This window comes from Sphingobium terrigena, from assembly GCF_003591655.1.
GTDB classification, from domain to species: domain Bacteria; phylum Pseudomonadota; class Alphaproteobacteria; order Sphingomonadales; family Sphingomonadaceae; genus Sphingobium; species Sphingobium terrigena.
Genome location: NZ_QVRA01000002.1, coordinates 228461 through 285141, shown reverse-complemented (window position 1 = coordinate 285141; position 56681 = coordinate 228461). Strand labels below are relative to the sequence as shown.

52 protein-coding genes (2 of these 52 running past the window's edge) are annotated in these 56681 nt (G+C 64.0%); 34 read left to right on the top strand and 18 right to left on the bottom strand.

Going from position 1 to position 56681, the window contains the following annotated elements; genetic code table 11:
* The 4 genes from D0Z70_RS03370 to D0Z70_RS03350 all read left to right on the top strand — a co-directional run.
* On the top strand, nucleotides 1-253 hold the 3' portion of the coding sequence (locus D0Z70_RS03370) for a circularly permuted type 2 ATP-grasp protein (RefSeq protein WP_119743969.1). Its footprint begins 1157 nt before the window's first position; only the last 253 of its 1410 coding nucleotides appear in the window; its start codon lies off the left edge, out of view; it ends in the stop codon at nucleotides 251-253.
* Between the two features lie 151 nt (nucleotides 254-404).
* A complete protein-coding gene (locus D0Z70_RS03360) occupies nucleotides 405-1337 on the top strand; it encodes an alpha-E domain-containing protein (protein WP_119743968.1) in 933 nt (310 codons plus the stop codon).
* A gap of 21 nt (nucleotides 1338-1358) precedes the next feature.
* Nucleotides 1359-2231: a transglutaminase family protein gene (locus tag D0Z70_RS03355; RefSeq protein ID WP_119743967.1), complete on the top strand. Its 873-nt coding sequence runs from the start codon at nucleotides 1359-1361 to the stop codon at nucleotides 2229-2231.
* Nucleotides 2232-2256: 25 nt separating this feature from the next.
* Nucleotides 2257-2994, top strand: coding sequence for a proteasome-type protease (locus tag D0Z70_RS03350; RefSeq protein ID WP_119743966.1), 738 nt, complete (start codon nucleotides 2257-2259; stop codon nucleotides 2992-2994).
* Nucleotides 2995-3302: 308 nt separating this feature from the next.
* Here the strand turns inward: D0Z70_RS03350 and D0Z70_RS03345 are convergent, their stop codons facing one another.
* The 3 genes from D0Z70_RS03345 to D0Z70_RS03335 are packed head-to-tail and all read right to left on the bottom strand — an operon-like array spanning nucleotide 3303 to nucleotide 4338.
* Complete coding sequence (locus D0Z70_RS03345) at nucleotides 3303-3707, bottom strand: hypothetical protein (RefSeq protein ID WP_220475615.1); 405 nt, start codon at nucleotides 3705-3707, stop codon at nucleotides 3303-3305.
* The gene (locus tag D0Z70_RS03340; protein WP_119743965.1) at nucleotides 3704-4042 is read right to left on the bottom strand and encodes a HepT-like ribonuclease domain-containing protein; all 339 of its coding nucleotides are present in this window, start codon (nucleotides 4040-4042) and stop codon (nucleotides 3704-3706) included. Before D0Z70_RS03340 ends, D0Z70_RS03345 begins: the two co-directional genes overlap by 4 nt.
* Nucleotides 4042-4338: a nucleotidyltransferase family protein gene (locus tag D0Z70_RS03335; RefSeq protein ID WP_119743964.1), complete on the bottom strand. Its 297-nt coding sequence runs from the start codon at nucleotides 4336-4338 to the stop codon at nucleotides 4042-4044. The genes D0Z70_RS03340 and D0Z70_RS03335 overlap by 1 nt, the downstream gene beginning before the upstream one ends.
* A 246-nt stretch (nucleotides 4339-4584) precedes the next feature.
* Here D0Z70_RS03335 and trxB point away from each other — a divergent pair, with 246 nt between their 5' ends.
* Complete coding sequence (gene trxB / locus D0Z70_RS03330; protein ID WP_119743963.1) at nucleotides 4585-5547, top strand: thioredoxin-disulfide reductase; 963 nt, start codon at nucleotides 4585-4587, stop codon at nucleotides 5545-5547.
* Between the two features lie 108 nt (nucleotides 5548-5655).
* On the opposite strand, the gene D0Z70_RS03325 is transcribed toward trxB, so the two are convergent.
* Both D0Z70_RS03325 and D0Z70_RS03320 read right to left on the bottom strand, forming a co-directional pair.
* Complete coding sequence (locus D0Z70_RS03325) at nucleotides 5656-5946, bottom strand: phosphopantetheine-binding protein (RefSeq protein WP_119743962.1); 291 nt, start codon at nucleotides 5944-5946, stop codon at nucleotides 5656-5658.
* Between the two features lie 28 nt (nucleotides 5947-5974).
* Complete coding sequence (locus D0Z70_RS03320) at nucleotides 5975-6979, bottom strand: GNAT family N-acetyltransferase (RefSeq protein WP_182913824.1); 1005 nt, start codon at nucleotides 6977-6979, stop codon at nucleotides 5975-5977.
* Between the two features lie 62 nt (nucleotides 6980-7041).
* Between D0Z70_RS03320 and D0Z70_RS03315 the strand changes: the two genes are divergently transcribed.
* The 20 genes from D0Z70_RS03315 to D0Z70_RS03220 all read left to right on the top strand — a co-directional run bounded on the left by D0Z70_RS03315 (nucleotide 7042) and on the right by D0Z70_RS03220 (nucleotide 32256).
* Nucleotides 7042-8562, top strand: a complete 1521-nt coding sequence (locus D0Z70_RS03315; protein ID WP_119744103.1) for an acyl-CoA ligase (AMP-forming), exosortase A system-associated — start codon at nucleotides 7042-7044, stop codon at nucleotides 8560-8562.
* Nucleotides 8559-9791, top strand: coding sequence for a pyridoxal-dependent decarboxylase, exosortase A system-associated (locus D0Z70_RS03310; protein WP_119743960.1), 1233 nt, complete (start codon nucleotides 8559-8561; stop codon nucleotides 9789-9791). Before D0Z70_RS03315 ends, D0Z70_RS03310 begins: the two co-directional genes overlap by 4 nt.
* 133 nt (nucleotides 9792-9924) lie before the next feature.
* Nucleotides 9925-10572: an XrtA/PEP-CTERM system exopolysaccharide export protein gene (locus D0Z70_RS03305; protein ID WP_119743959.1), complete on the top strand. Its 648-nt coding sequence runs from the start codon at nucleotides 9925-9927 to the stop codon at nucleotides 10570-10572.
* 2 nt (nucleotides 10573-10574) lie between these two features.
* Nucleotides 10575-12095, top strand: a complete 1521-nt coding sequence (locus tag D0Z70_RS03300; RefSeq protein WP_119743958.1) for an XrtA system polysaccharide chain length determinant — start codon at nucleotides 10575-10577, stop codon at nucleotides 12093-12095.
* Between the two features lie 14 nt (nucleotides 12096-12109).
* Nucleotides 12110-13024: an AAA family ATPase gene (locus D0Z70_RS03295; protein ID WP_119743957.1), complete on the top strand. Its 915-nt coding sequence runs from the start codon at nucleotides 12110-12112 to the stop codon at nucleotides 13022-13024.
* The gene (locus tag D0Z70_RS03290) at nucleotides 13021-14610 is read left to right on the top strand and encodes a hypothetical protein (protein WP_119743956.1); all 1590 of its coding nucleotides are present in this window, start codon (nucleotides 13021-13023) and stop codon (nucleotides 14608-14610) included. The genes D0Z70_RS03295 and D0Z70_RS03290 overlap by 4 nt, the downstream gene beginning before the upstream one ends.
* 21 nt (nucleotides 14611-14631) lie before the next feature.
* Nucleotides 14632-16089: an XrtA/PEP-CTERM system-associated ATPase gene (locus tag D0Z70_RS03285; RefSeq protein WP_119743955.1), complete on the top strand. Its 1458-nt coding sequence runs from the start codon at nucleotides 14632-14634 to the stop codon at nucleotides 16087-16089.
* A gap of 44 nt (nucleotides 16090-16133) precedes the next feature.
* Nucleotides 16134-16982 carry an XrtA system polysaccharide deacetylase gene (locus tag D0Z70_RS03280; protein WP_119743954.1) on the top strand — a complete coding sequence of 283 codons (849 nt, stop codon included), beginning with the start codon at nucleotides 16134-16136 and terminating at the stop codon, nucleotides 16980-16982.
* Entirely contained in the window at nucleotides 16979-18049 is a 1071-nt protein-coding gene (locus tag D0Z70_RS03275; RefSeq protein WP_119743953.1) for a FemAB family XrtA/PEP-CTERM system-associated protein, read from the top strand. Before D0Z70_RS03280 ends, D0Z70_RS03275 begins: the two co-directional genes overlap by 4 nt.
* Before the next feature lie 67 nt (nucleotides 18050-18116).
* The gene (locus D0Z70_RS03270; RefSeq protein ID WP_119743952.1) at nucleotides 18117-19190 is read left to right on the top strand and encodes a FemAB family XrtA/PEP-CTERM system-associated protein; all 1074 of its coding nucleotides are present in this window, start codon (nucleotides 18117-18119) and stop codon (nucleotides 19188-19190) included.
* Nucleotides 19187-20410 (top strand): TIGR03087 family PEP-CTERM/XrtA system glycosyltransferase, encoded by a 1224-nt coding sequence (locus D0Z70_RS03265; RefSeq protein ID WP_119743951.1) that lies wholly within the window; start codon nucleotides 19187-19189, stop codon nucleotides 20408-20410. The genes D0Z70_RS03270 and D0Z70_RS03265 overlap by 4 nt, the downstream gene beginning before the upstream one ends.
* A complete protein-coding gene (xrtA, locus tag D0Z70_RS03260) occupies nucleotides 20407-21942 on the top strand; it encodes an exosortase A (protein WP_119743950.1) in 1536 nt (511 codons plus the stop codon). Before D0Z70_RS03265 ends, xrtA begins: the two co-directional genes overlap by 4 nt.
* 10 nt (nucleotides 21943-21952) lie before the next feature.
* A complete protein-coding gene (locus D0Z70_RS03255; protein ID WP_119743949.1) occupies nucleotides 21953-23848 on the top strand; it encodes an XrtA/PEP-CTERM system amidotransferase in 1896 nt (631 codons plus the stop codon).
* A gap of 200 nt (nucleotides 23849-24048) precedes the next feature.
* Nucleotides 24049-25380 (top strand): sugar transferase, encoded by a 1332-nt coding sequence (locus tag D0Z70_RS03250; RefSeq protein WP_182913833.1) that lies wholly within the window; start codon nucleotides 24049-24051, stop codon nucleotides 25378-25380.
* A gap of 2 nt (nucleotides 25381-25382) precedes the next feature.
* Nucleotides 25383-26510, top strand: a complete 1128-nt coding sequence (locus tag D0Z70_RS03245; RefSeq protein WP_119743947.1) for a glycosyltransferase family 2 protein — start codon at nucleotides 25383-25385, stop codon at nucleotides 26508-26510.
* Between the two features lie 63 nt (nucleotides 26511-26573).
* Nucleotides 26574-27317 (top strand): class I SAM-dependent methyltransferase, encoded by a 744-nt coding sequence (locus D0Z70_RS03240; protein WP_119743946.1) that lies wholly within the window; start codon nucleotides 26574-26576, stop codon nucleotides 27315-27317.
* Nucleotides 27318-27345: 28 nt separating this feature from the next.
* The gene (locus D0Z70_RS03235) at nucleotides 27346-28626 is read left to right on the top strand and encodes a hypothetical protein (protein WP_119744102.1); all 1281 of its coding nucleotides are present in this window, start codon (nucleotides 27346-27348) and stop codon (nucleotides 28624-28626) included.
* Nucleotides 28623-29768 (top strand): glycosyltransferase family 4 protein, encoded by a 1146-nt coding sequence (locus D0Z70_RS03230; RefSeq protein ID WP_119743945.1) that lies wholly within the window; start codon nucleotides 28623-28625, stop codon nucleotides 29766-29768. Before D0Z70_RS03235 ends, D0Z70_RS03230 begins: the two co-directional genes overlap by 4 nt.
* Nucleotides 29765-30511, top strand: coding sequence for an FkbM family methyltransferase (locus D0Z70_RS03225; protein ID WP_119743944.1), 747 nt, complete (start codon nucleotides 29765-29767; stop codon nucleotides 30509-30511). Before D0Z70_RS03230 ends, D0Z70_RS03225 begins: the two co-directional genes overlap by 4 nt.
* A gap of 2 nt (nucleotides 30512-30513) precedes the next feature.
* Nucleotides 30514-32256 carry an MFS transporter gene (locus tag D0Z70_RS03220; RefSeq protein WP_119743943.1) on the top strand — a complete coding sequence of 581 codons (1743 nt, stop codon included), beginning with the start codon at nucleotides 30514-30516 and terminating at the stop codon, nucleotides 32254-32256.
* A gap of 6 nt (nucleotides 32257-32262) precedes the next feature.
* On the opposite strand, the gene D0Z70_RS03215 is transcribed toward D0Z70_RS03220, so the two are convergent.
* Together D0Z70_RS03215 and D0Z70_RS03210 are read right to left on the bottom strand one after the other, a co-directional pair.
* A complete protein-coding gene (locus tag D0Z70_RS03215; protein WP_119743942.1) occupies nucleotides 32263-33948 on the bottom strand; it encodes an amidohydrolase in 1686 nt (561 codons plus the stop codon).
* A gap of 86 nt (nucleotides 33949-34034) precedes the next feature.
* Nucleotides 34035-34904 (bottom strand): NAD(P)-dependent oxidoreductase, encoded by an 870-nt coding sequence (locus tag D0Z70_RS03210; protein WP_119744101.1) that lies wholly within the window; start codon nucleotides 34902-34904, stop codon nucleotides 34035-34037.
* 97 nt (nucleotides 34905-35001) lie between these two features.
* Here D0Z70_RS03210 and D0Z70_RS03205 point away from each other — a divergent pair, with 97 nt between their 5' ends.
* From D0Z70_RS03205 to D0Z70_RS03195, 3 genes are all read left to right on the top strand, one after another.
* Nucleotides 35002-36249, top strand: a complete 1248-nt coding sequence (locus D0Z70_RS03205; RefSeq protein WP_119743941.1) for a threonine ammonia-lyase — start codon at nucleotides 35002-35004, stop codon at nucleotides 36247-36249.
* Nucleotides 36250-36363: 114 nt separating this feature from the next.
* Entirely contained in the window at nucleotides 36364-37182 is an 819-nt protein-coding gene (locus tag D0Z70_RS03200; protein WP_119743940.1) for an arginyltransferase, read from the top strand.
* A 146-nt stretch (nucleotides 37183-37328) separates the two neighbouring features.
* A complete protein-coding gene (locus tag D0Z70_RS03195) occupies nucleotides 37329-39824 on the top strand; it encodes a sensor domain-containing protein (protein ID WP_119743939.1) in 2496 nt (831 codons plus the stop codon).
* Nucleotides 39825-39878: 54 nt separating this feature from the next.
* On the opposite strand, the gene D0Z70_RS03190 is transcribed toward D0Z70_RS03195, so the two are convergent.
* The 5 genes from D0Z70_RS03190 to D0Z70_RS03170 all read right to left on the bottom strand — a co-directional run bounded on the left by D0Z70_RS03190 (nucleotide 39879) and on the right by D0Z70_RS03170 (nucleotide 44124).
* Nucleotides 39879-40967 (bottom strand): RcnB family protein, encoded by a 1089-nt coding sequence (locus D0Z70_RS03190; protein WP_119743938.1) that lies wholly within the window; start codon nucleotides 40965-40967, stop codon nucleotides 39879-39881.
* 163 nt (nucleotides 40968-41130) lie between these two features.
* Entirely contained in the window at nucleotides 41131-41616 is a 486-nt protein-coding gene (locus D0Z70_RS03185) for a GAF domain-containing protein (protein WP_119743937.1), read from the bottom strand.
* Between the two features lie 46 nt (nucleotides 41617-41662).
* Nucleotides 41663-42889 carry a glycosyltransferase family 87 protein gene (locus tag D0Z70_RS03180; protein ID WP_239018790.1) on the bottom strand — a complete coding sequence of 409 codons (1227 nt, stop codon included), beginning with the start codon at nucleotides 42887-42889 and terminating at the stop codon, nucleotides 41663-41665.
* Between the two features lie 101 nt (nucleotides 42890-42990).
* A complete protein-coding gene (gene arfB, locus D0Z70_RS03175) occupies nucleotides 42991-43416 on the bottom strand; it encodes an alternative ribosome rescue aminoacyl-tRNA hydrolase ArfB (protein ID WP_119743936.1) in 426 nt (141 codons plus the stop codon).
* Between the two features lie 30 nt (nucleotides 43417-43446).
* Nucleotides 43447-44124, bottom strand: a complete 678-nt coding sequence (locus tag D0Z70_RS03170) for an RluA family pseudouridine synthase (protein WP_119743935.1) — start codon at nucleotides 44122-44124, stop codon at nucleotides 43447-43449.
* A 75-nt stretch (nucleotides 44125-44199) separates the two neighbouring features.
* Between D0Z70_RS03170 and D0Z70_RS03165 the strand changes: the two genes are divergently transcribed.
* Nucleotides 44200-45159: an acyltransferase family protein gene (locus D0Z70_RS03165; RefSeq protein ID WP_119743934.1), complete on the top strand. Its 960-nt coding sequence runs from the start codon at nucleotides 44200-44202 to the stop codon at nucleotides 45157-45159.
* A 3-nt stretch (nucleotides 45160-45162) separates the two neighbouring features.
* Here the strand turns inward: D0Z70_RS03165 and aguB are convergent, their stop codons facing one another.
* A complete protein-coding gene (gene aguB, locus D0Z70_RS03160; RefSeq protein ID WP_119744099.1) occupies nucleotides 45163-46011 on the bottom strand; it encodes an N-carbamoylputrescine amidase in 849 nt (282 codons plus the stop codon).
* A gap of 2 nt (nucleotides 46012-46013) precedes the next feature.
* A complete protein-coding gene (locus D0Z70_RS03155) occupies nucleotides 46014-47000 on the bottom strand; it encodes an agmatine deiminase family protein (protein ID WP_119743933.1) in 987 nt (328 codons plus the stop codon).
* A gap of 114 nt (nucleotides 47001-47114) precedes the next feature.
* Between D0Z70_RS03155 and D0Z70_RS03150 the strand changes: the two genes are divergently transcribed.
* Complete coding sequence (locus D0Z70_RS03150) at nucleotides 47115-47558, top strand: DUF6265 family protein (protein ID WP_119744098.1); 444 nt, start codon at nucleotides 47115-47117, stop codon at nucleotides 47556-47558.
* Nucleotides 47559-47656: 98 nt separating this feature from the next.
* Here the strand turns inward: D0Z70_RS03150 and D0Z70_RS03145 are convergent, their stop codons facing one another.
* On the bottom strand, nucleotides 47657-49345 hold the full coding sequence (locus tag D0Z70_RS03145) for a M28 family peptidase (RefSeq protein ID WP_119743932.1): 1689 nt from the start codon (nucleotides 49343-49345) through the stop codon (nucleotides 47657-47659).
* A gap of 173 nt (nucleotides 49346-49518) precedes the next feature.
* Here D0Z70_RS03145 and D0Z70_RS03140 point away from each other — a divergent pair, with 173 nt between their 5' ends.
* Nucleotides 49519-51477: an alpha/beta hydrolase family protein gene (locus tag D0Z70_RS03140; protein WP_119744097.1), complete on the top strand. Its 1959-nt coding sequence runs from the start codon at nucleotides 49519-49521 to the stop codon at nucleotides 51475-51477.
* 111 nt (nucleotides 51478-51588) lie between these two features.
* Here the strand turns inward: D0Z70_RS03140 and wrbA are convergent, their stop codons facing one another.
* Together wrbA and D0Z70_RS03130 are read right to left on the bottom strand one after the other, a co-directional pair.
* Nucleotides 51589-52188: an NAD(P)H:quinone oxidoreductase gene (wrbA, locus tag D0Z70_RS03135; RefSeq protein WP_119743931.1), complete on the bottom strand. Its 600-nt coding sequence runs from the start codon at nucleotides 52186-52188 to the stop codon at nucleotides 51589-51591.
* Between the two features lie 107 nt (nucleotides 52189-52295).
* On the bottom strand, nucleotides 52296-53015 hold the full coding sequence (locus tag D0Z70_RS03130) for a pirin family protein (protein WP_119744096.1): 720 nt from the start codon (nucleotides 53013-53015) through the stop codon (nucleotides 52296-52298).
* A gap of 106 nt (nucleotides 53016-53121) precedes the next feature.
* On the opposite strand from D0Z70_RS03130, the gene D0Z70_RS03125 reads away from it, so the two are divergent.
* From D0Z70_RS03125 to D0Z70_RS03115, 3 genes are all read left to right on the top strand, one after another.
* Nucleotides 53122-54015 (top strand): LysR family transcriptional regulator, encoded by an 894-nt coding sequence (locus D0Z70_RS03125; protein WP_119743930.1) that lies wholly within the window; start codon nucleotides 53122-53124, stop codon nucleotides 54013-54015.
* A gap of 209 nt (nucleotides 54016-54224) precedes the next feature.
* Nucleotides 54225-54932: a response regulator transcription factor CtrA gene (gene ctrA / locus D0Z70_RS03120; RefSeq protein ID WP_119744095.1), complete on the top strand. Its 708-nt coding sequence runs from the start codon at nucleotides 54225-54227 to the stop codon at nucleotides 54930-54932.
* A gap of 135 nt (nucleotides 54933-55067) precedes the next feature.
* Nucleotides 55068-56015, top strand: a complete 948-nt coding sequence (locus D0Z70_RS03115; protein WP_119743929.1) for an alpha/beta hydrolase — start codon at nucleotides 55068-55070, stop codon at nucleotides 56013-56015.
* A gap of 104 nt (nucleotides 56016-56119) precedes the next feature.
* Here the strand turns inward: D0Z70_RS03115 and D0Z70_RS03110 are convergent, their stop codons facing one another.
* Nucleotides 56120-56681, bottom strand: partial view of a hypothetical protein gene (locus D0Z70_RS03110; protein ID WP_119743928.1) — the 3' portion only. The gene runs 56 nt beyond the window's last position; 562 of the gene's 618 nt are visible here — the last part of the coding sequence; its start codon lies beyond the right edge, outside the window — the gene reads right to left on this strand; the stop codon is at nucleotides 56120-56122.

The following is a 56681-nucleotide window of genomic DNA, read 5'->3' as shown; positions in this document are numbered from 1 at the left end:
CTATGCCGCCCGCATCCGCGCCGATCCGGGCAAGTTCATCGCCCAGCCGACGCTGGACCTGTCCACCGTCCCCACACTCGGCCCCGCCAGCGTCGTCGGCCGCCACGCCGATTTCCGTCCTTATTGCCTGGTCGGCAAGCAATTGCGGCTGGTCCCCGGCGGCCTGACCCGTGTCGCGCTGACCGAAGGGTCGCTGGTGGTCAACTCCAGCCAGGGCGGCGGGGTGAAGGACACATGGGTCATGCAGGATTGATGATGGCAATGGAGAATAGCATGCCCGGCCGAAATCAATTTAGCCCCTCTCCTTCAGGGGAGGGGTTGGGGTGGGGGCCATCCCCACACGCTGTGCCATCTTGCACGCCCCCACCCCCGGCCCCTCCCCTGAAGGGGAGGGGAGACAAAGGATGCTGAGCCGGACCGCCGAAAATCTCTACTGGATGGCGCGCTATATGGAGCGGGCCGAGGCTACCGCGCGGCTGCTGACCATGGGTCAGCGCATGGCCATCCTGCCCGGCGCGCATCATCGCGACGAATGGCGATCCGTCGTGCGCGCCACCGGCAGCGGCCACCAGTTCCCCGAAGGGGTGCAGGTGACCGAAAGCGATGTCGTGTCCTTCCTGATGCTGGACCTCGACAACCCCAGCTCGATCCGATCCTGCCTGCTGAAGGCCCGGTCCAACGCCAAATCGGCGCGCACCATGCTGACGCAGGATATGTGGGAAGCCTTGAACGACGGCTGGCGCAAGCTGGACAGCTATGATGTCGGCGAAGCGCGGCAACAGCTGCCTGCGCTGATCGACTGGGTCAAGACGCGGGTGATGACCTTCCGTGGCGCCACCCATTCGGGTCAGCTGCGCAATGAAGGCCATGATTTCCTGCGCTGCGGCTCGGCGCTGGAACGGGCGCAGATGACGCTGCGGCTGCTGGACGTCAAATATTATGTCCTGCTGCCTGAAACCGAAGTCATCGGCGGCAATCGCGACCACTATCAATGGACGTCGGTGCTGCACGCTTTGTCGGGCAGCCGCGCCTATCATCATGTCTATGGCGGCACCTATACGCCCTGGCAGATCACCGATTTCCTGATGCTCAACCGCATGTTCCCGCGCAGCGTCGCCTATTGCTACGATCAGCTGGCCTACCGCCTGCACCGGCTGGAGGGCTGGCACGGCACCCGCGCCGCCTGCCATGACACGGTGCAGCAGATGGTCGCCGCGCTGGAACAGCTCGACAGCGGTGAAATCTTCCGTTTCGGCCTGCATGAAACGGTGCAGCATGGCCTGAAAATGACCAACCAGCTGGGCGGGGAAATCGCCCAGGCCTATCATTTCGGCTGAACCGGGGAAGGGGGGCCTTTCATGAAATTGCTCGTCCGCCACCAGACCGTCTATCGCTATGACGCCTCGGCCGGGCGGGTGGCGATGCGGCTCAAGCTGATGCCGGTCAATACGCCCGCGCAGACCGTGCTGGACTGGCAGGTCAGCGTGAACGGCGATGTGCTCTCTGATTTCCGCCCCAACAGCTATGGCGAGATGGAGACGATCTGGATCAGGCGCGACCGGCAGGATCATGCCGTAATCGTCGCCGAAGGGCTGGTCGAAACCCGCGAGACCCATGGCGTGGTCGGCGCCCCGGTCAGCCGGGTCAATCCGCTTTACTATCTGCGCGAAACCGCACTCACCCGCGCGTCGAATGGCATCGCCGCGATGGCGCGCGCCACGCCCGAAGGCGACGGCCCGCTCGCCCGCCTCCATGCGCTATCCGCCGCCGTCATTGATGCGGTTGGCTATCGCACGGGCGTCACCACATCGGCCACCACCGCCGCGCAGGCGTTCGCGCTGGGTGCAGGCGTGTGCCAGGACCATGCCCAGATCTTCATCGCCGGGGCGCGATCGCTCGGCATTCCGGCACGCTATGTGTCGGGCTATCTGCTCGCGGGTGATGGCAGTGAATTGCACGAAACCCATGGTTGGGCCGAAGCGCTTGTGCCTGAACTGGGCTGGGTCGGCTTTGATCCCTCCAACCGCGTCTGCGTGACCGAACGCTATTTGCGCGTCGCCAGCGGGCTGGACGCGGACGAGGCCGCGCCGATCCGGGGGACGATCACGGTTGCGGGCGATATCTCGATTGACGCGGACGTCCGTATCGCGCAGGCGGATGACGGCGTCGAGGAACGGCAGTTGCAGCGGCAACAGCAGCAGTCTATCCCGCCGTCCGACGCGCAGCATTGAAAAAGCTTTCGGGGGCCGGGGACGAATGACCTATTGTGTGGCGGTGCGGGTTGACCAGGGGCTGGTCATGCTGTCCGACACCCGCACCAATGCGGGCATGGACAATATCGCCCGCTTTCGTAAGAGCTTCACCTATCTGGTTGAGGGCGAACGGGCGATCACGCTGATGTGTTCGGGCAACCTGTCCATCACCCAGGGGGTGAAAGCCACGCTCAGCAAGGCGATCAAGGACGCCAGGCTCGACCCCGACGTCGAAACCATCCTCAATTGCAGCACCATGCACCGTGTCGCGCAGATCGTGGGCGACGCCATGCGCGCGATGCAGACCCGCTACCGGGAAAGCATCGAAATGGGCGGCTCCGGTGCCAGCGCCTCGATCATGATCGCGGGCCAGCGCCGCGGAGGCAAACCGCGCCTCTATCTGGTCTATAGCGCGGGCAATTTCATCGAAGCGACCGAGGACACGCCCTTCTTCCAGATTGGCGAGCATAAATATGGCAAGCCGATCCTCGATCGCATCATCAAGCGCGAAACCACGCTGGAGGACGCGACAAAGGCGGTGCTGGTATCGATGGACTCGACCCTGCGCTCCAACCTCTCGGTCGGCATGCCGCTCGACCTCACCGTCATTCCCACCGACAGGTTCGACTTCCGCGTCCGCACCCGCATCGAAGCCGACAATGAAGAATTCGCGATGATCTCCCAAAGCTGGAGCGCCGCCCTCCGTAAGGGGTTTGAGGATCTGCCCAACGTATTGGATTGAGTAAATAAAGCCCCTCCCTTTCTGGGGAGGGCTTGGGGTAGGTGCGAGCGGAGCGAACTGGACACTGGTTGTGTCTAATCTCCCCGTCATTCCCGCGCAGGCGGGAACCCATCTGCCGACATCTCCCAAAAACGCAACGCCGCGACGGCAAACTCTCCGCGCCTCCGCGTGATTCAACTTTTTTGCGCAGAGACGGGCAGGCGCGGAGAAGGCGGCGATGTCCGCCTGTGTTGGGCGACGGACTTGGGTGGGTAGGCGACAGTCTGCTGTTGAATTAGATAATCCCTAAAGCGGACTCTCCCATAATTCTATTCGTCTTTCAATCTCAACCATGGCTGGCCCTTGGCTATGCGGGTTGCGCTCCAGCCTGAAGGGAGATCGGCAACCTCTGCAAGATCGGGGTGACGATCTACAACCTCGGACATCGCAACGACGAGTGCATCCGCAGGATCAAACAGGCTTCCGTCCAAAAATGCCCATGAGTGGTCGTCCTCATAATGGGCGACCGTCAGCACAGGTCTTCCGTCCATTATTGAACGATCAGCGATGCAAGCGACGTTAGGAGCCTGATCAAATATCCATGACATACACCCAGCATATCTGACGCTACCAGCGTCGGCTATCGGCATTTGATACGAAGAGAGATAACGGCAAAAATTGGTCGTTTGACGACAGGCACTTTTCGCCGCCGCCTCTCCCGCGCGCCAATTCATCCCGAACAGCGGGCAATTTCCGCAGCGACCATTGCCTTAATTGGCTCAAGGCTCATCGCCGCCCGCCAAACCAATTGCGCATCGACACCAAAATAATCATGGCTCGCGAAGTTACGGAACGTTGCCATTTCGCGCCACGGCAGATGAGGATGACGCGCCTTGATGTCGTCGGGCAGCTTCTTGCTGGTTTCGCCGATCATGGCGAGGCGATAGGTCAAAGCGTCATAGGCTTCGTCATTCGCCACCAGTTCGTCGAACGTCCGCCCCGTCACCGATGCCTCGGCCCGTGTGATCAGTAGTGCAAGATCGTCCAGCGTATCCAGCAACCTGGCCATTAAAAAACCCGGACCATCTCGCCCTCGACGCGTGCGCGCAAGCGAGGGCGCAGGCCGATGCGCGATACCAGATCGACTCTGGTTTCAAGCGCATCGGACAATTCGAGCATAGCCCCGGCCTGATCGAACAGGCTGAATGGTCGCGCCGGGTCATATTCGTAGAGCAGGTCAAGGTCGGATGCCGCGCTGGCTTCATCCCTGGCGGTCGATCCGAACAGGTAAAGCGCGTTGATACCGCGCTCACGCAAGCGGCGCTCAAAGGGCTTTAATCGACTGATCGCTTCTGCCTTTTTCATGGCGCCATTATGCACCAGCCGTCTGCAACACGCAATTTGATGATGCGCAATCCTCCCCAACCCGGCGCACGAGTCCTTTCCAATGTGAGATTTTCTTTGGTCCACTCTCGCTAATCGATCATCTGTCGCGCCAGTGTCGCGCCACCCACATCCCTGCTTCCCACGCCCCAAGCAAATCCTTCGCTTGCCTGCGCGCCGTCACGGCCTATCTCTCCCATCAACACGAATCGCAGCTGAAAGCCTGATATGACCGCCACCCATTCGACCCGCATGTTGATCCTCGGTTCCGGCCCGGCTGGCCTGTCCGCCGCCATTTACGGCGCGCGTGCGGGTCTGGCGCCGATCGTGGTGCAGGGGATGCAGCCGGGCGGGCAGCTGACCATCACCACCGACGTCGAAAATTACCCCGGTTTCAAGGATGTGATCCAGGGGCCGTGGCTGATGGAGCAGATGCAGGCGCAGGCCGAGCATGTCGGCGCGCAGATGATGTATGACCAGATCGTCGATGTGGACCTGTCGCAGCGGCCGTTCCGCCTGACCGGCGACGGCGGCGTGGTCTATGTCGCCGACACGTTGGTCATCTGCACCGGCGCGCAGGCCAAATGGCTGGGTGTCGAGGGGGAGGAGCATTTGCAGGGCAAGGGCGTCAGCGCCTGCGCCACATGCGACGGCTTCTTCTATCGCGGCAAGAAGGTGGTGGTCATTGGCGGCGGTAATACCGCGGTCGAGGAAGCGCTGTATCTCACCAACCACAGCCATGACGTCACCCTGATCCACCGCCGCGATACGCTGCGCGCAGAAAAGATTTTGCAGGAACGGCTCCACGCCCATCCGAACATCAAGGTGCTGTGGAACAAGGCGGTCGATAAATTTGTCGGCGGCGGCACGCCCGAAGGATTGGTCGGCGTGGACCTGATTGATACCGTGACCGGCGAAAAGTCGCACGAGCCGACCGACGGCGGCTTCGTCGCGATCGGCCACCATCCCGCGACCGAACTCTTCACCGGCAAGCTGCCGACGGACGAGGGCTATCTGCTGGTCGAAAAGGGCACCACCCGCACCTCCATCCCCGGCGTGTTCGCGGCGGGCGACGTCACCGACAAAATCTATCGGCAGGCGGTGACGGCGGCAGGCATGGGCTGCATGGCGGCGCTGGACGTGGAGAAATTCCTGGCTGAAGCCGATTTCGAGGCGATGGTCGAAGCGTGACTACCTGCCGTTCGGGGCTGAGCGAAGTCGAAGCCTTCCACTGAGCGGAGCGAAGTGCCTTCACTACGTTCAGGCGGACCCTTCGACTTCGCTCAGGGCGAACGGATATTACTGCGCCACCTTGCCCCGCGCAAACGCCACCAGCGACCCGAACGTCTCGAACGTATCGCCGTCGATATCGTCGTCCTCGATCAATATGTCGAAGCGATCTTCCATCTCGGTTAGCAGTCCCGCGACCGCCATGGAATCCAGCTCCGGCAGCGCGCCGAATAAAGGCGTATCAGCGTCGAACCCGTCGACCTGATCCTGCGAAAGGCCCAGCACGTCGCGCAACAGCGCCCGCGTCAGAAGCTCGATGTCATCGGTCCGGTCGACCGGCTGAGAATTATGCGCCCGCATGGTGGGCGACGTCCTAGTCATTACTGACCTATCCGACAAGCGCGGAAATGGCGGTGCGGGCCGCTGGCAGCCAGCTGGACGCATGGCGCGGGTTGAAGGCGTCGATGCGGTGGAGCGGCAACCGCTCCTCCATCCAGTCGCGCTTATAGGCGTTATCGCCCGTGCCATAGTCGATCATCGCCACCCGATCGCCATCAATGGCCTGCGCAAACATGGCATGGCTCAGCAAGGTGCCGGGCGATCCGGCGTCATGGGCGCGATCATGGGAGAGCTTGTGGATGAGGGCCACGTCCTTCTCCACCGTCCATAATTGGGTGGCGACCGCGCGGCCCTTCTCCCGTGCAAAGCCCAGCCGCAAACGTCCCGCCTCGCTCTCCCGCTCGGCCAGCGCCCGCAGAAATTCGAGACCCGGCTCCGGCTGCTTCCAGCTGCGCCCATGCACATCGACATAGTCGCGCCACAGATCGTCGGTCAGCCGGTCGCTGATCGACAGGTCGTAGCGGCTGCCCCGCGCCCGCCGCTTGACCAAAGTGCGCAACCGACCGGGGCGGCTGGCCCAATAGGTCGCGAAATCCCGCCCCGCGACCTGCAAAATATGCCGCCTGCCCATTGGCCGCGACAGCGCAAACCATCCCGTCCGACGCAGGCTGGCGAGCATCTCGGCGCTCGCTGCGACCGGATAGAGATCGATCTGACTGGTGGTGCGGAACAGGTGGCCGCTCAGCGCATCCAGCAACCGCGCCCGCTGCCCGGCATCGGGATCACCCGTAAATTGCGGCGACCAGTCAAAACTATACCAGTTGGCCAGTGCCGACACCCGGCGACTGTCGCGGCCAAGCAGGAACAGCCACGCCTGCGCGCCATCCTCTTCCGCCAAAACCACCCGCACCGGGACATCGGCAAAGCAATGGCGGTGCAGCAGGTCGAACCAGTCATACCGCCCGAACAGGCAAGGCACGGCTTCGCGGTCGAGACGGCCATGCAGCGCGTCCCGCACATCTGCGAGGCTGTGATATTCCCTTGTCGTCGGCAACCGACTATCTCCGCATTCGTCTGGACAGGGCTTAGGGCCAAAGTCTGGAAATGGAGTTAAGCGTGCCACAAGCTGAACCGACTGCCGCGATCCTGCCGATCGATCACCTGCTGTTGCGGGGCGATCCAGCGCGGGCTGCGCTAGACGGGCGGTCGGGCAGCTATAATTTCGCCGAGCTGGAGGAGACGCTGGGGCGGCTCGCGGGCTGGCTGGCGGGGTTTGGGCTGGAGCCGGGTGCGCGGGTGGCCAGCTGGATCGCCAAGGGGCCGGTTGCCGCGCTGATGCCGCTGGCCGCCCCGCGCGCGGGCCTGGTGCACGTCCCGGTCAACCCGCTGCTCAAGCACGCACAGGTGGCGCATATATTGGCCGACAGCGGCGCGGCGCTGCTGATCGGCACGACGGCGCGACTCGCCACGCTGACGCCGGGCGATGTGCCGACAGGCTGCCAGTTGCATCGCGAGGATGATGCCGCCTGCGCCATGAGCGGTGGGACCGCGCTGGCGCCGTCGGACGCAGCACCGGACGATCTCGCCGCCATCCTCTACACCAGCGGATCGACCGGCCGACCCAAGGGGGTGATGCTCAGCCACGCCAATCTTTGGCTTGGCGCAGTCGCGGTGGCCGATTATCTCGGCCTCACGCCGCAGGACCGCACCGCCTGCGTCCTGCCGTTCAGCTTCGATTATGGCCAGAATCAGCTGCTCTCAACTTGGGTTTCGGGTGGCTGCGTCTATCCGCTCGACTATCTCACCGCCCGCGACGTCATGAAGCTGGTCGATCGACGCGACATCACGACGCTGGCAGGGGTGCCGCCGCTCTGGGTGCAACTGACCGAACTGGACTGGCCGCTGGAGGTGGCGGCCAAGCTCAAGCGCCTGACCAACAGCGGCGGCGCACTCACCCGGCCGCTGGTGGCAAAGCTGCGCGCCCTGTTTCCGCAGGCGGACCTTTATCCCATGTATGGCCTGACCGAAGCCTTCCGCTCCACCTATTTGCCGCCCGCGCTGGTCGATAGCCATCCCGACTCGATGGGATCGGCCATCCCCTTTGCCGAGATATTGGTGGTGCGTCCCGACGGTAGCCTGACTGACGATGATGAGCCGGGCGAACTGGTCCATTGCGGCCCGCTGGTGGCGCAGGGCTATTGGCGCGATGCCGCCCGCACCGCCGAACGCTTCAAGCCCGCGCCGCCCGCATCCCACTATGGCGGCATGGCGGTCTGGTCGGGCGACACGGTGCGGCGCGATGCGGAGGGCCTGCTTTATTTCGTCGGACGCGATGACGCCATGATCAAGTCGGCGGGCAACCGCATCAGCCCGACCGAGATAGAGGAAGCGGCAGTTGCTGTGCCTGGCGTGGCCGAAGCGGTGGCGCTGGGGGTGAAGGATGAAAGGCTGGGGCAGGCGGTGAAACTCCTGTTGCGATCCGCCGACCCGGACGTTGCCCCAGCAGTCGCCGCGCATCTCAAGGCCGAACTCCCCAATTTCATGCAGCCGCGCGAAATCCTTGTGCTGGCCGCTTTTCCCCGCAATCCCAACGGCAAGATTGATCGAGTCGCACTGGCGCGGGAGTATGGCATTTGAAACCGATGGGACCGATCCCGCCCTGGTTCGCAGGCGAAGAGGGGATGTTGCTGGTCGGCGGCTATGGCGCGGCCAGTCTGGTCGATGAAGCGGGCGACACGCCGCTTTTTGCCTATGACATGGACATTGTCGCGGCGCAGATCCGCCGTTTCCGCGAAGCGATGCCCGCCGCGCTCCATCTCCATTATGCGATCAAGGCGAACCCCTATGCGCCGCTGCTGAGCGCGATGGCGGGGCAGGTCGATGGCTTCGACATTGCGTCGGGCGGCGAATTGGACATGGCGTTGGCAGCGGGGATGGACCCGGCGCGGATCAGCTTTGCCGGGCCGGGCAAGCGCAACGATGAACTGGAAGCCGCGATCTTTGCCGGGGTGACGCTCAACCTCGAATCCGAAGGGGAGGGGCGGCGCGCCCTCGCGATTGGCCAGCGGATCGGCAAGACCCCGCGCGTCGCGGTGCGGGTGAACCCGGACTTTGATCTCAAAGGCTCCGGTATGCGGATGGGCGGCGGGGCCAAGCCCTTTGGCGTTGATGCCGACCGCGCGGCGGCATTGGCCCGCGCGATGATAGATGGCGGCGCGGACTGGCGCGGCTGGCATATTTTTGCAGGCAGCCAGAATCTGGACGCGATGGCGATCATCGAAACACAAGCGGCGACGATCGCACTGGCAGCCCGCCTGTCCGAAGCGGTTGGCGTCACCCCGCCGCTGGTTAATCTCGGCGGCGGCTTTGGCCTTGCCTATTTCCCCGGCGATGTGCCGCTCGATATCCGCCCGATCGGCGTCGCGCTCGACACCGCGCTCGAATCGTTGCCGGATATTCTCAAGGGCAGCGCCTTTGCGATCGAACTGGGGCGCTGGCTGGTCGGGGAGGCGGGGGTCTATCTGACCCGCGTCATTGATGTGAAGGTCAGCCAGGGCGAAACATTCGTCGTCGTCGATGGCGGGCTGCATCATCAGCTGGCGGCCAGCGGCAATTTCGGCACGGTGGTCCGCCGCAACTATCCGATCGCGCTCGCCAACCATTTCGGCGCAGCACCCGCGGTCGATCCGGTCACGGTGGTGGGCTGTCTCTGCACGCCGATCGACCGGCTGGGCGACAAGGTGGCACTGCCACCGGTGCAGGAAGGCGACCTGATCGCCATTTTCCTTGCCGGAGCCTATGGCGCGTCGGCCAGCCCCGCTGCATTTCTTGGTCATCCAAGTCCTCGCGAAGTTTTACTTGGATGAGTTGTTGGTGACTTAACTCCTAACGGTATCTTTACCCTTTCCCGGCAAGAAGAGGTCGGAAGCCCTGTGCTGACTGGCCTGCCTTGCCCTCTTTGGCGGCTGGTCGCGCATGGCCGCACAAAGAGGTGAGATTATGCGTTTCGTGTCGGTTTCCAGGCTCCTGATCGGTGCATCGCTGCCCGCGCTTGTCCTGTCAGGCTGCGCTTCGGGTGGTGCCAGCGGACCGCAACTGCCGCCAGCCTCCTTCGTTTCGACGCGCGAAGGGCCGGGCGAGGAATATATTATCGGCCCGCTCGATGACCTCACTATCTTCGTGTGGCGCAATCCCGAACTGGGGGCAAAGGTGCAGGTGCGTCCCGATGGTCGCATCACCACGCCGCTGATCACCGACATGCCAGCCGTGGGCAAGACGCCCAAGATGCTGGCTGATGACATCAAGCTGGCGCTGACCCAATATATTGAAAATCCGCTGGTTTCGGTGATCGTCAACAATTTCAGCGGCACGTTCAGCCAGCAGGTGCGGATCGTCGGCGCGACTGAAAAGCCTGCCTCGATCCCTTATCGCGCGAACATGACTTTGCTCGACGCGATGATCTCGGTCGGTGGGCTGTCCGAATTTGCAGCGGGCAACCGCGCGCGGCTGGTCCGGTTCAACAAGAATAGCGGCAAGCAGCAGGAATATCAGGTCCGCCTCAACGACCTGCTCAAAAAGGGCGACACAAAGGCGAACGTCATGCTCGCCCCTGGCGACGTCATCATCATCCCTGAAAGCATGTTCTGATCATGGCCGGTCTCTACGACGAATTGCTGCTGCTGCTCCACGGTGTCTGGAGCCGACGCTGGGTCGCGCTGGGCGTGGCCTGGGGCGTATGCATGTTGGGCTGGCTGGGCGTGGCGCTCATCCCCAACAGCTATCAGTCCAAGGCGCGGGTCTATGTGAATACCCAGTCGCTGCTGGAGGACAAGGTGGGCATCACCCAGGTCCAGTCGCAGCAGGATCTTGACCGGGTGCGCAGCACACTGGCCAGCACAGAAAATCTGGAAAAGGTCGTGCGCAACACCGACCTGTCGCAGACCGTGTCCGGCCCGCGCGACATCGCCGCCAAGATCACGACGCTGCGTGAAAATATCACGGTGATGGCACAGGCTGATCCCAGCATGATCGACATCACGGCGGCGTCCGCCGACAGCAGTCTGTCGGACGGCGCGAACGCGCGGATTTCGCAGCAGATCGTGCAGAAGCTGATCGACATTTTCCAGGAGGAAAATCTCTCCGGCGACCGCAACGAAACCAAGCAGAGCCTCGCCTTCCTCGACCAGCAGATCGCCGCGCGGGGCAAGCAGCTGGAAGCCGCCGACCAGCGCCGCGTTGAATTTGCGCAGCGCTATGTCGGGCTGTTGCCCGGTGCCGGTTCGATCAGCCAGCGGATGGATGCCGCGCGGCAGGAAATCAACACGATCGATTCGCAACTGGTTCAGGCGCAGAGCGCCTTGAGCGCGATGAACGGTCAGCTGGCGGGTACACCGCAGAGCCTGCCCGGCGTTGGCCCGGCGGGTGGGCCTTCGGCGCTGTCGCAGGCGCAGTCCAACCTGGCCGGGATGCGCGCGCGCGGCTGGACCGCCAATCACCCTGACGTGATCGCCGCCCAGCGTGAAGTCGATGCCCTGCGCAAGGCCGGCGGCGGCGCGAATGCGGGTGGCGGCAGCACGCCCAACCCCGCTTATCTGTCGATCCGTTCGATGCAGGCCGAACGCGCCGCCACCGTGCAGGCGCTCGGCACGCGCAAGGCGCAGTTGCAGGCCGATCTCAACACGATGATGGCCAAGCAGGTCAATGAACCCGGCGTCGCGTCGGAGCAGGAAAAGCTCGACCGCGATTATGAGGTTCTGAAAACCCAATATGACAAGCTGCTCGCCGACCGCGAGGAAATCCGTCTGCGTGGCGAGGTCAAGACCGAGACAGGCTCCGTCCAGTTCCGCGTTATCAACCCGCCCAGCGTGCCGACTGCGCCTGCCGCGCCCAATCGGCCGCTGCTGTTGCTCGGCGTGCTGATCCTGGGGATTGGCGCAGGGGTCGGTGTCGCCTTTGCGATGGGTCAGCTCAAGGGGACATTCCCCACCGCCGCGCGGCTGGAACGGGCGATCGGCCTACCGGTCGCAGGCTCCATCAGCCAGACGATCAGCGCTGCGCAGGTCGCCATCGATAAGCAGCGGATGAAGTGGTTTGCGGGTGCCAGCGGCGGTCTGGCCGCGGTTTGCCTCCTGCTGATCGTCGTCGAATTCGTCCAGCGCGGTATGGCGTGAAGGAGCCAGCAACCATGAACCAGCACAGTTCCATCAAGGGCGGATCGCTGATCGAGCGGGCGACGGAAATTTACGATTTCTCCGCCGCCCTGCGCGGTCGCGCGGCCCCGGCGGTCGATGTCCCCGCTGACCTGCCACCCGCGCCGGTTGCGGCTGACCCTGTGTCAGTTTCACCGTCGGCTTTTCGCGCTTTGCCCTGGACCGGCCCGGTTCAGCCGATCGACCGCATCAAGCTGGAGGAGGCGGGTTTCCTGCGCCCCGACGGTGCTGTCACGGCGATGAGCGAGGAGTTCCGGTTGCTCAAGCGCGACCTGCTCGCCCAGCTGCAGGGGCAGGAACGTGGCAACCGCATCCTCATCTGCTCGGCCCATAGCGGCGAGGGCAAGACTTTCTGCGCCATCAATCTGGCGCTCAGTCTGGCGGCGGAAAAGGATCGTGAAATCCTGCTGGTGGACGCGGATTTCGGCAAGCCCGGCATTCCCGAAACTTTGGGGCTGACGGGTGGTCCCGGCCTGATGGACGCGCTCGCCGATCCGACGATCGCGATCGAGGATTGTGTGATCCGCACTGACATCCCGTCGCTTTCGGTCCTGCCTGCCGGGCAGCGCAGTAATGCGGACACCGAATATCTCTCGTCCGCGCGCACCGAACACTTGCTGGCGCGGCTGACCGAGGGGCGGCCAGAACGCATCATCATCTTCGATTCGCCGCCCTTGCTGGCGGCATCGCCCGCCGCCGTGCTGGCCAGCCATGTCGCGATCGCGCTGCTGGTCGTGCGCGCCGACAGCACATCGGAAAGCGCGCTGCGCGACGCCGCCGGAATGCTCAAGGGCGGCGCACAGGTTCAGCTTCTGCTCAATGCTGTCCGCTTCAATGGCGGCGGCCGCCGTTTCGGCAGCTATTATGCCAAGGGGAATAGTTCGTCATGACCGTCCGTCAGTGGATCAGCGGCGCTTCGCTCGCCGCGCTGGCCGCAGCGAGTGCGCCCGCATTCGCCCAGACGACCCGCGCTGAACGGCGCGTCGATGTCACGCCCTATATCGGCGTGGATCAGGTGGTCATGGGTCCGCTCAAGGGCGGTGGCGATGTGCTGACCTACAGCAATGTGACCGCCGGCTTGACGGCAGAGGTCCAGAACCGCCGGGTCGAGGCGGTGATCGACCTGCAATATAATCACAGCTTCAGCTGGAGCAAACAGGCACCCGATCAGGACGTGCTGAGCGGCATCGCCAGCGCGAATGTCAACCTGGCTCGCGGTCTTTCTCTCCACACTGGCGGCATGGCGTCGCGGGTGCGGACCGACGGCCTGTCGGGTGCATCGACGCTCAATGACAGCTACACCAGCCAGGTTTATGCCGGCTATATCGGTCCGGCCTACACGACGCAGATCGGCGACATCACTGTCAACGGTTCCTATCGGCTCGGCTATGCGCGGGTGGAGGATGATACCGATTCCAACCTCGCCAGCGGCTCCTTCGCCGACAGCTGGACCCACAGCCTGACCGGATCGGTCGGCTTTGCCCCCGGCACGCTGCTGCCCGTAGGTCTGACCGCCAGCGCGGGGTATGACCGCGAGGATGCAAGCCAGCTCGACCAAAGGTTCGAGGACAAATGGGGCCGGGTCGACGCCACGCTGCCGGTATCGCGCACCGTCGCCCTGATCGGCGGCATCGGCTATGAGCAGATCGAGATCAGCCAGCGCTCGCCGCTGCTGGATACGGCTGGCGTGCCGGTCATCCGCAATGGCCGCTATGTTACCGACAAAAGCTCGCTGCGTGCGCTCGTCTATGAATTTGACGACATCATCTGGGACGCTGGCGTGTTGTGGCGGCCCAGCCGCCGCACCTCGCTCCAGGCGCAGGTCGGCCAGCGCTATGGCGGGATGACCTATCAGGGCAGTTTCACCTGGCAGGGCAGCAACAGCAGCTTCGCGGTCATCATATTCGACGGCATCGACAGCTTCGGTCGCCTGATCACCGCCAACGCCGCTGCGCTATCAGGCAGCAGCTATGACGTGGCGCGCAATCCCTTCACCGGCGACATTACCGGCTGCGCCTTCTCCACCACCGGCGGGGGGCAGTGCTTCAATGATGCGCTCGCGGGCATCACCGATGCCAATTTCCGCTATCGCGGCGTATCGACCCAATATTCGCTGCGGCGTGGCCCATGGGGCTGGGGCGTCGGCACGGGCTATTCGCAGCGCAAGTTCATCACGCCGCAGGGTCAGACCGTGCTGGTGCGCGGGTCGAAGGACCAGAACTGGTATGGTAACGGGTCGATGACCTATATGTTCAACGATCGCGACAGCATCGATACGGTCGCCTACATCAATTATTTCGACGCCAGCGGCGGTCGCCCCGACGTCCTGAATTATGGCGCGTTCACCAGCTATTACAAAGGCCTGACCCGTCGCCTGTCGGCATCGGCATCGGTCGGTGTGGATGGCGTGCAGGCTGATGACATCGACACGGTGATCAGCGCGATGGGCCAGGTCGGCCTGCGCTACAGTTTCTAACGGGTCGGTTGGAGAATCTAGATGTACGATCAATATTATGGATTGCAGGGCCGCCCGTTCCAGCTGACGCCGGACCCGCATTATTATTTTGAAAGCGCGACCCATCGCAAGGCCTTGTCTTATCTCGGCTATGGTCTGGCGCAGGGTGAAGGTTTCATCGTCATCACCGGCGACATTGGCGCGGGCAAAACCACTTTGGTCGGCCATCTGATGCAGACGATCGACCCGGCGCGGCTGACCGCAGTCAAGATCGTATCGACCCAGGTAGAGGGCGACGACATGCTGCGCCTTGCTGCGCAGAGCTTTGGTCTGGCGACCGACGGTCTGCCCAAGGCCGCGACGCTGCAAAAGGTCGAAGCCTTCCTCCACACCCAGGCGCGCGCCGGACGGCGCACCCTGCTGATCGTGGACGAGGCGCAGAACCTGCCCGTTTCCGCGATCGAGGAATTGCGGATGCTGTCCAACTTTCAGTTGGGCGGGCAATCGCTGCTCCAGATTTTCCTGCTGGGCCAGCCGGAATTTCGCGACCTGCTCAAATCGCCGCAGCTGGAGCAACTACGCCAGCGCGTCATCGCCACCCATCATCTCGAACCGATGATGGGCAAGGAAGTCGAGCCTTATATCATCCACCGCCTGACCGTGGCGGGCTGGGTCGGCAACCCGACCTTCACGCCGGCTGCCTTCACTGCGCTCTATGCCGCAACCGGCGGCGTTCCCCGCCGCCTGAATGCGCTGGTCAGCCGTGTGCTGCTGATGGGCGCGATCGACCAGCTGCGCGAAATTGACGCGGATGTCGTCCAGGCCGTCGTCGCCGACATGGGGTTGGACGTTGACGTCGTCCCAGAACCAGTTGCGCCGTCACTGCTCGACACGGTCGGTGAAGGTGACGAAGCAATTGTGGCAGGAACCGAGGTGGAGGCTGTCGCCGAGCAGGAAGATGCGGATGAGGCTGCACCTGCGCCATTCGCTGCTCCTTTCGCAGCATCGGTGATCGAGGCGCTGCCGACGGCTGAGCTTTCGCCGGACATCGAAACGAACGAACCCTTCTATGCGGCGTTCGATGCAGTCGAGGAACCGGCAGAGACAGGGGCCGATCAGGAGGGTGACGAAGAGCCAGCGCTGGAAGAACCGGTGGCCGTAGAACAGCCACAACCGGAACCGGCACCGCAACCCGTCGCCACAATCGATGCGGCCCAGGTCGAAGCGCTGCGCCACGACATGCTGGCCGAGATTGAAGGGTTGCGCGCGGAAATCTCCTCGCTGCGGGCGGTGCAGGCCCATGTGCCGTTTGTCCCGGCGCAGGCGGTCGATCCCGAAGTGCTGAAAGGTTGCTTCACCCTGATCGAGGAGCGGTTGCAGTCGCTGGAATTCCGCGCGGAGGAACAGGACACGGCGCTGCGCCGGGTGCTGACGCTGCTGGTCGACTGGGTCGAGCGGGAAGAACGAATGGCCGCGCCGCGCGACAGCGCAGCCGCCTGACACAGGACTTGCCCCCGGCGGGCGGCCCGATCAAGGTGCGCAACATGATACAGAACGCCCTGTCCGTCGATGTCGAGGACTGGTTTCAGGTCGGCGCATTTGAGCGCACGATCCGGCGCGCCGACTGGGACGGGCTGACCCACCGCGTCGAGGGCAATACCGACGCGGTGCTCGACCTGTTCGCGCAAGCGGGCGTCACCGGCACCTTCTTCACGCTGGGCTGGGTGGCGGAACGCTATCCCGCGCTGATGCGCCGTATTGCGGACGCCGGGCATGAGGTCGCCAGCCATGGCTATGACCATGCCCGCGTGTTCACCTTCACGCCGGAGCAGTTTCGTGCCGACCTGCGCAAATCACGCGCGATCCTGGAGGATGCCAGTGGACAGGCGGTCACCGGCTATCGCGCACCCAGCTTCTCCATCGACCCGCGCACCCCATGGGCGCATCCGATATTGGCGGAGGAGGGCTATCGCTATTCCTCCAGCGTCGCGCCGATCCGGCACGATCATTATGGCTGGCCCGATTCGCCGCGTTTTGCCTGGAAACCGGTGCCGGGGTCCGATCTGGTCGAACTGCCCGTCACGACCGCAAAGCTGGGCAAGCGCACGCTGGCGGCCGGGGGCGGGGGCTTTTTCCGCTTGTTGCCCTATCAATTTTCGCGCTGGGCGATCCGGCAGGTCAATGTGCAGGCGGGGCGGCCCGCGATCATCTATTTCCATCCATGGGAAATCGACCCCGACCAGCCGCGCCGCACCGATGCACCGCTGCGGTCGCGGGTGCGGCACTACACCAACCTGTCGGTCATGGCGGCCAAGCTGCGTCGCCTGACCAGCGATTTTGCCTGGACGCGGGTGGATGCGCTGGCCGACGCGCAAGCGGCACTCGCGCCATGATGCTGGGCAACGGCGCAGGCATGGCCGTCACCATGATGGACCTGACCGACCCGGCGCAGGCGCGCGCGGTCGATGCCTTCGTACTGGGTCATGCCGATGGATCGCCCTTCCACCGTCCGGCATGGCAGTTGGCGGTCGAACAGGCGACCGGTAATTGCGCGCTGTTGCTGGCGGCGGTTGGGCCGTCGGGGCGGATCAGCGGCATCCTGCCCCTGCACCATGTGCGCAGCTACCTGTTCGGTGAGGCTCTGGTGTCCACCGCCTTCGCAGTCGATGGCGGCATATTGGCGGATGACCAGCGCGCCGTTGCCGTGCTGGCGACGGCGGCCCAAACACTGGCGACGGAGCGCGGCGGCCTGTCGCTGGAATTGCGGGGTGGTCCGACACCGGGCGACAATTGGCAGCGGCTGGACGGCGCGCATGTCGGTTTCGTCCGTCCTCTGGCCGCCGATGACGAAGCGGAACTGCTAGCCGTCCCGCGTAAGCATCGCGCGGAACTGCGCAAGGCGCTCGCCAATCCGGCGCTGAGCGTGGAGATCGGTCGTGAGGCGCGCCATTTGCGCGACCATTTCCATATTTATGCGACCAGCGTCCGCAACCTTGGCACCCCCGTTTTCCCGCCCCGACTGTTCCGCGCGGTGCTGGACCATTTCGGGACGGATGCCGACATATTGATCATTCGCGAGGGTGAGCGGCCGGTCTCCGCTGTGCTGACACTCTATCATCAGGGCCGGGTCATGCCCTATTGGGGCGGCGGCCTGGCGGACGCACGACGACTGCGGTCCAATGAACTGATGTATTATCGCCTGATGGCCCATGGCCGTGCGCGCGGCATGACCCATTTCGACTTTGGCCGGTCGAAGGTCGGCAGCGGCCAGGCGGCGTGGAAAAAAAGCTTTGGCTTCGATCCTAAACCACTGTTCTATCATGGCTGGTCGGCGGACGGCGTGCGGCGCGATGTCGATCCCGGCAGCGCCCGCTATCAGCGCCGCATCGCGCTCTGGAAAAAATTGCCGCTGCCGATCGCCAACGTCTTAGGCCCGCTAATTTCGCGCGGTCTTGGTTGAAACGGATACGAAATGTTCAGTCCCCACATATAGACCGGGCGGCAGGGTGGTAACAGGAATGACGTCCATGAATATGATTAGCGGACTGGCCGTCATCGTCGAGGAGGCGCGGCTGACCGACGCCGCCTGTGTCGCCGAACTCGACGCCTGGGTCTGCGCGCATCCCGATTCGACGCCCTTTCATCGTCCCGCCTGGATCATGGGCGTGGAGGCAGGGACGGGCCAGAAAGCCAAGATGCTGGTCGCACGGATGGCGGGCGGCGACATTATCGGCCTGCTGCCGCTCACCTATATCCGCTCCGCTTTGTTCGGTCGGGCGCTGGTGGGTAGTGGTTTTGCCGTCGATGGTGGCCTGCTGACCACCCATCGGAAGGCTGGACCGGCGTTGGCGGATGCTGCCTGGACAATGGCGGAGAAGCTGGGCTGTTCCACGCTGGAGCTGCGCGGCGGGGAAGCCCCCGGTGGCCCAGTGTGGCAGGAGAAGGCCGACGCCTATCTGGGCTTCTCCCGACCGCTGGCTGCCGATGACGAGGCGGAACTCAAGGCCGTGCCCAAGCGCCACCGCGCAGAAATCCGCAAAGGGCTGGGCAACGATCTGACCTTCGAATGTGGCCGCGACAAACGGCTGCGCGACATTCATTATCGCCTCTATGCCCATAGCGTTCATAATCTGGGCACGCCGGTATTCCCTCGCGCGCTGTTCGACGCCATGCTTGATCGGCTGGGCGAGGACGCGGACATTGCTGTGGTGTCGAAGGACGGCAAGCCGCTGTCGGCGGTCATCAGCCTCTATCATCGCGGTGCCTGTATGCCATACTGGCACGGCGCGGCGGAGGGGGCGCGGGCGATGCGGTCCAACGAAGTCCTTTACTTCCTGCTGATGCGCCAGTCGCGCGAGCGTGGCCTGACGACCTTCGACTTTGGCCGGTCGAAGGTCGGCACCGGTCCTGCTGCGTGGAAAAAGAGCTGGGGCTTTGAAGGCGAACCGCTCGGCTATTATCTGCGCACCGCGCCGGGCAAGGAGACGCGCGACGTCAATCCGCTTTCGCCGCAATATCGGCGCAAGGTGGCGCTTTGGAAGAAGCTGCCCGAATCGATCGCGACCTGGATCGGCCCGCATATTGCGCGGGGGCTGGGATGACCGGCGACATCCTGTTCCTGTGTCATCGCATCCCGTTCCCGCCCGATCGCGGCGACAAGATCCGCTCCTATCATTTGCTGAAGCGCCTCGCAGCGATTGCGCCGGTCCATGTCGGCTGCTTTGGCGATGATGATCGCGACATGGGCTATGCAGGTGAACTGGCGCAGGTCGCCGCCAGCCAGTGTCTGCTCCGGCGCGACCGGTCGAAGGTCGTTGCCGGGCTGACCGGCCTCGCCAAACGCCAGTCGCTGCTGGTGTCGCTGTTCGATCATCCCGGCCTGCATCAATGGGTGGCCCAGACATTGGCGCAGCGCCCCGTGCGGGCGGTCGTCGCCTATTCGGCGCAGATGGCGCATTTCGTGCCGACGCTGGCCTCCAATGTCCGTTTCCTGATGGATTTCGTCGATTTCGATTCGGCCAAATATGCTGCTTATGGCGCGGAAGGCTCCGGCCCGATGGCCTGGATCAACCGGCGCGAGGGACGGGTGTTGCTCGATTTCGAGCGCGCCATCGCTCAGCGCGCCGATGCCTGCACCTTCGTCAGCGAAGCCGAAGCGGCACTGTTTCGCGCCGCCTGCGGGCTGGGAGCGGACCGTATCGTTGCGCTGGAAAATGGCGTGGCGCTCGATTATTTCAACCCCGCCGCCGCCTTTCCCGCCATTGACCATGGCACCGGCCCGCTGCTCGTTTTTACCGGCCAGATGGATTATCGCCCCAATGTCGAGGCGGTGGAAAGTTTCGCGCGCCAGACCTTGCCCGCCATCCAGACCGTCCACCCGCATGCCCGCTTCGCGATCGTTGGCCGCAATCCGGCCAAGGCGGTCGAGGCGTTGGCCGATCTGCCGGGCGTGATCGTCACTGGCGGCGTCCCAGATGTGCGCGGCTGGCTAGCGGCGGCTGATGTCGTCGTCGCGCCGTTACGAATCGCGCGCGGCATCCAGAACAAGGTACTGGAGGCGATGGCGATGGCCCGGCCCGTCGTCGCCTCTCCGCAGGCCGCCGAAGGGATAGACGCTACAGACGGCGCCGAATTTCTGGTCGCGGCCAACCCGGCGGAAGAGGCCGCCAAAGTCATCGCCCTGCTTGCCGATCCCGCGCGCGCTGCCCGGTTGGGCGTGGCCGCGCGCGAACGGATGGAGGCCCGCTATCGCTGGTCGGCAACGCTGGCCGGACTGCCCGATCTGCTGTTCGGGTGCGACGCGGGGTCGCAGGCGGCATGACCGTGCGCGCGCTGCCGCTTGGCCGGATGCCGCTGGTGGACCTCACCGGATGGCGCGGCCATCTGATCGCGTTGGGCGTGGTGGCCTTTACCATTTTGGCGCTGTTCCATGCCGATGTCTGGTCGATGGTCTCGATCTGGTGGAACGCCTCCACCTTCGGCCATTGCCTGTTCATTCCGCCACTGATCGCCTGGCTGGTGCAGCAACGCCTGCCCGGTCTGCGCCAGCTGGAGCCGGTTGCCTGGACGCCGGGGCTGATCTGGCTGGCGCTGGGTGCGCTGGCCTGGCTGGTCGGCGCAGCGGCGGGCGTGGCGATGGTGCGGCACGGCGCGCTGGTGGTGATGCTACAGGGCGCGACCATCGCGCTGCTGGGACCGGCGGTTGCCCGCGCGCTCATCTTCCCGCTCTTCTACGCCTTCTTCATGGTGCCTTTCGGCGAGGAGATCGTCCCGCCGCTCCAACTGGTGACGGCGCGGCTGGCCATGCTCTTCCTCGACTTGTCGGGGGTGCCAGCCCATATGGAGGGTATCTTCATCACCACGCCGACCGGCTATTTCGAGGTGGCCGAAGCCTGTTCGGGTGCGAAATTCCTGATCGCCATGACCGCTTATGGTGTGCTGGTGTGCAATGTCTGCTTCCGCACCTGGCCGCGCCGCATCCTGTTCATGACCGGCGCGCTGGGTCTGTCGGTGCTGGCCAATGGCGTGCGCGCCTTCGTCACCATCTTGGTCGCACATCTGACCAGCGTGGACGCGGCGGTAGGATTCGACCATGTCGTCTATGGCTGGGCATTCTTCGCGATCATCATGATCATCGTGATGGCCACCGCCTGGCCCTTTTTCGACCGCAAGCCGGGCGATCCCTGGTTCGATCCAGCGCAGTTGCAGGGCGCGGTCCGGCATCGGACATCGACCGGCACGGTAGCGGGGGTCGCCCTCGCGCTGATCGTCGCCGCGCCGCTCTGGCTGGCCGCGACAGCCGCGAATGCGGACCCGCTTCCTGAACGAATCGATCTGCCGGTGGTGAAGGGCTGGACCCGCACCGACGCCGTGCAGGCTTACCCCTGGACACCCCGTTTCGATGGCGCCGACCATCGCGTCACCGGCCATTATCGCAACGGCGCGGGGCAGATCGTCGATCTCACCATCGTCGCTTACGCCCGGCAGGATGAAGGCCGCGAACTGGTCGGCTTTGGTCAGGGCGCGGCGGACCCCGACGGCCCATGGGTCTGGTCCTCACCCGCTCGCGCGCCAGCCAATGCGCGCGGTGAGCAGATCACTGCGCCCGGTCCGGTGGTCCGCCATGTCGTGAGTTTCTATATCGTGGGGCAGGGCGCGCCGACCGGCAGCCGACCCACGGTCAAGATCGAAACGATGAAGGCCCGCCTGCTGGGACAGGACCAGCGCGCCGTGGCCATCCTGATTTCGGTGCAGGAAGGCGAAGGCCAGCCTGCCGACGCCGCGATCAGCGCCTTCCTGACAGATTTGGGCGACACGAAACTTCTGGCTGACCGCGCGATGGGCTTGCGCTAGGGCGGTTGGCATGTGCGGCATAGCAGGCATCTTCCATCTCGAAACGGCCAAGCCCGTCGATCCCGCGCGGGTGCGCGCCATGCTGGACGCGATGCCGCATCGCGGCCCGGACGGCAGCGGCATCTGGACCGCGCCCGGCGTAGGGCTAGGCCATCTTCGCCTGTCGATCATCGACCTGGAGGCCGGCGCCCAGCCGATGCTGACCGAGGATGAAAGCCTGGCGGTCATCTTCAACGGCGAAATATACAATTTCGGCGAAGTGCGCGCCGAGCTGGAGGCCAAGGGCCACATCTTCCGCACCCATAGCGACACCGAAGTCATCCTCCACGGCTATCGCCAATGGGGTGAGGAGTGCGTCCACCGCTTCAATGGCATGTTCGCCTTCGCCCTGTTCGACGCGCGGGCGCAGTCGCTCTGGCTGGTGCGCGACCGGCTGGGGGTCAAGCCGCTCCATTATGCGCTGCTGTCCGACGGCAGCCTGATCTTCGGATCGGAACTGAAAAGCCTGCTGGCGCATCCGCTGCTGCGCCGCGCGCCGGACCTGTCAGCGGTCGAGGATTATATGGCCTATGGCTATGTCCCCGACGACGCTTGCTTGGTCGCGGGCGTGCGGAAACTGGGCGCGGGCGAAACGCTGCGGCTGGTGCGCGGACGCCCCTTGCCGCAGCCGCAACGCTATTGGGACATCAGCTTCGCCGATCGCACCAAGGCAAAACCGCAGGAACTGGAAGAAGAACTGGTCGCATTGATGCGGCAGGCGGTCCGGTCCCGCATGGTCGCTGATGTGCCGCTCGGCGCGTTCCTGTCGGGCGGGGTGGACAGCAGCAGCGTCGTCGCTCTGATGGCCGAAGCCTCTACTCAGGCGGTCAAGACCTGCACCATCGGTTTCGACGTAGCCTCGCTTGATGAAACCGCCTTTGCCGATCGCATCGCCCGCCGCTTTGCGACCGATCACCGCACCCGCATAGTATCGCCCGATGATTATGGCCTGATCGACCGGCTTGCCTTCCATTTCGACGAACCCTTTGCCGACGCTTCCGCCTTGCCGACCTTCCGCGTGTGCGAACTGGCGCGCGAACAGGTGACGGTGGCGTTGTCGGGCGATGGCGCGGACGAAGCCTTTGCAGGCTATCGCCGCCACCGCTTCCAGATGCAGGGGGAGCGGCTGCGCGGCCTCATTCCCGCGTCTGTCCGTCAGCCCTTGTTCGGGACGCTGGGCAAATATTATCCCAAGGCCGACTGGGCGCCGCGCGCGCTCAGGGCCAAATCGACTTTCCTGGAACTGGCGGGGGAGGGCGGTGCCGCCTATGCTGCCTCGGTCGGAGTGACGCCGCACGCGCTGCGCCATCGCCTCTATAGCCAGGACATGAAAAGTCGGCTGGGTGCCTATCGCGCCGAGGATCGCTATATCAAGGCGATGGCCGACGCCCCCGCGCGCGATCCGCTCGACCGCGCCCAATATGCCGATATCCGCATCTGGCTGCCCGGCGATATCCTCACCAAGACCGACCGGATGAGCATGGCCGTCAGCCTGGAAGCGCGCGAGCCTTTGCTTGACCACCGCCTCGTCGAATTTGCCGCGCGCCTGCCCGTCAACCAGCGCATTCGCGGCAATAGCGGCAAATATCTGCTGAAAAAGGCGATGGAACCCTATCTGCCGCAGGACATACTCTACCGCCAGAAAATGGGTTTCGTGACTCCGATCAGCGCCTGGTTTCGTGGCGCGCTGGCAGGCGAGGCAACGGCCATCGCGGGCGGATCATCGCTGGCGCGCACCGGCTGGTTCGACACCAGAGCGCTGGCCAAAATCGCTGCGGACCACAAATCCGGTATGGCCGATCATGGGCGGCTGCTGTGGCAATTACTGATGCTCGACAAGTCGCTGGAGCGGCTGTTCGGGATATGATTTCTCCCCGCTTGCGGGGAGGTGGCGGCCAGAATGGCCGACGGAGGGGGCGGGAGTAAGACGCTCCCCCCTCCACCACTGCTTCGCAGTGGTCCCCCTCCCTGTGCCGGGGAGGAATAGCCCCCTTGCAACCAGCCGCGCCCGGTGCCAACGGGGCGCATGGCGATAATCGGGGCGCATCAGTGACAGTCTCCAAGGAAATGGTCCGGCTGCGGCTCTATGCCCTGTGCCTGGCTGGCGACATGGCGGGGCTGTTCGGCGCGTTTCTGGCGGCCAACTGGTTCGTGCTGGGCGCGCTGTGGGGGGAGCCGGGCAAGCCCCACGGCCTCGTCATGTTCGCGATGATCGCGCCGCTTTATGCGCTGCTGGGCGTGCAGGGTGGGGGCTATGGCATCCACAGTCTGGAAAATGTCCGGCGCGGCATTTTCCGCGCGCTGCTGGCGCTGGCGCAGGCGGCTCTGCTGATGCTGCTGATCGTCTATCTGGGCAAGATCGCCGAACAATTATCGCGTCTGACCTTCATCGTCGGGCTGGCGCTGGGCGCGGTCGCCGTTGCACTTGTGCGGCTCGTCGTCGTGCGGCTGGCTAAGAGGTTGCTGGGCGAAGTGCCGCATCTGACCGCCGTGATCATGGATGGCGTCGCCATCGAAACCGGCCCGCACATGCTGATCATCGAAGCGGATGCCGCTGACCTTCGCCCCGAACGGCATGATGCCGACATGGCGGCGCGCCTCGCCCAGGCGGTCGGCATGGCCGAACGGGTCATCGTCGCCTGTCCGCTCGACCGCATGGACGACTGGTCAGCCGCGCTCAAATCGCTGTCGGCGCGGGGCGAAATCGTCGTCCCCGAACTGCTCCGCTTCGCGCCTGCGCGGGTCGATGAATTTGACGGCCAACCGACCATCATCGTCGCGGGCGGGCCGCTCCAGTTTCGCGATCGGCTGATCAAGCGCCTGTTCGACCTGATCGTCGCCGGTGCTGCCACTATCCTCCTCTCGCCGGTTCTGATCGTCGCTGCGCTGGCGGTGAAACTCACCAGCCCCGGCCCGGTCATCTTCCGCCAGCCCCGCATCGGCAAGGATGGGCGATCCTTCCAGATATACAAATTTCGTTCGATGCGCGCCGACGCCAGCGACCGCAAGGCCGAGAGGCTGACCGCGCGCGACGATGACCGGGTCACCCGCGTCGGGGCGTTCCTGCGCAAGTCCAGCATCGACGAACTGCCCCAGCTTTTCAACGTGTTGAAGGGCGATATGAGCATTGTCGGCCCGCGTCCCCACGCCGCCGCGGCCAAGGCGGGCGACACCCTCTATTGGGAGGTCGACGCGCGTTACTGGGCGCGCCACTGTATCAAGCCCGGCATGACCGGCCTGGCGCAGGTGCGTGGCCATCGCGGATCGACCGACCATCATCAGGATCTGATCGACCGGCTGCAATCGGACCTGGAATATGTCACCGCATGGTCGGTATGGCGTGACCTGCGCATCATCGTTGCGACGCTGGGCGTGCTGTTCCATCACAAGGCCTATTGAGCATGACCGACCTGTGGCTTGGCGCACTCCTTCTCGTCTCGCTGGTCGCTGTGTTGTGGCCGTTCCTTGTCTATCCGCTGATCCTGCGCGCGCTGCCGACATGCCCGGAACAGCCGGTCGCGGGGCCGGTGCCGAGCGCCACCTTGCTGTTCTGCGCCTATAATGAAGCCGGTGCGATGCCCGAAAAGCTCGCCAATCTGGCGATGCTCAAAGGGCTGCATCCGACGCTGGACATTCTTGCCTTCGATGACGGATCGTCCGACGGCACGGGCGATCTGATCGCAGCGCAGGGCGACCTGATCACGCTGATCCGTGGCCCCGGTCGCAGCGGCAAGGCGCATGGCATGAAGCAACTCGCTGCCCGTGCGCGCGGCGACATATTGATCTTCACCGACGCCAATGTGCTGCTCGACCCGGACGCGATTGAGCGCCTGCTTGCCCGCTATGCCGACCCGGATATCGGCGGGGTGCTGGGGTCACTCCATTATATCGGGCAGGGCGAAAGCGCGACCGCCTCGGTAGGGTCGCTCTACTGGCGGATCGAGGAGCGGCTGAAGGATGAGGAATCGCGCACCGGCAATGTGCTGGGCGCGGACGGCTCGATCTTCTCGATCCGCCGCAGCCTCTATCCCGATTTCCCCGACAGCGTGCTGGACGATCTGACCGTCTCGATGGCGGTGGTCTTTGCGGGCAAGCGGCTGGTGAAGGCCAGGGACGTGATCGCGCGCGAACGGCTGGTAACGGCACGAAAAGACGAATATCGGCGCAAGGTCCGCATCGCTGCCCGCGCCTGGCACACCCACAGCCATCTGCGCCCGCAACTGCGTCGCATGGCCGTGATCGACCGATTCAAATATGCCTCACGCAAGATTATCCGCTGGTTTGGCGGGTTGTTCATCCTGACCGGTGCCGTCGCGGCGGGCGCGCTGGCAATGCGCTTCTCACCGATGCTCTATATGGTCGGCGCGCTGGCTGTGGCGCTGGTCATCTGGCGGGGCATCCGTGCCAAGAGCGGACCATTCGCCGCGCTGGTCGATGTGCTGATTGCCTATGCGGCGACTTTGCAAGGGGTGGCCAAGGCGATGACCGGCCGCACCGTCACCATCTGGAATCCCGCCAAGTCGCGCTGACCCTCTCGTCAAAGCCGTGCGATCTTGTATAGCGCCAATGCTGTTCCCCAGTCGGAGACTGACGTGATTACTGTTCAGCGGGTGGCCAAGGCTGTCGGCAAGCATCTGACCCGAAGCGCGCTCAAGCTGCGCAAGGCGCTGGGCGCGCGCGCCAGCCGGGGTTGCCCGGCCTGTGGCGCGACCGTCGTGGGCTTCTTCCGCTATGGCGACAATGGCGAGTGGGGCTGCCCGGACTGCGGCGCATCGCCGCGCGAACGGCTGATGAACTGGCTGATCGCGCAGGGGACGCTGACCGTGCCGACCGACGGCGCGATCCTGCATATGGCACCCAATGAGGCGAGCCTCGTCCGCCGTTTCTCCACCGCTGCCGATTACATGCCTGCCGATCTCGATCCGTCGCGCTACACCGTACCGAACATGCACCGCGTTGACCTGATGGAACTGGCCGACGCCGATCGCTACGATCTGTTCTACGCCAGTCACGTCATGGAGCATGTCCCCGATGACATGGTGGTGCTGCGCAATATTTTGCGGGCGCTGAAACCCGGCGGCGAAGCCTGGCTGATCGTGCCGCTATGGGCCAAGCCGACCGAGGATGGCAGCTTCGCCATGCCGCCGCGCGAACGCGAACGGCGCTTTGGCCAGTGGGATCATGTGCGCCAATATGGCCCCGATTTCGCCGATCGCATCCGCGCGGCGGGTTTTGATCTGGAGGAAATCGACGCCGCCGGGATCGACGTTGCGACCCGCCATTTCTATGCGCTGGACGACCGGCTGTTCCGCGCCCGCAAGCCCGGCGCCCAGTGAGCATCCTCGCGTGAGCATCCTCGCGCGGATGGAGGCGTCCGCCCGCATCCTTGCGCTGGTCAAGCTCGCCAATGTTGGCCTGGTGCTGGTCTGGGGCTTTGCCGTCACCTTCGTGTTCGTGCGTGCGCTGCCACTGGAGGAATTCCAGTCCTTCCTGCTCCTCGTCGCCTTCGGCAACTTCACCGTTTCGGCCGAATTCGGCCTGACCAGCATCATCTATGCCCGGCTGCGACGGCACTGGCTGGGCGACGGTGAAGCCGACATAGGCGCGTTCCGGCTGGAGGAGATGGGGGTCTTGTTCCTGTTCCTCGGCCTGATCGTCGCGGGCGGTACGCTGATCCTGCTCGTGGCGCTGGCCGCGGGCTGGATCGACACGGCCATGCCCTTGTTATTCCTCCTCTTTTTCCTGTCCGCCTGCCTCAACCTGCCCGGTCTGCTAGCCAAGCGGGCGCTGGCGGCGGTGGACGGCAATTTCCTGTGGGAGGCGCTTGATTGCGGGCGGCGGGTCATCACCATCGCCCTGCTGCTGGCGATATTGGCAGGTCTCGATCCGCGCCTGTCCCTCGCCCTGCAACTGGCGGTCAGCATCCTCGTGATCGGTTGGGCCATCGCCCATGTCCACCATCGCCTTGGCATGAAGCCGCGCCACTGGATCGCCTTCCGCGTCGGCGGCGGCCATGTCCGCGCCCATTATCTGCGCGACATAGGCGCGTCCGCCGCCTTCACCGTCTCCGACATCATCGCCTATAATGCGCCCTATTTCACCATCGCCCTAGCGACCAGCGATGCCCGACCGATGCTGCTGTTCGATTTCTTCTTCAAGATGTCCAGGTCACTGTCGATGTTGGTCCGCGCCCTGGTGGAAGCCGCGCTGCCCCGCATCACCCGCGCCTATCATGCCGGTGACACAGTGCGCCTGCGCCAGCTGCTTGGCCGGGCGCTCGGCGCGGCGATGGTCTTTGCGCTGGCGCTATCTGCCGTGCTGCTGAGCGTCGGCGACTGGCTGTTTGCAATCCTGTTTGACGGCCGCGCCAGCATCGACCGCGCCGACTTGGTGCTGATTGTCGTTGCTTTGCTCGCCCTCGCGCTGTTGTGCGTCTCGGTCTATGTGCAGGCCGCGCTGGGGCGCTTCTCCCACCTGTTGGCCCGCTCGCTGCCCTTCCTTGCCGGATCTCTGCTCAGCGTCCCGCTGGCCAGCCTGCTCTGGCCGGAGCGGTTCGATCTTGCCTTCCTTGGCCTCTACGCGCTGACCCTGCTGCTGGCAGCGGCTCTGCACGCCGTCTCGCTGCGCAGACTGGTGCGGGCATGAAGGTCGCGATGCTCGATCCCTCGCTCTTCACCGGGCGCTATGACGACAGCCTGTGCGCGGCGCTGGTGGGGGAGGGGGCGGACGTCACCCTGCTTGCCCGCCCGATGCGCGCGACCGATGCGATTGAACCGCAGGGCTACAACTACAGCCCGCATTTCTTCCGCCGCAGCGAGGCTCTGCGTGACCGGCTGGGTGAAGGCCGCGCCTTCCGCCTCGCCAAGGCGGGGGAATATGGCCTGTCCTGCGCACTGGGCGATCTGACGCCGCTCGCTGCTGCCGATGTCGTGCATGTCCAGTGGCTCCCGCTCGCCCCTGCCGACCGGCTGATGCTGCGCCGCCTGAAGGGGTACGCCGTGCTGGTCCATACCGTCCATAATGCTTACGCCTATCATGCCGATGCCGGGGTACAGGGCCGGGGATACCGCGCGTTGCTCGACGAGTTTGACGCGCTGATTGTCCATGGCGACACCACCCGCATTGCGCTGGTGGGGCAGGGCATCGACCCCGCACGCATCCATGTGACGCCGCACCCGCCGATGCAATTGGCGGCGGCCACCCCCGCCGATCTCGCCGCCATCCCCGATCCCGCCATGCCGCGCATCCTCTTCTTCGGCACGATCCGCCCCTATAAGGGTATCGATCTGCTGATCGACGCCTGCCTTCAGCTCTGGCAGTCGGGCAACGCCTTTGAACTGGCTCTGGCGGGCAAGCCCTTCATGGATGTCGCGCCTTTGCTCGAAAAGGTCCGCGCCGCAGGTTTCGCTGATCGCGTGTTGACCGATTTCGGTTTCCTGACCGAAGGCCGCCTCGACGCGCATATGGCCAAGGCTGATATGATCGCCTTCCCCTATCGCCACATCGATTCCAGCGGCGCGTTCCTCTCCGCGTTGCATCATGGCAAGGCGATGCTAACGTCGGACGCCGGCATGTTCGGCCAGTTGCCCGATGGCGTCGCGACCCGCTTTCCCGCGGGAAATGCGCCCGCGCTGGCCCAAGCCCTCTTGCCGCTGGTGCAAAGCGCCGCCATCAGGCAGGAACAGGGTGCGCAGGCGCGCGCCTGTTGGACGAAAATGGGGGACTGGAAGGGTATGGCGGTGGCGACGATCGGCATCTACAAAGCAGTGCTGGCCGCGCGCGCATGAACCGTTATGTTCGTGAAGCCGCCGACCGTCTGCTCGCGCTGCGCCTCGCGCTGGCGGGGCGGGTGCATCAATATCCCGAAATTCAGGCGTTGAAGCGCTTTCTGGCGGCTTTCCATGTCGACTGCCTGTTCGACGTCGGCGCCAATCGCGGCCAATATGCAACGATGGCGCGCAAGGATGCGGGCTATCGCGGCCTGATCCTCTCATTCGAGCCGAACCCTGCCGTGTTCGCCGAACTGCAAAAGCGCGCCGCGTCGGACCGCCACTGGTATGTGTTCAACATGGCGCTGTCGGACTTTGACGGCACCGCCGATTTCAACATCATGGCCGCCGATCAATTCTCCTCGCTCAAGACGCCATCCAATGCGCAGGATGATATTTTCGCGGACCGTAACAAGGTGACGCAGACGGTCGCCACACCCTGCCGCCGTCTCGACACGCTGCTGCCTGAACTGGTGGCGCAGCATGGCTTTGCCCGACCCTTCCTGAAGATGGACACGCAGGGCCATGACCTGTCGGTCTGCCAAGGGGCAGGCGCGGTGCTGGCGCAGATGACGGGCGTGCAGACCGAGTTGGGGGTGCGGCCCATCTATGAAGGCGGCACCGGCTATCGGGCGATGATCGACTGGCTGGAGGCGCGGGCTTTCATCCCTTCCGCCTTCTTTGCCAATAATAAGGGCCATTTCCCGCTGCTCGTCGAAATGGACGGTATTTTCGTCAACCGGGCGTTGGTTCAGGGTTGATCATGGAGGCGCCCGCGTCCTTTGTCAGTGCGCGCCGCCTGTTTCTGGCGGGGGCGATCGGCCTGACATTATGGCTGGGCGCGACTTTCCTGTGGCATGTCACCTATCGGCAGGGGATCAGCCTGGCGGTGATCCTGTTCCTGGATCAGGATTTCCCTGCGCTCATCGTCTCGCTGCTTTTGCTGGCGCTGGCCGCGCCCTTTGCCGAAGGACGCGGGATCATCCTGCCGCGACCGACCGCGCGGATCGTCGTGCCATTGATCGTGCTGATGGGGCTGGCCGCCTGGGCGGGCCATTATGCCCTGTTTCAGGATTATGCCATTTCCCGCGATGAGGAGGTCGCTCGCTTCGCCGCCGCCTATATGCGCGAAGGGCTGTTCGCCCGGCCGATCCCGATCGAATGGGAACCCTATCGCCGCGCGATCATGCCGGAATTCTTCTCCCCCTTCGGCGCGGCGGATTATTGGACGGCGGCCTATCTGCCGGTGAACAGTGCGATCCAGGCTTTGTTCTGGCAATTGGGCGATCCCAATATGGCAGGGCCGGTGCTGCTCTTCACCGGCCTGTTCGCGCTGTGGCGGGTGGCGCTGCACCTGATGCCGGATCGGCCAGACGCAGTGTGGGTGACGGTGCTGCTGGGCTGTTCGTCCAGCCAGCTATGGATCACGGCGATGACGCCCTATGCCATGACCGGCCATTTCGCGCTCAACATGGTGTGGCTGGCGCTGGTGCTGCGCGGCGGGGTGGTTGGCCATGTCAGTGCAGGCATCGTTGCGCTGGTCGCGGCGGGGCTGCACCAATGGCATTTCCCGCCAATCTTCATCGCGCCCTTCATCCTGTGGATGCTGCTCGCCCGCCGCTGGACGGTCGCGGCCTTCCACGCGCTGACCCTGGTGACGATCGTCATCGTCTGGGCCAAGATCTGGCCCGCTTTCCTGCTCGACATGCTGGGCGCACCCGCCGATGTCAGACCTTCGGCAGGCGTGGCGGACAAGGTGGGCAGCCTGTTCCAGCGGCTGGGCGATCGCTGGCAGCCGCTGGTCAATCTCAGCCGTTTCGTTGCTTGGAATAACATATTGATGGTTCCGCTGGCCGCGCTCGGCATCGCCGCGATGCGGTGGAAGCGCGCGATCCGGGGGCAGGAAATCGCGCTGCCGCTGGCGCTCGGCTGTGTGGCGGGATGCGCGCTGGCGCTGGCGCAGGGCTATGGCTGGGGCTTTCGCTATGCGCATGGCTATATCGGTCCCTTCTGCCTGTTGGCAGGCCTTGGCTGGGCGCGGTTCCGGCCGCAGGGCGCGCTCCGGCCACTGGTCATCGGCCTGTTCATCACCGGCCTTGCCAGCATATTCCTGGTCTGGCGCACCCATGCATTCGTCGCGCCTTATGCCGCCAGCCACAGGCTGATCGACTCCAGCCAGGCCGATGTCGTGCTGGTCGATCCGCGCGGCGGCCTCTACGTCACGGATCTGGTGCGCGGACGCAATGGCGTGCCGGGCAAGCCGATGGTCATGAATATGGCGATGCTGACGCTCGATCAGGTCGATGAGCTATGCCATAATTATGTCGTTGAACTGTTCGACCGTGCCGAATTCCGACCGCTCGGCGTGCCGCTGGCGCGCTGGAATCTGGGTCGCATGGACGCCCTGCGCGCGCATATGAAGGAAGAGGGCTGCGACAAGCCGGTCCAGCCGCCACTGCCCGAAAGTTTCGAGGATGCCCTCAATGCGGCGGATAACGCTATGTGAAGCAGGCTACTGCCCCTTCACATAGACCCGCTTGCCGCCAATCCATGTTTCCAGCACCTGCGTGCCGCGAATCTCAGCGGGGCGCGCTGTCGAAACATCCCGGTCGATCAGCAGGAAATCCGCCCGCTGCCCCGGAACCAGACTACCGAAGCGTTTTTCGGCAAAACCGGCATAGGCCGCCTGCCGGGTAAAGCCGTCCAGCGCTGCCTCGAAACTCACCCTTTGCTGCGGCATCCAGCCACCAATCGGCTCGCCCTTTGCATCTTCCCGGCTCATGGCGACGGCGATGCCTGCAAAGGGGTTGGGGCTTTCGACCGGCACGTCGGACCCGAAAGCCAGCGGCACCCGATTGTCGAGCATCGCCTTCCAAGCATAGGCGCCCGCCAGCCGCGCCTCGCCCAGTCGCGCGGTCGCCATGCGCCAGTCGGACGCCTCATGCACCGGTTGCATCGACGCGACGATGCCGAACTGGGCAAAGCGCGGCAAATCGGCCGGGCTGACGATCTGCGCATGTTCGATCCGCCAGCGCCGGTCGCCCTTATAGGTTTCCGACAATTCCTGAATCGCGTCGAGTATCTCGCTGTTCGCCGCATCACCGATGGCGTGGGTGGCGATCTGGAAATTATCCATCGCCGCCCGACTCATGATGTTGCGCAATTGCGTGTCGGGGACCATAGGCAGGCCGCGCTGGCCGGGCGCATCGGCATAGTCGGCTTTCAGCCACGCGCCGCGCGACCCCAGCGCGCCGTCCAGCACCAGCTTGATCCCGCCCAGCCGCAGCCGGTCGTCATACAGCCATGGCGTCGGTTCCGGCCCGGCGATCAGCGTCATATTCTCCAGCCCTGCCGCATAGGCCATGATGCGCACGCGCAGCGCCCCACGATCGGCCGAGCGGCGGAATGCCTGCCAATCCTCTATGCTGGTCCCCATGTCGGCAATGCCGGTGATGCCCGTTGCCAGCAGCGCACGCTGCGCCTTTTCAAAGGCGATGTCGCGGTCCTTGGGCGCAGGCGCGGGAACGACCTTGGCGATCAGGTCCATCGCCTTGTCCACGAATACACCCGCCGGTTTGCCCGCTGCCATTTCGATCCGCCCGCCGGCAGGTGCCTTGGTCGCCGCCGTCACGCCCGCCGCGCGGATCGCGGCGCTGTTGGCCCAGCCAGCATGGCCGTCCACCCGCTCCAGCCAAACCGGAATATCGCTGACCGCCGCGTCCAGATCGGCCGCCGTCGGGAAGCGGCCCAGTCCCCATTGCTCCTGATTCCAGCCTGTGCCGATGATCCATTTGCGCCCTGCGCCGTCCTGCGCATAGGCCCGGATTTTCGCTTGCGCCTCGGCCAGGGAGGTCGTCGTCGACAGGTCGAGCGTGATCAGCGACAGGCCCAGCCCCATGACATGGCCATGCGCGTCGATCAGGCCGGGAATCAGCGTCTTGCCGCCCGCATCCATCCTGAACGACAGCCCCTTGGGCCGTTCGGGCCAGGGCTGGCCTCTTTTTGGCTTTTTGGGCTTATATTCCGGCTCCTGATAGCGGTCCGGCAGCAATTTTTCGACCTTGCCCTCGTCGTCGATCAGCAGGGCACGGAAATGCACGATCCTGCCATTGGGATCGACCGCCATGCCGTTGACGTTATCGATGACGCCGGACGCTAAGGCGGGGAGGGTGAAAGCAGCTAGAGCCGCAATACTCAAACAGCGTGCTCCCGCGAAGGCGGGGGCCCAGTTGATAGCGTGGGACTGGACTCCCGCCTTCGCGGGAGCACGGAGCATTGCAATCTTCACGCCCGCGTAATCCGCCGCACCAGTGCACTGGTATCCTGCCGGTTGCCGCCCAGCGCCTGCACATCGGCGTAAAATTGATCGACCATCGCCGTCACCGGCAGGGTCGCGCCATTGGCCCGCGCTTCTTCCAGCGCCAGCCCCAGATCCTTGCGCATCCAGTCGACCGCAAAGCCGAAATCGAAACTGTCCTGCGCCATCGTTTTCCAGCGATTGTCCATCTGCCAGCTTTGCGCTGCGCCGCCTGAAATCGCCTCGAACACAGCGTCGAGGTCCAGCTCCGCCGCCTGCGCGAAACGGAGTGCTTCGGCCAGCCCTTGCAATACGCCTCCGATGCAGATCTGGTTCACCATCTTGGTGGTCTGTCCCGCGCCCGCGCTGCCGACATGGACGATCCGGGCGGCATAGGCGTTCATGACGATCTTCGCGGCAGTGACCGCGGGTTCGCTGCCCCCGCACATGATCGACAGCTTGCCATTCTCCGCGCCGGCCTGACCGCCCGACACCGGCGCATCGACGCTATGAATGCCGCGGCTCTCGCCCTCGACGAATAATTGCCGCGCGATCCGCGCCGATACAGTCGTGTGGTCGATGAACAGGCTGCCCGGCTTCATCGTGCGGAACGCGCCGTCGCGGCCCAGTGTGACCTGAGAGAGGTCGTCGTCGGTGCCGACGCAGCTGATGACGATGTCCGCTTCCTCGGCTGCCTTGGCCGGGCTGATAGCCACGGTGCCGCCATAGGCCTCCGCCCAGCTTTTCGCCTTGCCGATGGAACGGTTATAGACGGTCAGGCTATGCCCCGCCTTTGCCAGATGGCCTGCGATCGGGCCGCCCATGACGCCCAGGCCGATAAACGCGATATTAGCCATATGCCCCGTATATTTACTGCGCCAGACCCAGCCATAGGGCCAGATTTCCGACAGTGCCAGTTTCTTCACGCGCAATTTTCCGCTAGGGGGCGGCTCCATGAACAGCTTAGCCAAGATAGAGAGCGCCTTGCCGCTGCCCATCACCGTCGATGACATACTTGCCGCGCGGACCCGGATTGCCGGTTCCATCGTCAAGACGCCGACGCTGATTAGCCAGACGCTCTCGACCATGCTGGGCTGCAACGTCTATCTGAAGTTCGAGAATCTCCAGTTCACCGCCGCCTATAAGGAGCGCGGTGCGCTCAATCGCCTGCTGCAACTGGACGATGCGGCCAAGACGAAGGGCGTTATCGCCGCGTCGGCGGGCAATCATGCGCAGGGGCTGGCCTATCATGGCAAGCGGCTGGGCGTGCCGGTCACCATCGTCATGCCCACGACGACGCCGACGGTGAAGATCACCCAGACGCAGGGCCATGGCGCGACCGTGGTGCAATATGGCGAGAAATTCGACGACGCCTATGCCCATGCCCGGTTGCTGGAGGTGGAGCAGGGGCTGACCTTCATCCATCCCTTTGACGAGCCGGACATCATGGCAGGGCAGGGGACGGTTGCGCTCGAAATGCTGGAAGATGCGCCGGAAATCGATACGCTGATCATCCCGATTGGTGGCGGCGGGCTGTTTTCGGGCATGGCGACAGCGGCGCGGGCGATGAAGCCGGACATCCGGCTGGTCGGTGTGCAGGCCGAATTGTATCCGTCCATGTATGATTTCATCAAGGGCGAAACCCTTGCCTGCGACGGCGATACGCTGGCGGAGGGCATCGCGGTCAAGCAGCCTGGCGAACTGACCCGCCGCTTTGTCGAGCGGCTGGCGGACGATGTGCTGCTGGTCACCGAACGGCGGCTGGAGGAGGCGCTGAGCCTGTTGCTCCAGATCGAAAAGACCGTGGTGGAAGGGGCGGGGGCTGCGGGCCTTGCCGCATTGCTGACCTATCGCGAACAATTTGTCGGGCGCAATGTCGGACTGATCCTGACTGGCGGCAATATCGACACGCGCTTGTTGGCGAACGTATTGCTGCGCGATTTGGCCCGGTCGGGCCGTTTGGCGCGGCTGCGGATCATCCTGCAGGATCGGCCAGGCGCTTTGTTCCATGTTGCCAAGATCTTCGATCAGGAAGCGGTCAACATATTGGAGCTGGCGCATCAGCGTATTTTCACCAATCTGCCTGCCAAGGGATTGAGCCTCGACGTGGAGTGCGAAACCCGTGATCGCGCCCATCTCCAGCGGCTGATCGCGGCGCTGGGCGAGGCTGGTTATGAGGTCGCGCCGATCGAGGTCGCCTGATGTGGGAACCTTCTGTTAACTTTTCATGGTAAACGCTCTTTTCATGGGCGCATGGCGGCGGCATAGTCGGGACATGATCCACCCGCGCCGCCGCCACGAAGGGGATATTGGAGAGTGACTGCACCCTTTCGTTTTCCTCGTTTCTTCGTGACCAATCCATCGCCCTGCCCCTATCTGCCGGGGCGGAGCGAGCGGAAGGTGTTTACCGAGCTGAACGGGGACAATGCGGCTGAACTTAACGACGCGCTGGGCCGTATCGGCTTTCGCCGCAGCCAGAATGTCGCCTATCGCCCCAGTTGCGCCGACTGTTCCGCCTGCGTGTCGGTGCGGGTCGTCGCGGGCGAATTTCGCCCCAACGCGACCCAGCGCAAGCTGATCCGTCGCAACAGCGACCTGACCGTCACCGCCTGCAAGCCCTGGTCGACCGAGGAGCAATATGCGCTGCTCCAGCGCTATCTGTCGGCGCGGCACCCCGGCGGCGGGATGACCGAGATGGACGAGATGGATTTTGCCGACATGGTCGAACAGACCCCGGTCGACAGCCATATCGTCGAGTATCGCGAACCCGGCATCGACGGGCGCGTCGGCAAGCTGGTCGGTGCCTGCCTGACCGACCGGCAGGGCGACGGCCTGTCGATGATCTACAGCTTCTTCGACACTGAGTTGGACAATCGTCCGGGGCTGGGCAATTTCATCATCATGGACCATATCCTGCGCGCTTCGGCAGCGGGGCTGCCCTATGTGTATCTGGGCTATTGGGTCGATGGGTCACAGCGGATGCAATATAAGGTCCGCTATCGCCCGCTTGAAAAATTGAGCCGGGCTGGTTGGGTCCGGTTCGACCCGCAAGAGCAGGATCAGGCTATTCGCGACGTGGCCCAGCGGGATGAACCCCCGCTGCCAGTCGAACTGGTGAGCATGTTTCGCAAATAGCAGCCTGATTACATGGATTTCCGGCACTTTCCGCCCGTGCCAAGTAAATCCGACCAAAATGACAGGAGTGTGGGGAGGTTGTTTAACTTTCTTCGATAGTCCTGCCGTGATGAACGCGATGACGGCGACATGGGCGGGGGCTGGCGATGGATCGTTTTGCTGAACGCCGATTTGACGACTTCCGGCGGGTGCTGGAAAACGGTCAACGTGTCGATAATCCATTACCATATCGAAACGAACTTCTCTTTTCGCCGGTCTTTGACCATCTGTCGCCGTCGCTTTCGCGCTGGATTGCCGATGCGCGGGGCCGGATATTGTCGACCGATCAGGATGGTAGCCCAGGTGGTCGGGAATGGCGCACTTTGCTGGACCGCACAGATCGCCGCACCCTGCTGAAGGCCGCGATTGCGGATGAACAGCCACCGCCCCTGACAGTGCGCCTGCTGGGTGCCGACGGACAGCGGCGCTGGTGTCTGGTCCGACTGCTACGGATGACCGGCACAGATGGTCTTGTTCGCTATTATGGTACGGTCGAGGACATACATGACCGCCAAGATCGCGAAGCGCGCGCACTGGAACGGGCGCTGGCCGAAAGCCGCGAACATTATCGCTGGTCGGTCGAACTCAGCCCGCAAGTGCCATGGACAGCCGGACCCGATGGCGCGATCGAGGAAGTGGGGCCGCTCTGGCTGAACCTGACAGGCATGACGGCAGAGCAGGCGCTGGGGACGGGCTGGCTTGCCGCGCTCCACCCCGATGACCTGACCCGCACCATCGCCATATGGAGCGCGCATCTGGAGTCCGGCGCGCCGGTCGATGTCGACTATCGCATTCGGTTGTGCGACGGCGGCTATCGCTGGATGCGCGCACGCGCATCGGCGCGGCGCGATGCGCAGGGACAGATTGTCCGCTGGTATGGCACGCTGGAGGATGTCCACGCACAAAAGCTCGCCCAGCACGCGCTTGCAGAGAGCGAGGAGCGCTCTCGTTTGGCCGTGCAGGCAGCAAGGCTGGGTATATGGGATTTCGATGCGACGACTGGTGTGCGTCGCTGGTCGGCCGAATTTCGCGCAATGCTGGGTCTGAGCGAGGATCAGCCGGCGACCAGCGAACTGGCACTTTCGCTGGTCCATCCCGACGATCGCGAAACGCTGCGTGTCATGCTGGACGCTGTGGCAGCCGGTGCCGTGCCGCCGCATTTCGAGGCGACGCTGCGGGTCCACCGCGCCAATGATGGTGCCTTGCGCTGGATCAGAAGCAGCGGCTGGACCACGCGATCGGAATCGGGACGGGCGCTGCGCGTCATCGTCACCTTTCTGGATGTCACCGAACAGCGGGACGTGGAGGATCGCATCCGCTGGGCCGCCACGCATGACCCCATGACCCGCCTGCCTAACCGCGCCCTATGGCAGGCGACGCTGGACGAGATGGCCGAACGACAGGCGCGCACCGGCGACCGCTTTGGCCTGTTGCTGCTCGACATTGACAATCTCAAGCGGACCAATGATTCGCTGGGCCATGATGCGGGGGACGCCCTGCTTTGCGCCTTTGCCAGGTGCCTTGCCGCCATTGCGCCGTCTGACGCGGTGCTGGGGCGGTTGGGGGGCGACGAATTCGGCCTGATCGCGCCGTCATTGACCGAAGGCGCAGCGCTGGAGGCGTGGTGCGCCAAGCTGATCGAAAGCCTGCGCATACCCCATGTCCATAATGGCCGGTCGATCGATTGCGGGGTCAGCATTGGTGGCGCGCTGTTCGGCGATCATGGCGACCGGGCGGCGGATCTGCTCAAGGCGGCCGACCTGGCGCTCTATGCGTCGAAAGCGTCTGGACGTGGCCGCCTGACCCTGTTCCATTCCGACCTGCGGGCGCAGGCCCAGCAGCGCAGTTCGATGATCGGCATGGCAAGGAAGATCATCGCCGATCGCTTGGTCACCCCCTATTATCAACCCAAGGTCGATCTGCGCAGTGGCCGGGTTCTGGGTTATGAAGCGCTGTTGCGCTGGCACCATCCGCGTTTGGGACTGCAATTGCCGGGCAGCATAGCGGCGGGTTTTGAGGACGCTGAAATCGCCGTCGCGCTGACGGGGCAGATGCTGGACGCGGTGTTACGCGATGTGCGCAACTGGTTGCAGGGCGGGTATGATCCCGGTCGGGTCGCGATCAACGCCTCCGCCGCCGATTTCGCTCGCGACGATTTCGCCGAACGGGTGCTTGAGCAACTCGCTTTGTTCGCCGTGCCGCCGGAGCATCTGGAAATAGAGGTGACCGAGACTGTTTTCCTGGGCCGGGGTGCGGGGCAGGTCGGGCGCGTGTTGCGGCATTTTTCAGACGCGGGAGTGCGCATTGCGCTGGATGATTTCGGCACCGGCTTTGCGTCGCTGAGTCACCTGAAACAATATCCGGTCGATATATTGAAGATCGATCGCAGCTTTGTGTCCAACATCGAACAGGATGCAGGCGACGCGGCGATCGTCGACGCCATCGTCAAGCTGGGCGGCAGTTTCGGCATGGATGTCGTCGCGGAAGGGGTGGAAAGTGCGGCGCAGGCCGACCGGCTGCTCGCCCATGGCTGCACCATCGGCCAGGGCTTTCACCTGGGCCGCCCGCAGCCTTTTGCCGTTATCACGCCGCCCAAGGCATAATGAAAAGGCCGCGCCCCTTGCAAGGCGCGGCCCTGATCTGTCGCCCTTAAACGCTTATTTGCAGCGGCACGCCCGGCGCGCTGGCTTGCGATAGCCGACGCGCTGGGTGACATAGGTCGTGGTGGTCGTTGTCGTCACCGCAGGTTCGATCGTCACTGTGGTCACGATCGGCGCTGGGTAATAATAGCCGCCCGACACATAGCCGCCGCCCTGGGTGGTGACATGCGCCGGACCCTGCGCCCAGTGTGGCTGGCCTGTATAGGCTGGCGCGTCATAATCAACGCCCGCGCCGCGCACTTCGCCCTCGAACCGGCCCTCATAGGTGCCACTGGTGCGCTTGCCATCGGCGGTCGTCCAGGTGCCGGTCCAGCGCCCTTCATAGTCATTCTGGGTGGTGACGCTGTCGTCGGCATAGCCATAGCCATAATCATAGCCAGCACCGGGACGACGCGGCGGCGGCGCAGCGCCGCGGCGTGGGGCATCCTCGGCCTTGTCGATCACGGCACCGGCAATCGCGCCGACACCTGCGCCGATCAGCGTGCCAGCGGTGCGATTGCCGCGCCCCGCAATGCGATTGCCCGCAACGCCGCCGACCACAGCGCCGATGGCCGCGCCGCCAAGGCCATTGTCGGGGCGACGATACGCATCACGATCGTCATAATAGCCATCATCGCCATAGCCGCCTTCATAACGGTCCCACGCGACATTGTAGCGGCTGTCATAGACCCGGCCATAACGGTCGGTCATGACCGCATCGTCATAATAGCGCGACCAGCCATAGCCTGCGGCAGGGGCTGGCAGGCCATAGGCCCCGTAATTGCCGATATAATAGGAGGGACTGACCCAGTAGCGCGGCAGAACATAGCCATAGACCGGGCGCTGATAGCCGTTCCAGCCACCCGGCGCGCGCCAGCCCGCATACCAGCGACCATTTTGGCGTGGTCCCCAACGGTGGCCACCATTCCAGTTCATGCCCGGTCGGGGTGCGTGGGTCATCGGCCGACCGCCGCCCTTCCATCCGCCGCCGGACCAGCCGCCGGTCGTGCCATGGCCCATCGCCGGGCCGCTGCCCGCCAGTGCCGGGCTGGCCGCGCCCGCCAGCGCAATGCTCGCGCCCAGAAGGAGAAGGCCGGATGTCCGCATGGTTAACGCTCCCTGTTTTCCCGTGGCGGGGAAGCGCCAGCGGGTCAAAATGCTAACGCTCTGTTTAGCATGGCGATCCCCGCCTATCCATGAGTGGGAGGGTTAAATCCTGTCCCGAAACGGGGCGGAATGCGCCGTCGTGGCGGGAAAGAGGGTTAACGCCTCAGCCGATTCGCGGCGCGACCCGCGCGATGAGCGCCTCCAGCCCCCGCGCGTCATCCGAGTCGAAGCGAGCAGGGCGAGGACTGTCCAGATCCAGCACGCCGATCAACTGGCCATCGACCATGACCGGCACGACGATTTCCGACGCACTGGCCGCATCGCAGGCGATGTGACCGGGAAAGGCATGGACGTCCGCGACCAGTTGCGTCTGCCCCGTCGCTGCCGCCGTGCCGCACACGCCGCGCCCCAGCGGAATGCGGATGCAGGCGGGCTTGCCCTGAAACGGTCCCAGCACCAGTTCGCCATCGACCATGCGATAGAAGCCCGCCCAGTTGAGGTCAGGCAGATATTGCCAGATCAGCGCCGCTGTATTGGCCATGTTGGCGACATGGTCCGGCTCGTCCCGCGTAAGCGCTCCGGCGGCAAGAAGCAGGTCAGCGTAGAGCGCCGCCTTGTCGGCAGTATCGGTGGGGGCAAAATCATACATGACGCGGATATAGGCGCGGTGGCGGGGCAGGGCCAGAGGGTGATAATCAGTTGTGCGCGCGTTCCTGCCACGTTTGCCAACCAAAGCTTGGCGCGATCGGTTCGCCGTTCCGCCCCGTCGCATGGCGCATCTGGACGAACAGCCCGGCCAGCAGCGCCACTGGCCCGATCGGGTTGAAGGCCATGACCAGCAGGGGGGCGGCGAAGGCGAACCAGAGCGCCAGTTTTTCCCCTGTCGTCAACGCCCCCCATCGTCCGAACAGCAATATGGCAAAGCCAAGGCTGCATACGGTCAGGTCATAGTTGAAGATATAGGGCATGATGACAGCCGTGGCCGACGCGCTTACGAACGCCAGATCCTGCGCCCGTGCATCCCGCGCCTTCCAGAACAGTGCCAGCGCCGCGATAGCGAATGCGGTCTGGACCATGAAAGCGAGGGCGGTGGGGGCTTCGCGCAGCGCGATATAGGCGGATGGCATCATGAAATAATAGAATTTTGGACCCGGCGCGGTCATGATCCGGGTCTGGAGCGCGGACGTTTCGACCAGCCATGTCCGCCACAGATCGCCGCCAAAAATGAGGATGCTGAGGCCGATCAGGCTCAGTGCCACAGCGCTGGCAATCAGGATCGGGCGCAACTGTTTGCGGCCCAGCATGGTCAGCGCGATCAGCAGTCCCAGATGGGGTTTGAGCGTCAACAGTCCTGCCACGACCCCGCTGCGGCCGGGAGAGCGATCCAGATAGTGGAAGTAAAGTAGCCAAAGGCCACCAATAACAAATCCATAGTGCCCCCACCAGATATTGATGATTGCGGCGGGGGTCAGGATCGCATGGGCCAGCGACAGGGTATCGGGCAAATAGGGGCGCGCTGCCCACATGAAAAATGCCGCCCCCAGCAGCGTCCAGATCGCCAGCGCCAGCGGATAGGGTAGCATTGCAAAGGGCATGGCCAGAAACAGGCTGTGGGGTGGATAAGAATAGTTATAGGAGTCGAGCGGCCCGAATATCGACGCCTGCCACGCCATGTAGCCCTGATAATCATAGAGCGTCGCCAACTGCCCCTGAAGCGCGAGATGCCCACCGGACCAGACGTTCAGAAAATCACGACCGATGATCAGCCGCGCTTGGGTCAGGCGTAGTCCGTCCAGTTGCAGCAAGTCGGAGAGGATCAGCACTGCGCCCAGAAACGTTGCGCCGAGCCAGAGCAGCAGCAGTCGGAGCGGCGTTAATGTCATTGTTGACGGGATGCTGATATTCTGCGGCGAGTGACCCATATTCAACCGATCCATAGCTGCGCGCGCGGGATGCGACGCTGCATCTAGACAGGCAAATATGGTTAATTCGTAAACGACGTGCGATGGTTGGGAGGAGATGCTTACTCCACCCGCACCTTGCCGCGCCCCTGCTTGACGCTGGCACGCTTGACCTTGCCCTCTACCCGGCGCTTTTGCGAGGCTTTGGTCGGTTTGGTCGGGCGGCGTTTTTTGGGGACGATGGTGGCTTCGCGGATCAGAGCGATCAGGCGGTCGCGGACATCCTGCCGGTTGAGCAGTTGCGACCGCGCCCCTTCGCTGCGCAGGATCAGCACGCCTTCGCGCGTCATCCGCGATCCTGCGAGGTCAACCAGCCTGTTTTTCACGGCATCGGGCAGGCCAGGCGAGTTGGCGACGTCGAAGCGCAGCAGCACGGCGCTGTCGGTCGTGTTGACATGCTGGCCGCCCGGACCCGACGCGCGGGTATAGGTTTCGACAATCTCGTCGCTATCGATGGCGATGGAGCGGGTGATGGCGATGGCGACCATGGCGCGACTGTATCCGCTCGACCGCGCCGGTCAAAGCCCAGCTTCGTCCAGCAGCGCTTGCCCGAATCCGGCGTCGGCAAAGGTGGCGGGCAGCGGCGCGGTCGCCTCCGCCGCTGGCTTTTCGCCGCGCGGGATGCTGAGGAAACGGCTGTGCAGCAACATCGGCACGCCGCCTTCGCCATAGACCGGATCGCCGACGATGCCGAAGCCCAGGCCGTGCAGCGCATGGACGCGGATCTGGTGGGTGCGCCCGGTCTGGGGCGTGAAGGCGATCAGCGCGCGGCCGTCTTTCTCCGCGACCTTGCGCCAATGGGTGACGGCGACCTTGCCCGCCTTGGCCGGGATCATGCGCCAGCCTTCGCTCGCGCTGCTGATCTTGGACAGGGACAGTTCGATCGTGCCGCTTTCTTCGGCTGGCACCCCGTCAACGACCGCGACATAGCGTTTCGCGACCGTCCCGGCCTCGAACGCGCCGGCGAAGCGCTTGTGCGCCTTGGGATTGCGGGCGAGCAGCAGGCAGCCGCTGGTGTCTCGGTCCAGCCGGTGGACCGGCAGCGGCCAGCGGGCAAAGCCGAAGGTCAGCGATTGCAGGTGATTTTCGAGCGCAATCGACCCGTCGCGCGGGGCATCGACCGGCAGGCCGGCGGGCTTGTCGAGAATGATGGCCTCGCCATCGATGAAGAGGACATGGTCGGTAAGCAGGGCCAAGGGATAGGGGTCCGATCGGGAAACAGGGCAGGGGCGCATTGACGCGCGCGTCCCGTCCTATAGGGCGTGGAGGCGATGGAGCATAGGGGGACGATCGATCAGGAAGCGGGCGACCGGCTCGATTGGGTCGATGTTGCGCGCGGTATCGGCATCCTTGCCGTCGTGATCGGCCATGTGTGGACGCGCGGGCCGGTGCGCGATGCGCTCTACAGCTTTCACATGCCGCTGTTTTTCATATTGTCGGGGATGCTGTCGCGGCCGCAGCCGGTCGGGCGTTTCACCCGCCGCCAGCTGGTCAGCCAGATGCGGCCCTATGCGATTTTCCTGACACTGCTGATCGTCGCGGATCAGATGATCGAGCCGATGAAGGGCGGGCGGCCGATTTTCCACCAATGGCCGGGCGATCTGCTGCCCATCTTGCTGGGCGGCTTCTGGCTGCGCGGACCTTATACGATCTTCTGGTTCGTCCCCTGCCTGATGGTCGCGCGCATCCTGTTCAACATGGCGCTGGGCCGCTGGCCCGATCCGTTCGACCGGCGCTGGGCGCTGTTGCTGGTTCCGGTGACGGGGGCGGCTTATGCGCTCGGCTGGATGACGCAGGCGTCGCCATTGGGGTTGCTCGCGGTGCCGATGGCGTTTGTGTTGCTCTGGACAGGAGCGGCATGGGCGCGGGTCCGGTGGCACTGGGGCATGATCGGGCCGCTGGGGCTGCTGTCGTTGGTGGGTCTGGCAGGGTGGTTCCCCACGCTCAACATGAAGGTTGCCGATTATGGCTGGCCGCTATTGTCGATCGGGTCGGCGATCGCGACATCGCTGCTGATCGTTGCCATCGCCCGCCGCATCGCACCCTATGCCGCACCGCTGGCGTCGCTAGGCCGGGCGTCGCTGGTCATCATGTATCTGCATGTGGCCTTCATCCACTATCTCTCGCCTTATCTGGGCAAGATGTGGTTGCTGGCGATTGCGCTGATCGTGCCGTACCTGTTGTGGCGCGCGATTATCGCCTGTCCGTCCGCGCGCCGCCTGCTGCTATAGCGTTCAGATATCCTGCGCGATCCGCCCGTAAAGGTCGGGCCGCCGGTCGCGGAAGAAGCCCATGCCTGCGCGGTGGGTGCGCGCCTGCGCCAGATCGAGCGTCGCGACCAGCGCGCCCAGATCCCTGGCGTCGGCTTCGGCGGCGAAATCGCCCCACTGGTCGCTGATGAAGCTGTGGCCGTAGAAGGCCTGGCCATCCTCCTCGCCGATGCGGTTGGCGGCGATCACGGGCATACAGTTGGACACGGCATGACCGATCATCGCCCGCCGCCACATCCGGCTGGTGTCGAGGTCCGCATCATAGGGTTCGGAGCCGATTGCGGTGGGATAAAACAGCATTTCCGCGCCCATCAGCGCCATCACCCGCGCACATTCGGGATACCATTGGTCCCAGCAGATGCCGACGCCGATCGTGCCATATCTCGTCGGCCACACCTTGAACCCCGTATTGCCGGGGCGAAAATAATATTTCTCCTCATAGCCCGGCCCGTCGGGAATATGGCTCTTGCGATAGACGCCCATAATCTCGCCCTGATCATCGATCATCGCGAGCGAATTATAATGATGCTGTCCGTCGCGCTCGAAGAAGCTGGTGGGGATGTAGACGCCCAGGTCCTTGGCCAGCTTGCGCATTTCCTGCACGGCGGGATGCTCATCCACCGGCTGCGCCCGCGCGAACAGGGCTTCATCCTCGACGCGGCAGAAATATGGCCCCTCGAACAGTTCGGGCGGCAGGATGATCTTCGCCCCGCGCGCGGCGGCCTTGGCCACATGGGTCGCGACGCGGGCGATATTTTCAGCCATGTCGTCGGTGAAAGCGAGCTGGAGCGCGGCAACGGTTACTTTGGTCATGGTCATCCCACCGAAGGCATTTGCTGGCTGCAACAGTGGAAACTGCCGCCGCCCGACAATATGGCATCGCTGCGCAGGCCGACAATATCCCGCCCCGGAAAGAAAGGGGCAAGCGTATCGAGCGCGGCCTGGTCATTGGGCTGGCCATAGATGGGCACAATGACGGCCGCGTTGCCGATATAGAAATTCATGTAGCTGGCCGGGATGGCTTCTCCATCCACGATCACCAGCCCCGGCGAGGGGATGTCCACGACGGTCACGCCATGCGCTCTGGCCCGCGCCCGTGCATCGGCGTAGATCGCGGCGTTGGGATCGTCGTCCGTTGTGGCGATCGGCAGCGCCAGCAGCCCTTCGCCCACGAAGCGCGCCAGATTGTCGACATGGCCGTCGGTATGATCGTTCAACAACCCGTCGCCCAGCCAGAGCATGTCGGAGAGGCCGAGGCTCCCCGCCAGCAGCGTCTCGATTTTGCCGCGATCAAGGTCGGGATTGCGATTGGGGTTGAGCAGGCATTGCTCGGTCGTCACGAACAGGCCGGTGCCATCGGTATCGACCGCGCCGCCCTCGAATATCCAGTGCTGCGTCGATGTCGGCAGGCCGGTGGTCGCCGCCAGCCGTGCGCCAATATCCTCGTCACCCGGCATCTGATATTTGCCGCCCCAGCCGTTGAAGCCGAAATCGACCAGCGCCCGCGCATTGCCGTTCAGCACCGCGATCGGCGCGGTGTCGCGCAGCCAGACGTCGCCTAATCTCTGTTCGACGATCGCGACGCCTGGCGCAACCAAGGCCCGCGCCGCGTCCGCATCGGCGGCATTGGCGACAACGAGCCGGACATCTTCGCCCTTGCCCCCGGCATGGAGCGCGCTGGCGAAGGCGGCGATCTGCGCTCGCGCTTCCTCAAACTCGCCGGGCCATTCGGCGGGGTTGGTCGGAAAGCCGATCCAGGTCCAGTCATGCGGCGCCCATTCGGCAGGCATACGGAAAGTCATCTGTCTGTCCTCACTCGGCAGTCGCGGCGATGCGTGATATTATGGGGCGTGATATTATGGATCGGGGCGCTCCATAGCGTGGCGCGTCCGGTCTGGACAGGGGGAGAGCAGATCATGCGTGCACTAATCATGAGCCTCATGCTGGCGATGACGCCTTTGGCGGCGCAGGCGGACGAACTGCCCGGCTGGATCGCGGGGGCATGGGTCGAACGCAACGGGGAAAGCTGGTCGGAGGAGTATTGGTCGGGTCCGCGCGGCGGCATATTGCTGGGCGCAGCGCGCACGGGGAAGGGGGAGACGCTGGAGTTTTGGGAACAGACCCGCATCCAGATCGACCCCGACGGCAGCATCGCCTTTTATGCGTCGCCCAAGGGCGCGCGTGCCGCACGCTTCGCCATCGAATCGCAGAGCGCGACCGAGATTGTGTTTGCGAACACTGCCCATGACTATCCCCAGCGCATCCGCTATTGGCGCGACGGCAAACTGCTCAAGGCCGAAATCTCGAAGATCGACGGCAGCGAAAAGCAAAGCTGGTCCTACGCGCCGATGGGGGAGTGAAATGCCCGGCCAAATGAGCGACGTACTCCCGCGCAGGCGGGAGCCCAGTTGAGACATTGGAACTGGGCTCCCGCCTGCGCGGGAGCACCGGGCAGCCCTTATTTCCCCGCCCGATCCTTGTCGCGGATGCCCCGGAATTCGTCGCCTTCGACCCAGTTGGGCCAGTCGCTGCCGGTCGCCAGATCGCGGCCCACGCTATAGTAAAGCTTCAAGTCGGCCAGCACCCCGGTCCAATCCCAATTGGGATCATATTCATCCTTGGGTCCGTGATAGCGGTTCTTGGTATAATCCTCCGCCGCGGCCATGCCTGCCGCCGTGCCGCCGGTCACCAGATCCTCGCCGCCCTCGAAATAGAGCATCGGCAGGCCATGCTTGGCGAAGCTGAAATGGTCCGAGCGGTAATAATAGCCTTTCTCCGGGGTCGGCTCCAGCGTTGCCACGCGCCCCTGTGCGCCGAGCGCCCGGTTGAGATAGGCGTCGAGCTGCGACTTGCCCTTGCCGATCACCACGACGTTTTTCGCCAGCCCCGCGACCGAGAGTGCGTCCATATTCACGCCGCCGATGGTTTGCGCGAAGGGAAAGACCGGATTGCTGCCATAATAGGCCGATCCCAGCAGCCCCGATTCCTCCGCCGTCACTGCCAAAAATACCTGGCTGCGGTCGGTCGGTCCGGCCTTCACATTGGCCTCCGCCAATGCCACCAGCGCCGCCGTGCCGGTCGCATTGTCGACCGCGCCGTTGCAGATGTCGTCGCCATCGGGCGCGGCCTGACAACGGCCCAGATGGTCCCAATGGGCGCTGTAGAGGACATAGTCATCCGGTCGCGTCTTGCCGGGCAGCAATGCCACGACATTTTTCGACATATGTTTGCGCAGGTCATTGTCGAACGACACCGACGCCTTGACCGTGCCCAGCGGCACGGCCTTGAAACCCGGCTTTTTCGCTGCGACCATCTGCGCGTTCAGGTCCAGCCCGGCGCTGACGAACAGGGCCGCTGCCTTGTCCTTCTGGATCCAGCCGATCGCGGCGGAAAGCCCCGCATTGCCGTCCGCACTGTCGGCGACATGCTGCGCCCCGGTCCAGCTCGACTGTACGACATTCCAGCCATAGGCGGCGGGCACCGTGTCATGCACGATGATCGCGGCGGCTGCGCCCTGCCGCGCCGCTTCCTCATATTTATAGGTCCAGCGGCCATAATAGGTCATCGCCCGACCATTGAACGGCCCGGTCAGTCCCGGCGTCTCATAATCGGGATCATTGACCAGGATGATGACCGTCTTGCCCTTCACATCGACCCCGGCATAGTCGTTCCACCCCTTTTCAGGTGCGTTGATGCCATAGCCGACGAACACCACCGGGCTGTCCTTGACCGCGATTTTCGGCTGGGTGGTGCGATAGGTGCCGACGACCATTTCGGGGCCATAGGTCGCGCTGACCGCGCTCTTGCCGCCGGTGAAGCTGAGCGGCGACACATTCTTCGCGTTGATCTCGACCAGCGGCACATCCTGAAACCAGCTGCCCTTGTTGCCGGGTTTCAGGCCCAGCTTGCCGAACTCGGCGGCGAGCAGCGCCAGAGTCTTTTCCTCACCCGCAGAACCGGGCGCGCGGCCTTCATAAGCGTCCGAGGACAGTTCCTGCACCAGCCGCTTCATCGTGTCGATCGACGGTTCGACCGCAGCGGGAGCCGTGGCAGATGCCGAGGCGGGCGGCGTATCGGCACCGTCGCTGGTGCAGGCGGCAAGGGGCAGGGCCAGGGTGGCCGCAAGGGCCAGCAAAGACGTTCGCATCAGGGCATCTCCCTCAAAAAAATCATTGTTATACGATTGTGATGTTCCGTGATGCCATTGTGCGAGGGCAAGGGCAAGCAAGGGGATTGCGCCATTCTACGGCTTCGCTTAGCCCCTGAACCAACAGGAAGAATTTGGGGGCAAGGCGGGGCATGATCCGTTTCGACAAGGCAATGATGGTGGCGCTGCTGGCGGCTGGAACCTCGCAGGGCGCACTCGCCCAGACTCAGCCTGATGCGCTGGCCAAAGCCTTCGGCGCGCGCGAGACGGTGATTTCCGCGAGTATCTCGCCCGATGGATCGAAAATCGCGCTGATTTCCGCCGGGCCGGGCCGGAGCAGCCGTGCCTATGTGCTGGAGGCGAAGGAAGGCGCAGAACTGGTTGTCGCGGCGACGACGACTGGCAAGCCGGAGCATCTGTCCCGCTGCGACTGGGTCGCTGCCGCCCGGCTTGCCTGCCAGATTTTTGGCGAAACGCGCTACGCCGACGATGTCTATGGGTTCAGCAATGTATTCGCGGTCGATGTGTCAGGCGGCAATGCCAAGCTGCTGAGCCAGCGGCGTGGTCAGAACGCATTATCCTATGACTTTCGCGGCGGTGACATTGTCGACCTGCTGCCGGGCGAGGATGGCGCGATATTGATGACCCGTTCCTATGTCCCCGAAGCCAAGATCGGCAGCCTTGTCGAAAAGCGGTTGGATGGCCTGGGCGTGGACCGGATCGACACGCGCAGCGGCAGCGGGAAGCGGATCGAAACGCCAACCAAATTGGCAATCGATTATATTTCCGATGGCATCGGCAATGTCCGGGTCATGGGGCTGCAAGAGGTTAAGGGAACCGGCTATTCCAAGGGGACCTACAAATTTCTCTATCGGCCGCAAGGCAAGACGGGCTGGAGCGACCTGTCCACCTATGATGTGCGCGACAATAGCGGCTTCTATCCGCTCGCTGTCGATCCTCAGAAGAACATCGTCTATGGCTTTGAAAAGACTGACGGGCGCGAGGCGCTCGTGTCGATCGCGCTGGACCATGGCCTTGAAAAGAAAGTCGTTTTTGTCCATCCGCAGGTCGATGTGAGCGGCCTGATCCGGGTCGGGCGCGACCGGCGGGTTGTGGGTGCAAGCTACGCGCTGGAACATCGCGAAGCGGTCTATTTTGATCCCATTGCGTCGTCCCTGGTCACGTCGCTGGGCAAGGCGCTGGGTGGCAAGGCCATCCATATTGGCGACATGAGCAGCGATGGGCAGAAAGTTCTGGTGTGGGCGGGCAGCGACGTCGATCCCGGCCAATATTATCTGTTTGACCGCGCGGCGCGCAAATTGTCGCCGCTGATGCCCGATCGTCCCGAACTGGCGGATCGCCAGCTGGCGACAATGAAGCCGGTCAGTTTCAAGGCAGCTGATGGCGTCACGATCCCGGCCTATCTGACGCTGCCGCCCGGCAAGGAAACTGCCAAGGGGCTGCCCGCGATTGTCATGCCCCATGGCGGCCCGGAGTCGCGCGATGAATGGGGTTTTGACTGGATGGTGCAATATTACGCGGCGCGCGGATTTGCCGTCATCCAGCCGCAGTTTCGCGGATCGGCTGGCTTTGGCGAGCAATGGCTGATTCAAAACGGCTATCGCTCGTGGCGCAAGGCGATCAACGATGTGGTTGATGCCGGGCGCTGGCTGGTGGCGCAAGGCATTGCCGATCCTGCCAAGCTGACGATCGCTGGCTGGTCCTATGGCGGCTATGCCGCACTACAGGCGCAGGTGATCGATCCTGACCTGTTCAAGGCGGTCGTTGCGATCGCGCCCGTGACCGACTTTGGTGATCGGCTGCGTCGCGCCCAGTTTGACAGTAGCTATCTGGTGCAGCAGCAGCGTATGGGCACCGGACCTGAAGCGGAAGAAGCTTCCCCCTCCAGCCATGCTGCGCAATTTCGTGCGCCGGTTTTGATGTTCCACGGCACGGACGATGGCAATGTCGATATCAGCCAGGCGAAGATCATGCAGAGCAAGTTGGAGGGCGCAGGCAAGCGCAGCCAGCTGGTCGTTTATGACGGGCTTGCGCATAGCCTGAACGACAGCGACGCCCGTGCGGACATGTTGCAGAAAAGCGCGGACTTCTTGCTCGCTGCCGGGAAATAGCAATCAAAAAAGGGAACGGACGCACAGTCCCGGCGCGCCCGCTCCCTCCAGACTGGTAACAGCACTGATGTGACAGGTCAGGCTGCGTAATCCAGACGGCGTAGTCTGACCTTATCCGTGCAGCTTGATCGCGGTTTCGGCGATCCGGCGGCCCTGATAGCGGGCGCCGTCCAGTTCCTCTTCCGACGGCTGGCGGCTGCCATCGCCATCGGCCAGCGTGGTCGCGCCATAGGGTGATCCGCCGCGCACCTTGTCCACGCCCATCTGGCCCTGGAAACCATAATCCAGACCCACGATGGTCATGCCGAAATGCAACAGGTTGGTGATGATCGAAAAGAGCGTGGTTTCCTGCCCGCCATGCTGGCTGGCGGTCGAGGTGAAGGCACCGCCAACCTTGCCGTTCAATGCGCCACGCGCCCACAGCCCACCGGCCTGATCGAGGAAGGCCGCCATCTGGCTCGACATACGACCAAAGCGGGTGCCGGTGCCGATGACGATGGCGTCATAGTCCGCCAGTTCCGCGACGGTTGCGACCGGTGCGTCCTGATCCAGCTTGAAATGGGCGTTCTTCGCGACTTCGAGCGGCGCGGTTTCGGGGACGCGCTTGATATCGACCTGTGCGCCCGTTGCGGCTGCGCCTTCGGCAACGGCCTTGGCCATCGTTTCGATATGACCGTAGGAGGAGTAATAGAGAACCAGAAGCTTAGCCATGATGTGTCTCCTTGAAGGGTGGAAAGAGGGTGCCGCCCGCGCCAGGGGAGGGGGGAGAATGCGCGGGCGGCGGCCGGCCCGTCCGGGGGAGGGACGGGCCGGTAACTTCAGATGCTGTCGACCAGGACGATTTCGGCGTCCTCGATCGCGGTGATGGTGATGGGCGCACCGCCGATGATTGCCGCGCCGTCGCGTGCCTCGAACGTCTCACCGTCGATGCTGACCCGTCCCGTGGCAGGCACGAGATAGAGGTGGCGACCGTCGGCGCTGTCATAGGTCACGCTGTCGCCCGCCCGGATCGTGCCACCCAGCAGGCGGGCATCGGCGCGGATGCGCAGGGCTTCTGCGTCCTCGTCATAGCCGCTGGCCAGCACAACCAGCTTGCCCGACCGCTGCCCACGCGGAAACGGCTTGGCACCCCAGCTTGGGCTGCCGCCGCGTGCGCGCGGGATGACCCAGATCTGGAACAAAGTGGTGGTTTCATCCTCCAGATTATATTCCGCGTGACGGATGCCGGTGCCGGCTGACATCACCTGAACGTCGCCCGCCTCGGTACGACCCTGATTGCCCAGGCTGTCCTTGTGCGTGATCGCGCCGGTGCGGACATAGGTGATGATTTCCATGTCGGCATGGGGGTGGGGCGGAAAGCCCGAACGCGGGCCGATCTCATCATCATTCCACACCCGGATCGCGCCCCAGTTCATGCGGTCCTCGTCATGATAGTCGGCGAACGAAAAATGGTGCCGTGCATTCAGCCAGCCATGATCGGCGTGGCCCAGCGACGCGAAGGGGCGGCGCTCGATACGGTTTGCAATGTGCGTGTTCATATCCTTGCCTTTCCAAATATCGACCGGACATTCCGGCTTGCTTTCCGCTAATCTAGTCATCAGGATCGTTTCCGAAACACGCAGCATTGAAACGGATTGTTTCCCCATGCGACTACCCGATTTTGAGGCCTGGGCGATGTTTGCCGCCGTGGTCGAACATCGCAGCTTCACCGACGCGGCCAAGGCGCTGAGCGTGTCGAAGGCGACCGTATCCAAGGCCGTGACCCGACTGGAAGAGCATCTCGACACCAGCCTGTTCAACCGTACCAGCCGCCGCCTGGCGCTGACCGAAAGCGGGAAACGGCTGGCGGATCACGCCCATCGTATCCTTGCCGAAGGACAGGCAGCGGAGGAGGCGGCGCGCGAAGAAACCGTGGACTTGTCGGGCGTCGTGCGGCTGGGCGCACCGATGAGTTTCGGCCTGATGCGGATCGCGCCGCTGATCGCCCGCTTCACCCAGGAGCATCCGCTGGTCGATGTCGACCTGCACCTGTCCGACGCGCATATCGACCTCATTGAAATGGGGCTGGACGCGACCATCCGCATTGCGGACATGCCCGACAGTTCGCTGCGCGCCCGCCGCCTGGCCGATGTGCATATCCATGTCGTTGCGTCGCCCGCCTATCTGGCGGCACGGGGAAGGCCGAGGCATCCATCGGATCTCAGCGGCCATGATTGCCTTTGCTACTCTAACTTGACCACACCCGACGTGTGGCGCTTTGCCGGGCCGGGGCAGCAGAATGTGGTGGTGCAGGTCCGGTCGCGCCTGACGGTCAACAGCGGCGACGCGATGCTGCCAGCCCTGCGCGCCGGTGTCGGCATTGCCCGGCTGCCCGACTTTATCGTCGGCGAAGCGCTGGCCAGTGGCGAACTGGAAGAGGTGTTAGTGGACTGGCGTGCGCCGCCCTTTGGCCTCCACCTCGTCACGCCGCCATCGCGGCTGCGCCCCGCCCGCGTCGATGCGCTGCTGGATTTCATCACCCGGCATCATGGGTGTTGAAAGCTCGTTTCGCAGGTGAATCTTTCTTGACTCGTCAGGAATCATTTCGGCCTCAACTCTTTGTAAACAGATTCGTTTTTTGGCGACTCGTGGATTTCTGCGGGTTAGCGAAAAATTAACCTTTGTCCTTCAGAAGTTTTTTGGTTAATGAATTGATGCGGACGCCGTTCTGGTGGGGTGAACGGACCTGCGACACAAAGGGGCTTCACATGCGCGTGCTGCTGATTGAGGATGAACCGACCACCGCCAAGGCGATTGAGCTTATGCTCACGACCGAAGGTTTCAACGTCTATACGACCGACCTGGGCGAGGAAGGTCTCGATCTCGGCAAGCTGTATGATTACGACATCATTTGCCTGGATCTCAACCTGCCTGACATGCACGGCTATGACGTGCTGAAAAAGCTTCGCGCTGCCAAGGTGCAGACCCCGGTGCTGATCCTGTCGGGCATCAGCGAGATGGACAGCAAGGTCCGCTCCTTCGGCTTCGGCGCTGATGATTATGTGACCAAACCCTTCCATCGCGAAGAGCTGATCGCCCGTATCCATGCCGTGGTGCGCCGGTCCAAGGGCCATTCGCAATCAGTCATCCGTACCGGCAAGCTGGCGGTCAATCTGGACGCCAAGACGGTCGAAGTGGACGGCAACCGTGTTCATCTGACCGGCAAAGAATATGCCATGCTGGAGCTGCTCTCGCTCCGCAAGGGTACGACCCTGACCAAGGAAATGTTCCTCAACCATCTTTATGGCGGGATGGACGAGCCGGAACTCAAGATCATCGACGTGTTCATCTGCAAGCTGCGCAAGAAACTGGCGCTGGCGTGCAGTGGGGACAATTATATCGAAACCGTCTGGGGCCGCGGTTATGTGCTGCGCGACCCGGAAGAGGCGCTGGAAGAACAGGCCAAGGTCGCCTGACGCTTCGCGCCACACGCGCTTACCAGGGGGTGGAAAGGCCGATGATCCGCAGGGATCGTCGGCCTTTTCCGTTGTGGCCCGGCTGAACCTGGCCTAGGATATTGTTCGATAGGGATACAATATCCAGGAGAGCCCATGACGACCCGCCATCTGATCGATCCCGAAGTATTACCCGTGCTGGATTTTCTGCCGGAACTGGAACTGAGCCATGACATATTGCCGATGATGCGGGAGGGCATGGCGGCGATGGAAGTGCCCGGACCGGTGGCGTCCCCCGACATCCGCTTGATTCCGGGCCGCGATGGCGCGCCCGATGTGCCGCTGCATATCTTCAATGCCGATCCTGCCCGCCCGCCTCGTCCAGCCATTTTGCACATCCATGGCGGCGGCATGATTTTGGGTACGGCCGATATGGCGAGCCGATCGATCGGGCCGATGGCCGAAGCGATGGGCTTCGTCGCTGCCTCGGTCGATTATCGGCTAGCGCCCGAAACGGCCTTTCCGGGGCCGCAGGAGGATTGCTATGCCGCGCTCGACTGGCTGGTGGCGCAGGCTGATACGCTGGGTGTCGATCCGCAGCGCATTGTCGTGATGGGCGAGAGCGCGGGCGGCGGGCTGGCGGCGGCGCTGGCGTTGATGGCGCGGGACCGGGGCGACATCGCGCTGGCCGGGCAGATCCTGATCTATCCCATGCTCGACCATCGCACCGGTGGGCATGACTGCCGCTGGCAATCGGCCAGCACGGGTGAGTTCATTTGGACGCGCGCCTCCAACCAGTTTGGATGGGGCGCATTGCGCGGCGATTATGGCTGCGATGACGCGCGCAAGGGCTGGTTCTCGCCCGCTCTGGCCGATGATCTGGCTGGCCTGCCGCCGACCTATGTGGCGGTGGGTGCGCTCGACCTGTTCCTTGACGAGGATCTGGATTTTGTGCGGCGGCTGGCCGGGGCAGGGGTGCCGGTGGAATGTCATGTCCATCCAGGCGCTATCCATGCCTTCGACATGGTGGCGACCGCGCGGGTCGCGCAACGCGCCCAGCGTGATTTGACTGATGCGATCGCGCGGATGCTTGTCCTCGACTGACGTAAAAAGGGCCGACGATCCGGTGTGGATCGTCGGCCCGGTCAGGCGGCGGGGCGGGATGCGACGGCTTGGAACTTGGCCGCCGCCCCTTTTCCCCAGCGGGGTCAATCTTCCGCCTGACTTTCGGGAGCGGCACCGGTCGAACCGGCACCTTGTCCACCCCCAGAAACCTGGCCGCTGGCGTTGATCGATGCTGCGCCGTTCACAGCACCCGCGGCGCTGCCAACGACCGATCCAGCCCGATCCCGAACCGCGCCTACGGCCTGTCCAGCCCGGTCCTTCGTTGCACTGACGGCATCGCTTGCCCGATCCCGTATGGTGCCGACGCCGCTCTCGGCCCGGTCACGCACATTGCCGACGGCATTGCGGGCGTCGCTGGTGCCGAGCGTATCGATCGCCAGACTGCCACCCGCCGATCCGTTGGCCGAACCCGACGCGCTGCCGCTGCGGCTCTTGTCCCTGCGGGTCAGCGAACCGCTGGCACTGCCATCGGCGCGGCCATTGCCCGATCCGCTCGCGCCGACCCGGCCATTGTCCAGGTCAATGCTGCGGTCGAGGCCGATGCCACCGCTGCCCGATCCGCCCAGCGCGCCGCCAAGGCCGCCGACCGATCCGCCCAGCAGACCGCCACCGCCGCCGCTGCCGCCCAATAACTGGGCCGAAGCG

What these genes read in the sequence shown, in the direction of transcription:
- D0Z70_RS03360 (WP_119743968.1), top strand. Translation starts at nt 405, where the DNA reads ATGCTGAGCCGGACCGCCGAAAATCTCTACTGGATGGCGCGCTATATG.
- D0Z70_RS03355 (WP_119743967.1), top strand. Translation starts at nt 1,359, where the DNA reads ATGAAATTGCTCGTCCGCCACCAGACCGTCTATCGCTATGACGCCTCG.
- D0Z70_RS03350 (WP_119743966.1), top strand. Translation starts at nt 2,257, where the DNA reads ATGACCTATTGTGTGGCGGTGCGGGTTGACCAGGGGCTGGTCATGCTG.
- D0Z70_RS03345 (WP_220475615.1), bottom strand. Translation starts at nt 3,707, where the DNA reads ATGAATTGGCGCGCGGGAGAGGCGGCGGCGAAAAGTGCCTGTCGTCAA.
- D0Z70_RS03340 (WP_119743965.1), bottom strand. Translation starts at nt 4,042, where the DNA reads ATGGCCAGGTTGCTGGATACGCTGGACGATCTTGCACTACTGATCACA.
- D0Z70_RS03335 (WP_119743964.1), bottom strand. Translation starts at nt 4,338, where the DNA reads ATGAAAAAGGCAGAAGCGATCAGTCGATTAAAGCCCTTTGAGCGCCGC.
- trxB (WP_119743963.1), top strand. Translation starts at nt 4,585, where the DNA reads ATGACCGCCACCCATTCGACCCGCATGTTGATCCTCGGTTCCGGCCCG.
- D0Z70_RS03325 (WP_119743962.1), bottom strand. Translation starts at nt 5,946, where the DNA reads ATGCGGGCGCATAATTCTCAGCCGGTCGACCGGACCGATGACATCGAG.
- D0Z70_RS03305 (WP_119743959.1), top strand. Translation starts at nt 9,925, where the DNA reads ATGCGTTTCGTGTCGGTTTCCAGGCTCCTGATCGGTGCATCGCTGCCC.
- D0Z70_RS03300 (WP_119743958.1), top strand. Translation starts at nt 10,575, where the DNA reads ATGGCCGGTCTCTACGACGAATTGCTGCTGCTGCTCCACGGTGTCTGG.
- D0Z70_RS03295 (WP_119743957.1), top strand. Translation starts at nt 12,110, where the DNA reads ATGAACCAGCACAGTTCCATCAAGGGCGGATCGCTGATCGAGCGGGCG.
- D0Z70_RS03290 (WP_119743956.1), top strand. Translation starts at nt 13,021, where the DNA reads ATGACCGTCCGTCAGTGGATCAGCGGCGCTTCGCTCGCCGCGCTGGCC.
- D0Z70_RS03285 (WP_119743955.1), top strand. Translation starts at nt 14,632, where the DNA reads ATGTACGATCAATATTATGGATTGCAGGGCCGCCCGTTCCAGCTGACG.
- D0Z70_RS03280 (WP_119743954.1), top strand. Translation starts at nt 16,134, where the DNA reads ATGATACAGAACGCCCTGTCCGTCGATGTCGAGGACTGGTTTCAGGTC.
- D0Z70_RS03275 (WP_119743953.1), top strand. Translation starts at nt 16,979, where the DNA reads ATGATGCTGGGCAACGGCGCAGGCATGGCCGTCACCATGATGGACCTG.
- D0Z70_RS03270 (WP_119743952.1), top strand. Translation starts at nt 18,117, where the DNA reads ATGAATATGATTAGCGGACTGGCCGTCATCGTCGAGGAGGCGCGGCTG.
- D0Z70_RS03265 (WP_119743951.1), top strand. Translation starts at nt 19,187, where the DNA reads ATGACCGGCGACATCCTGTTCCTGTGTCATCGCATCCCGTTCCCGCCC.
- xrtA (WP_119743950.1), top strand. Translation starts at nt 20,407, where the DNA reads ATGACCGTGCGCGCGCTGCCGCTTGGCCGGATGCCGCTGGTGGACCTC.
- D0Z70_RS03255 (WP_119743949.1), top strand. Translation starts at nt 21,953, where the DNA reads ATGTGCGGCATAGCAGGCATCTTCCATCTCGAAACGGCCAAGCCCGTC.
- D0Z70_RS03250 (WP_182913833.1), top strand. Translation starts at nt 24,049, where the DNA reads ATGGTCCGGCTGCGGCTCTATGCCCTGTGCCTGGCTGGCGACATGGCG.
- D0Z70_RS03245 (WP_119743947.1), top strand. Translation starts at nt 25,383, where the DNA reads ATGACCGACCTGTGGCTTGGCGCACTCCTTCTCGTCTCGCTGGTCGCT.
- D0Z70_RS03235 (WP_119744102.1), top strand. Translation starts at nt 27,346, where the DNA reads ATGGAGGCGTCCGCCCGCATCCTTGCGCTGGTCAAGCTCGCCAATGTT.
- D0Z70_RS03230 (WP_119743945.1), top strand. Translation starts at nt 28,623, where the DNA reads ATGAAGGTCGCGATGCTCGATCCCTCGCTCTTCACCGGGCGCTATGAC.
- D0Z70_RS03225 (WP_119743944.1), top strand. Translation starts at nt 29,765, where the DNA reads ATGAACCGTTATGTTCGTGAAGCCGCCGACCGTCTGCTCGCGCTGCGC.
- D0Z70_RS03220 (WP_119743943.1), top strand. Translation starts at nt 30,514, where the DNA reads ATGGAGGCGCCCGCGTCCTTTGTCAGTGCGCGCCGCCTGTTTCTGGCG.
- D0Z70_RS03210 (WP_119744101.1), bottom strand. Translation starts at nt 34,904, where the DNA reads ATGGCTAATATCGCGTTTATCGGCCTGGGCGTCATGGGCGGCCCGATC.
- D0Z70_RS03205 (WP_119743941.1), top strand. Translation starts at nt 35,002, where the DNA reads ATGAACAGCTTAGCCAAGATAGAGAGCGCCTTGCCGCTGCCCATCACC.
- D0Z70_RS03195 (WP_119743939.1), top strand. Translation starts at nt 37,329, where the DNA reads ATGGATCGTTTTGCTGAACGCCGATTTGACGACTTCCGGCGGGTGCTG.
- D0Z70_RS03190 (WP_119743938.1), bottom strand. Translation starts at nt 40,967, where the DNA reads ATGCGGACATCCGGCCTTCTCCTTCTGGGCGCGAGCATTGCGCTGGCG.
- D0Z70_RS03185 (WP_119743937.1), bottom strand. Translation starts at nt 41,616, where the DNA reads ATGTATGATTTTGCCCCCACCGATACTGCCGACAAGGCGGCGCTCTAC.
- D0Z70_RS03180 (WP_239018790.1), bottom strand. Translation starts at nt 42,889, where the DNA reads ATGGGTCACTCGCCGCAGAATATCAGCATCCCGTCAACAATGACATTA.
- arfB (WP_119743936.1), bottom strand. Translation starts at nt 43,416, where the DNA reads ATGGTCGCCATCGCCATCACCCGCTCCATCGCCATCGATAGCGACGAG.
- D0Z70_RS03165 (WP_119743934.1), top strand. Translation starts at nt 44,200, where the DNA reads ATGGAGCATAGGGGGACGATCGATCAGGAAGCGGGCGACCGGCTCGAT.
- aguB (WP_119744099.1), bottom strand. Translation starts at nt 46,011, where the DNA reads ATGACCAAAGTAACCGTTGCCGCGCTCCAGCTCGCTTTCACCGACGAC.
- D0Z70_RS03155 (WP_119743933.1), bottom strand. Translation starts at nt 47,000, where the DNA reads ATGACTTTCCGTATGCCTGCCGAATGGGCGCCGCATGACTGGACCTGG.
- D0Z70_RS03150 (WP_119744098.1), top strand. Translation starts at nt 47,115, where the DNA reads ATGCGTGCACTAATCATGAGCCTCATGCTGGCGATGACGCCTTTGGCG.
- D0Z70_RS03145 (WP_119743932.1), bottom strand. Translation starts at nt 49,345, where the DNA reads ATGCGAACGTCTTTGCTGGCCCTTGCGGCCACCCTGGCCCTGCCCCTT.
- D0Z70_RS03140 (WP_119744097.1), top strand. Translation starts at nt 49,519, where the DNA reads ATGATGGTGGCGCTGCTGGCGGCTGGAACCTCGCAGGGCGCACTCGCC.
- wrbA (WP_119743931.1), bottom strand. Translation starts at nt 52,188, where the DNA reads ATGGCTAAGCTTCTGGTTCTCTATTACTCCTCCTACGGTCATATCGAA.
- D0Z70_RS03130 (WP_119744096.1), bottom strand. Translation starts at nt 53,015, where the DNA reads ATGAACACGCACATTGCAAACCGTATCGAGCGCCGCCCCTTCGCGTCG.
- D0Z70_RS03125 (WP_119743930.1), top strand. Translation starts at nt 53,122, where the DNA reads ATGCGACTACCCGATTTTGAGGCCTGGGCGATGTTTGCCGCCGTGGTC.
- ctrA (WP_119744095.1), top strand. Translation starts at nt 54,225, where the DNA reads ATGCGCGTGCTGCTGATTGAGGATGAACCGACCACCGCCAAGGCGATT.
- D0Z70_RS03115 (WP_119743929.1), top strand. Translation starts at nt 55,068, where the DNA reads ATGACGACCCGCCATCTGATCGATCCCGAAGTATTACCCGTGCTGGAT.